The following is a 56,328-nucleotide window of genomic DNA, read 5'->3' as shown; positions in this document are numbered from 1 at the left end:
TACGTCTGCGGCTTGGTAAACAAGCCCTGCTCTGGCTCGATCAGGATGCCGCGTTCGGCCAGCCGTTTGAGCTTGAGCCGGACGTTGTTGACGTTGTTGGGTGCGATCTCCAGGTCCATCGCCTCGCAGACCGCCCGCGCTCGCAGCGGGGCGTCGGCCGCGGCGAACACCGCCATGATCTGCTGGTAGGCCGGATGGTCCGGCAGCTTCACGGGCGGCGGTGTCGGCGAGGCGGGCTCAGGCAGCGCCAGCAGCGTCTTGCGGGTGATGCGCACCTCCTCGGCGACCCGGCCGAACTCCTCGAGCTGAGCGGTAAGTTCCGCGATACGTTCTCGCGTGGTCTCGGCTTGGGCGGCGATCTCGCGCTCTTGCTCCTCCAGGCGTGCCGGCACCGCTCCCAGGGTCAGCTCGCTGTCGCTCACGCGCCGCGCCAGGTGGGGGTGGAGGTCGCGGTGAGCATCCTGGATATACGGTCGCTTATGGCCCAGTACACCCTCGACTCGGCGGAGGTCGGCCGGTGTTCGTAGTCGCGGACCAGCCTGCGGTGCAGCAACATGATCCCGTTCGCCTGCTCCACCACCCACCTCTTGGAATGGGGGACGAAACCGCTGGTCGTCGGGTTGCGCTCGACGACTTCGACGTCGATGCCCACCTTCTGCCCGTGGTCGACGACGGTGGTCTTGAAGCCCTGGTCCACCAAGCCTTCTGCACCGTGTCGGTGTCGGCGGCGACCTTGTCCAGCAAGGCGATGCCGGCGGCGTTGTCGTGCGCGGACGCGGCCAGCACCACCACCACCGCGATCACCAGACCGAGAACATCAACTGCCAGGCCGCGCTTGCGGCCCGGGACTTATTTTGCCGCGTCCCGTCCGATGGTGGCGGCGGGCACTCCGGCGGCCGCGTGCAGGCTCTGGGTGTCGAGCACCACCAGGCTCGGGTCGGCCGTGCGCCCCCGGCTCTCGCGGACCTGCCAGCGCAGCAGATCGTGGATGGTCTGGTCGGTGCCGTCGTCGCGCCACTTGTAGAAGTAGTACTTCACCGCGCCGACCGGGGGCAGGTCGTGGGGGAGGTAGTCCCACTGGCAGCCGGTGCGGGACTGGTAGAGCAGAGCGTTGACGATCTCCCGCATCTCGTAGGCGCCTGGTGGCTGCTGACGGAGGGGTGCCGGGCCTTCCAGGAGGCGATGACGGGCTCGATCAGGGCCCACCGCTCGTCGGACAAGTCGCTCTTGTAGGGCTGGCGGTCGCTCACGAGGAACACTCCAGCACGACACGACCCCCCGATCAGCACCGATACGCCTGCGCTACACGTTCCAGCGACGACAAACTGCGGCACTACGTCACATACCGCCCTCTGAAGCCTCCCGCCATCCGGCAGCCCGCTGCTCGGTGGCCTGCTGAGTGAGCTGGCGGTGCTCCCTGAGCGACGTACCGTGCCAGACACAGGGCGATACGGCACTTGCCGTCGGCGGCCGGGGGCGGTGCCACTACCCGACTCGGCCTCTCTCCCGGTCGGGCGGAGGCCGTCCCGTACGGCCGGAGCCGGTGGAGGAAGCGGGCCAGGGCCTCGAAGGCGACCTCAAGGCGCTCCGCTTCCGTACGCACCTCAGCGAGCCGGGTCCGGGTCGCGTGGTTCACGAGGGCAGCGGCCGGAAGCCAGAGGTGGCTGGCCTCGCTCCCCCGGTTCAGACCCGCGTACGACGCGTCCGGATCGGTGCCATGCCCTTGTCCAGCACGGTGAGCAGGCGGTCCAGGATGTTGGCCTGTGGGACGACGTCGATCGCGCGGGGAGAGATCCCCCGACGGGCGAGGAGAATGCCGCTGCGGCGTCAGACGTTCTTCCGGGCCGCCGCGCGGCGCTGCCGCTTTCCCAACGGTGCCTGGGAGAGGTCCTCAGCACTGCTCCTGAGTTTCTTGTAGCCGTAGCCGCCCTCGGCCAGCCACGCCTTCGCCGACTCCTCGGCGCGTTCGGCCGCTTTCAGGATGTCCTCTTCTGCCTCTCCGGAATCCAGGAAGCGGAACGTGAAGGCGGATCGAGCGGCCAGGTCGTAGCTGAGGTGCCCTTCAGGAGTGAACGCCGCCTGGAGGACGTCGTGCTCCGCGGCACGGGCCAGGAGCTCTGCCCGCTGATCGGCGCTGAGTCCGTCGAAGACCCCACGAACGGTGATACGGAAGGTGCGAGTGCTCATCCCGCAACCCTAACCAGCGCGGCCGGTGCAGCTCCACCGCGTTTAAGCGGCGTGCGGATCGCGCGGCCGAGCCTCAGAAACCGCGCCCGGCCCGACGTGCCATCGACGTACTCGGCATCCACGTCGTCGTCACCACCCTCGGCCCTGCGATGCGCCACGTCGGCGGCACGACCGGCCACCGAGCGACTCAAGGACCCACCCCACCGCGATCGAGCACCACGGACACGCACTGTGAAGACGGATCACGACCCACTGCCCTCTCCCCCGCACGCCATGACGACAGTTCCCCACATAAACAACTGCCATGAGAGTGGTCGCGACCACGTTGCAGCTCCGCCATCGACCGGGGCCACAACCGGTAGCGCCCCTGCTGCGCGTGACCCATTCGCCGCCGGCCGGCACTCATCGCGGCCGGTTGATCGACGGGCCTCTACGATCTGACTCAAACGCCGCTGCCGTTCTCCGGAGTGTTCGTCTCCTGCTTCTTTCGCGCACCGAACCGTCGATATGCGACGAGGCCCACACCGAGGACAACGGCCACCGTGACGAGCATGGAACTGCTCTCTCCACGCTCCAGCATTCCGAGCATGCTTCGTCCCCTTGGCTGACCCGCTTCGGGTCGCCGAACGTGCTGCCCGTGACGCCGTGGAGCGAATGCGACAGATCATGCGGCGTAGCGGCACTCTCGGCGGAGAACCTTGGGCAACTCCTGGGGCCGTGTGCTCGTCGGGCGTCGCCTCTCTCGCGAGGCCCGACGCAACGGTCCCGGCTGCGCCCACCGCTCAGCCCCTTGATCTGCTTCGGGAGGTCAGGCGCTGACGACCTGGACCTTGCGTACGTCGGCGGTGAACTCCGTGGCGCGTGTCCCGTTGAGGGCGGGCACCGGAGGCGGCGGGCCGACCGGTCGCCGCTCAGCCGCTTCAGAACGATCAAGCCTGAGTGGGTCCGACGTGGGCCGAGGAACGGTCGGGCCCAGGAAGCAGGCAGACCGCCGGACCCGCCGGGCTCAGACAGTGAGGTGCGGCTCGGCGCCGGAGTCGTCGGCAGTCATCTCGGGGAGGATGCCGTGCTGCTCCTCCTCGGGGCGGCCCTTCCTGGGCAGCAGGAAGGTGATCGCGAAGAAGACAACCAGCAGGCATGCCTGGACTATCAGGGCGCGGTGGAAGCCACCGGTGAAATCACCGGTCCTGGCCTGGTCGAAGAACACCGAGCCGAAGACCGCGACGCCGATGGAGCCGCCGACCGCCTGGACCGCCGACAGGACGCCGGAGGCGGATCCGATCTCGTCGTCGTCGACCGCGGCCAGGATGAAGCTGAACAGCGCTGCGATCACCATGCCGGCGCCGATCCCCGCCACCGCCACGCCTGGAGCGATGTCCCGGATCGAGAACGAGGCGGCGTCGAGGCCGTCGAGTTCGAACCACAGCACGACCGCGCCGGCCAGCTGGACCGGCGGTCCGATCTGGAGCACCTTGCGACCGATCCTGTCGGCGAGGAACGCGCCGCTGATGGCGCCGCCGATCGCTGTTCCCACTGCGAGGGGCAGGTTGCCGAGGCCCGCGTCGCCGGCGGAGAAGTCGTGGCCGATCTGGAGGAACAGGGTCAGTACGAGCTGGGTGCCGATGAGCCCGCCGAAGAACAGGGCGATGCCTCCGAGGCCGACCGTGAAGGCGGGCTTGCGCAGCAGGCCCGGGGTGACCAGGGGCTCGCGGCCCGTGAGGGACGCGCGGCGCTGCTGGACGGCGAAGAGGGCGACACCGATCACGGAGGCGGCCATGGACAGCCATGTCCACAGCGGCCAGCCGTTCTCCTGCCCCTGGTTGAGCGGCAGCACCAGCAGGGCGCAGGACGCCACGACCAGGACGGCGCCGGTCATGTCGACCCGTACCGTGCGGTCGCCCGACTTGCGGGGCACGAACTTCGCGGCGACGACCAGTGCCGCGAGGCCTATTGACAGATTGACCAGGAACACCGACCGCCAGCCCAGGCCGAAGAAGTCGCCCTCGATGAGGAAGCCGCCCAGGACCGGACCGATGATGCCGCCCAGGCCGAGCACGGGGCCGAAGATCGCGAAGACCTTGGTGAGTTCGGGGCCGGAGAAGTTCTCCCGCAGCAGGCCCAGCCCCTGGGGCAGCAGCATCGCTCCGGCGGTGCCCTGCAGCAGGCGGAAGACGATCAGCGACTCGATGCTCGGAGCGATCGAGCACAGCAGTGAGGCCGCGGTGAAGGCCCCGAGTCCGATCAGGAACATCCGGCGTCGGCCGTAGCGGTCCCCGAGCCTGCCGCCGAGCACGAGCCCGGCACCCAGGGTGAGGGCGTAGCCGCCGATCACCCATTGCAGCCCGACCGAGCCTGCGCCGAGGGATCTCTCCAGGTCCGGTCCGGCGACGTTGACGATCGAGGCGTCCAGGAGATCCATGATCTCCGCGGCGATCATCACCGCCAGGATCAGCCATCGCCACCGGTAGGGCCCGGTCGTCTCGTCAGGGGTGGGGGAAGGGTCACACACGCCAAATACCTCCATCATGAAGCAATTCCACCATGAAGGTAAAGTGATGGCGGTAGGTTGTCAAAGAGGGGTAGGGGCGCGTGGACGGCGTGGCAGGAGAGAAGGGCGGAGGCGTGGAGGAAGCAGTGCGTGACGGGGTCGCGGAGCAACGTGAGCGGTTGATGGAGTCGCTGAGGATCTACGGGGGCCACTACGCCGAACTCAGCCGGCGCTTCGCCACCTGGCTGGGCCTGCACTCCACGGACGCGACCGCGGTCCTGGAGATCGCCGCCGCCGAGGAGCGCGGCACCCCCCTGTCACCGGCGCGGCTGAGCGAGCGGATCCCCCTGTCCACGGGCGCCACCACCGCGCTCCTGAACCGCCTCGAAGCGGCGGGGCACATCACGCGTGCTCGCGAGCACTCCGACCGGCGCATCGTCACACTGCGCAGCGGCGGGCACATCCAGGAGAGGGCTGACGAGTTCTTCGGCCCTCTCGCCCACCGCCTCGACGCCTCGATGTCGCACTACCCGCCCCAGTTCCTCGAACAGGTCGAAACGTTCATCGCCGACCTGAACACCACCATGGACAGCCACCTCACGGAACAGGACGCGGTGACCCCGCACTCCCCCCACGCCCCTGACGGACGAATCCCCTGACCAGCTCGCTCCGGCCTCCCCTCACCCGCTCAATTCCTGGCCGTCTCACCGCCTCCGCACCCGAGGTCCCGCCTCCGCGACAGAGGCGGCTGGGGCTCCTCCTCCCCGTCACCGTCCTCGGGCGCGTCCGGATAGCGGAAGAGCCGCAGACCCTGGCCGGGATCGCCGGCGACGATGTCGAAAAGGGACCGGCCCAGGAACCCTCTTCGGCGCCGGCCGGTACCCAGTCACTGACTGACGCCCCGCTGATCGCCGCAGGCGGAATCAGGGACCAGGACGGGAACGGTGTCCGCCCCCTGCTGCCCGACGAGGTGGTGGAAGCCAGGTGGACCGCACCGTGGCCTTGGGACGTACCCGCTGTCCCTCCCCGCCGGTCCGCTGGAGGGGACTCGGCATCCACACGCCCGGGGCGGACCTGGCGGCGGGTTGCCCCAGGACGGACCGGGTAGGCGCGCACGATCATGTCCGTGATCTGCCAGGAGGGAACCCAGTGAAAGTCCTGTGGCTCACAGCACACCCCGAACCCCGTTCCCTGAACGGCTCCTTGTACCGCGACGGTGTCCGGCACCTCCTGGACCAAAGGCACGAGGTACGCACCAGCGACCTGTACGCGATGGAGTTCGACCCGGTCGTCAGGGCCCGCGACTTCTCCCACCCCGACGGCGAGCGGCTCGTCGTCGGCAGCGCGGCCAAACAGGCCTTCGAAAGGGGTGCGTTGTCCCCTGACATCTCGGCCGAACACGACAAGTTGTCATGGGCGGACACGCTCGTCGTCCAGTTCCCGTTGTGGTGGTACGGGATGCCGGCCATCCTCAAGGGCTGGTTCGACCGCGTATTCGTCGGCGGGTTCGCCTTCGGCGTCCGGGATACCCAGGGGCGCCACATGCGCTACGGCGAGGGGGCCCTCGCAGGCAAACGCGCGATGGCCGTCGTCAGTGCCGGGGCCCGGAAGGCAAGCCTCGGCTCCCGCGGCGTCAACGGCGAGCTCAACGACCTGCTCTTCCCCCTCCAGCACGGCACGCTGTGGTACGCGGGCATCGAGGTCCTGCCCCCGCTTCTCATCCATGGAGCCGACCGCGTGGACGAGGCTGCATACGCCCTCCACGCGAACGCCCTGCGCCGACGCCTCGAAGACCTTCCACACACCGGACCGCTGCCGTTCCGCCACCAGAACGGCGGCGACTACGACGAGGACCTGGTCCTGCGCCCTGAAATCGACCCGCACGCCACCGGCACTGCCGCCCATTACCGCAACGAGAGCGGATGAGTACCTGTCACCGAGAGGGCGCCAAGCCAGATTCCGGCAGCGGGTACGCCCGGGCTGCCCGACAGATCGTGCCCGGGACCGGACGGGTATCCGCAACAGCATCCGAGGCCCCGGTCTTCCTCGCGGCAGGTCGACGTGCGGGGCCGGGCTCGGGCATCCGCTTGAAGTGCGGCAGGCGACCGCCTACGTCGGCGAGGGCGATGGAGCGCACAAGGGACGGACCAGACCCCAGGGCACCCATGTCAGGCGCCGGCGCCGCCGTCGACCGGCAGGATCGCCCCGGTCACGTGCGAGGCCCGGTCGCTGAGCAGCCAGGCGGCCGCCTCGGCGATCTGCCGGGGATCCGCCATCCGGCCCAGCGGGATCGATGCCGTCAGCCGCTCGACGATGCCAGGAGTCGCCGCCTCCCAGGTGTCGATCATTGCGGTGGTGGTGCCGCCGGGGGTGATCGCGTTGACTCGGATACGGTCACCGGCCCAGTTCACCGCGGCGGTCTCGGTGAGGCTGTTGAGCGCGCGCTTCATTGCGCCGTAGGCGGGCAGGGCGGGGTTCGCGCGGCGGCTGCCGATGCTGGAGGTGTTGACGATCGCCCCGCCGCCGCCCCGCCGCATGAGCGCCGCCTCGGCGGTCATGGCGGTCCAGTGGGAACGGAAGTTCACAGTGAACTGCTCGTCGATGTCCTCGTCGCTGGTGGTCTCGACCGGGCCGAACCGCCGCTGGGGAACCGCGCCGTTGTTGAAGGCGCAGTCCAGCCGTCCGTGAAGCGTCGCGACGTGACAGACGGCGGCGCGGACACTCGCGGGGTCGGCGAGGTCAGAGGTGACCGCGTCGGCGACACCCCCGTCGGCGCGGATCTCCTTCACGATGCGGTCGAGGGCGTCCGTGCTGCGGGCGGAAAGCACCACAGCGGCGCCCTCGGAGGCGAAGAGCCGGGCCGCGGCCGCTCCTATCCCGCGACTGGCGCCGGAGATGAAGACGATCTTGCCGCCGAGCAGGCCGACGGGTGCACTGCCGGTGGTGTCCGTGTTGTTCGTCATGGCAACAGCGTCCGGTCGGCTGCCTGAGGTATACAGGCACAACCAGTACCAGGATCCGCCGCCCGACCGCGCGCACACTTGCCGTATGGACAAGCAGGAACTCGGGGCATTCCTCCGCAGCCGCCGCGAGCGGCTCCAGCCGCAGGATGTAGGCCTGCCCTCCGGCCCGCGCCGGCGCACACCAGGTCTTCGCCGTGAGGAAGTGGCGGTCCTCGCGCACATCTCGACCGAGTACTACATCCGCCTCGAACAAGGCAGGGCGCCACGCCCCTCCGGCGACGTCCTGGCCGCGATCGCCGGCGTGCTACGGCTCACCGACACGGAGTCCGACCACCTCCACCTCCTGGCGGGCACCGCACCGAACCGCACCGCGCCGCACCGGCGCGACGTCCGCCCGAGCATCCTCGCCCTCCTGGAACGGCTGCCGCGAACAGCGGGCATCGTCACCTCCGCCGCCTTCGAGGTCCTCGCGTGGAACGACCTCGCGGCCGCGCTCATGGAAGACTTCGCCCCGCTCACCCCCGACGACCGCAACCTCGCACGCCGGGCCTTCCTGGGGCCACAGCGCGCCGACGAGACGCTTTACGGGCTCTCCGACACCGCCGATTTCCGGCTGCGCGTCGTGACGCAGCTCCGCACCACCCTCGCCCGCTACCCCACCGATCCCGCGGTGGCCGGACTCATCGACGAACTCCGTGACAACAGCCCCGACTTCACCCGTCTTTGGGCACGGCACGACGTACAGGCCCCACCGATACCCACGAAGACCTTCCGCCACCCGGCCGTCGGGGACGTCACGGTCGACTGCGACACGCTCACCCTCACCGACCGCGACCAGCATCTCGTGCTCTACAGCGCACCGCCGGGATCTCCCGGCGCCGAGGCCCTGGCTCTGCTGGACACCCCCAGTCGCACCAGGCCGTCACCGCACGTCCTGGGCACTGTCCGGCGGATCGCGTAGTTTCCGATCGGTCGCTCGCCGGTCAGATCAGGGGGAGGTATGTGACGAACCGCCAGCTGCTCGTGGGGGGGCATCTTCCACCATCCGGCAAGGCGTAGCGGCCGACAAGGCGATCACCACACCGCACTCGACGCCGTGCTGTTCCCGATCCGCACCGGAGTCCCCCAGGGTGACCTGCCGGACCGCTACGCTTTCCGAAAACCGGCCACAGACGGCATCACCGCTGCTAGGTGGACGGCACCTGGAACCGGATCCTGCAGGCGGTCCAAGCCGACACCGACCTGCTCGGCCGGATCGAGCGGGGCATGGTCCGTGTCGATGTCGTCCACGCACGACACGAAGCATCGGGTCGGAGACCCTGACGGCGCCTCCTACCGCATGCTCTTCGAGCTGAACACGCCCTGGTCCTCCTCGCGGAGCACCGTCTTCGCTCAGTCAGCGGGCGTTCCGTCACCCGTCCCGTGGCCCCCGGCCGTCGAGGTGCGCAGCCGTAGGCGCTCCCCTTGAGGCCCGAACATGATCAGGTACTCGACCGGCCCGGCGGAACCGGCGTTCGCGACTCCGTGGGGAGTGCGGGTGTCGAACTCTACGACGTCCCCAGCGGTCAGGACGAGGTCCTGGCCACCGAGTGCGAGCCACAGCCGCCCGTACAGGACGCACAGCCACTCATAGCCTTCGTGGGCCACCTGCCGGGGCCGTTCCGCGGTCTTCTCGGCGGTGGGCAGGACGTGTTTGTGGGCGTGCAGGCCGCCGACGTAGGGAGTCAGCGGCCACACCGCTTTGCTGTCGCCGAAGCTGTGCGGCGCCGTGCTGCGTGGCTCGAGGGCGGGCGCGGGGGCGGGCACGCTGCCGGCCAGCTCGTCCAGGGAGACCGCGTACTCCTTCGCCAGCCGCAGCACCACCTCCAGACTGGGCTTGCGCACACCGGTCTCGATCCGCGACAGCGTGCTGGGCAGGATTCCGGTCGCGCGGCTGACATCGGCGAGTGTGACACCACGGCGCTCCCGCACACCCCGCAACCGCGGCCCCATCGCCGCCAGTGCCTGGGTCACGTCGTCACCTGCCACTGTCCTCGTCCCTTCTGGCCGTATCCGCTTCACAGCCCGGTACTGCCACATTGCCAGATTGGCAACGTCGATCGTCCCGTGGGGCCACAGCGCTGCATGATCAATGGGAACCACCCCACACCCTCGAGCCGAGGAGATGCCCCATGCGATCCGAGCCGACCGCCACACTCCGTCACCGCACCGTCGAGGCCCCTGCCGGCCGTCTGCACCTGGTGGAGCAGGGCACCGGTCCCGTGGTCCTCCTGGTGCACGGCTTCCCGGAGTTCTGGTACTCGTGGCGCCGACAGCTCCCGGCCCTCGCCGCGGCCGGCTACCGGGCGGTGGCGATCGACGTCCGCGGCTACGGCCGTTCCTCCGAGCCCGCCACCGCCGACGCCTACCGCATGCTCGACCTGGTGGAGGACAACGTCGCCGTCGTGCGCGCCCTCGGCGAGGAGAACGCGGTGATCGTCGGCCACGACTGGGGCTCCAGCATCGCAGCCGCGTCCGCCCTGCTCCACCCCGGAGTCTTCCGCGCGGTCGGCATGCTGAGCGTCCCGTACGCGCCGCCCGGCGGACCCCGCCCCACCGAGGTCTTCGGCCAGATCGGCGGCCTGGGGCAGGAGTTCTACGTCTCGTACTTCCAGAAGCCCGGCCGCGCGGAGGAGGAGATCGAACCCGATGTCCGGAACTGGCTCGCGGGCTTCTACGCGGCCCTGTCCGGCGACACCATGCCGGCCGAGGACGAGCCCGATCCGCATTTCGTCGCCCGCGGCGGCCGGCTGAGCGACCGTTTCCCCGTCGGCCCGCTGCCCGCATGGCTGCGCGAGCAGGACCTCGACGTCTACGCCGGGGAGTTCGAACGCACCGGCCTGACCGGAGCACTCAACCGCTACCGCAACATGGACCGCGACTGGGAAGACCTGGCCCCGCACCACGGAGCCGCGATCGAGCAGCCTTCCCTGTTCATCGGCGGTGCCCTGGACGCCTCCACCACGTGGATGTCCGACGCCATCGACGCCTTCCCCGCCACCCTCCCCCGCCTGTCGGCCTCCCACCTCCTGGAAGGCTGCGGCCACTGGATCCAGCAGGAACGCCCCGACGAGGTCAACAGCCTGCTCATCGACTGGCTCGCCTCGATCAAGAGCTGATACCGGCGGGCCACCGGGGACACCTCGGCCACGCAGCGACCGGCGGCGTCAGGCGCGTCGGGCGTCGCACGCTCGACTTCCGCCCGGAAGCCGGCGCCCACCGATGCGGGTGCCGGCTTCCGGCGAGGTGAAGAGGTCGAAGGTCGATCAGCGGCTCGCGATCCTCCCGCGGGCTGTCGGAAGAGCAGGCGGCCGGTCGGGCCGAATTCCCAGCGGGCCGATGCCCCCCCTTTCCATCCGAGGCGGGCGGGTCCGGTTGCCGAGACCTTAAGGAGACCGGTCCGTTGTCCAGAACCGGGTCTCGCCCCGGGACCATGCCCACATGGGCTATTCGAGGGGTGGACAAGGCCGGGCGGAGAAGGTGGCACGCGGATGCACGACAGCCGTGCTGGTCGTGGTCTGTGTGGTGTGCGTAGTGGCACTCGGCGCGCTGTGGCAGATTCACCGTGCCCTGGACCGCACGCCGCCCGATGTCGGTGCGTTCGCGCACTCCACCGCTGTCCGGACCGCCGGCACGAGGGCGGCACAGAGAAGTTCCGCCCGCCTGGGAGAGCTGACTTCGGCACTCCCCTGGGCCGCACCGCTCGGTACGTCGGTGGCGGACTCCTGCAGGACGGAGAACCAGAACGCGTTCATAGGCCCGGCGAACTGGGCTCCGGTCAACTGTGCCCGGAGCACCGTCCTCTACCTCGCCTTCGACGGAGACATCCGCACGCGCCTTCGCCAGGTCGACGCGGTGCTCACCGAGCGGGGCTGGGCCGGCCCTGATTCGTCCCCTCGCACACTGACGGAGACGGCGACCTGGCTGAGCCAGGCCGGCGGTGCCCCCTCCCCGACCGCGGCGCAGCGGGGATCCACCGAGCCTCCGGGCTCGCGGCCCATCTGCCTGTCCACCGTGTTCGGCCCGGCCGCGCAGAAGCAGGTCGTCACGCACGGCGGGCTCGGCATCCGGCTACGGGTGGCAGTGGCAGAGCTCCCGTGTACGCCCAGGGCCGAGACCGGCGACATCCAGATCGACGGCGCGCCGGAGAAGTTCACGGCCGACGGAGCCGTCTACCTCGACTGGCACCCCCTGTCCACCGACGCCGTGACCCGCTCCGCCTACACCACGCGACGCTATGTGGCTGCCATTTCCCTCGTCGACAACTACGCCGTCCAGACAACGCCTTCAGCATCAGGAATGACGTCACCGCGGCATGGCGGTGCCGGAGTGGGACAGCGGCTGACCTCGCTCGGCCCACTGCCATCGGCGGTGCCGGAACGGCCGCTGCCGAACTCGGCGGCGTCTCCGGTCGGGCTCAGGAGCACCTCACCTGACACCACCCTCGCCTCCGGCCACCGAGCCGACTCCACCGACCCCGAAGGGGCGAAGGTTGGCTGATGCGGCGCTCGTACGCCGGTCTCGCCGTCACTCAGGGAACGTTGCACGCCATCGGTCGATCGGTGGGGCCGGGATCGATCACGCACCGAAGCCGTCATCCGGAGCGTCGCGCCGCGGGTGTGCACTCGTGGCTGCTGATCCAGTGGCCGGCACTTGCCAACAGGGGCTCGGCGTCGGCCTCGGCCCGGAAGGTGAAGGTGACACCTGTCGTCTCGGCCTGCAGGGCGAGTTGTCCGGGTGGTTGGTGGAGTGTCACAGGTCTCAGGCGGCAACCGGCGGAGTTGAGCTCCGCCGTGACGTGTGTGTGGGTGAGGGGTCCGGCGAACGTGGCGAGTGTCGTCGTTCCGGGGACCGGAAGCTCGATGGCGTCCCGCCAGGTCTGCACGCTGATCAGCGTGATGCGACGGCAGCGGCAGACACACAGTTCAGCGTCTCCGTAGGAGAACAGATGGGGCCAACGTCGCCGCTTGCTCACCGGCCCGATGTCCCAGGGCGGCCCGAGCGTCGCTTCGATCTCATCGAGAGTCGCGCCGCACCGCAGCGGGCCGATGGCTCCTGTGGAGCCGAACCGGGCCAGGGTTCCAAGGACGTTCACGCGGTGGAGCGTGCCACCTGACCTGCTCGGGTGTCCACCGAGTTGGTCCCTCGCCGTGGCCGGCTGGGGGCGGACGATGGATGCAGCCGGTCTGCTCGTCGAGGCGCGAGTGACAGCCGAAGCGACCATGGCCCGAGGCATCAGCAGCGCTGAGCAGCGTTACGGCCTGCGGCACCTCGCCGGCCGCAACCGCGAATGGCGGCGTCACCGAGCGTCTTGCCGAGGTACCGCACGTGCTCTGCGGTCCGGTCTCATCGCGCCCGGCGGTACATCCACGTGCGTCACGCCGTCATCTGCTCCTCTTTTCCGAATGTCCCTCTGCATGACTTGTTCCGCCATCTGAAGGAAGGCGGACGCGCGGCGCCCGTGATGGCTTCGCGCGGCGCAGCAGGATCCAGGTGCTTGCTGTGTTCGTCGAGGGGAGGTTTTCCTGTGGTTCGAGCTCCGGATCACGACCCTGCGCTGCCCCGGCCGTTCCGTCTGCCGGGCACCGCGGAATGCGGTGCGGAGCAGGTGTACACCCTGCTGCACGAGGCGGGGAAGGTTCATCGGGTCACCCTTCCCGGAGGACTTGAGGCATGGGCGGTCACCGGGTTCGACGCGGTCAGGAGGGCCGCGAGAGACCGTCGCCTGGTCCACGACCCGCGCCGTGTCCATGGTGCGAGGCACGGGATCCCGGCGCGTCGTTACCCGCTCGACGGCGTATCCGCCTGCCGCAACGTGCTGAGTGCGGATGCCGACGACCACGTCAGACTGCGGGGTCTGCTCCGGCCTTTCCTCACCCCGGAAGCCGTCGCCCGGCGCGAGCCCGTGGTGCGGGATGCGGTGCACGGTGCCCTGGACCGGATCGCCCAGCAGGGCGGGGGCGACTTGGCGGCCGGTCTCGCGCTGCCTGTCGCGACTGCCGCCGTGACGCACCTGCTGGGTCTGCCGGCACACCGGGCGGACCGTCTGGTGGGTCTGAGTCTGCTGGTGAGCGGTTCGGCCCATCCCGACGAGCCCGAGATGGCCGCCTCGGAGGCGGCCATGCGCAAGGAGCTCGTCGCGCTGGTGGCACACGTCCGAGGAAACCCTGGGGACAACCTGACCACCGCCATGGTGGAAGCTCACCGGCAGGGCACCATCTCGGGTGACGAACTCCTGGGGTCACTCTCTTTCGTCCTGTTCGCCGCCGTGGACTCCACTGTCGCCGCGATCCCGACCGGGGCACTGCACCTGCTCGCCGAGAACGGGCACGAACTCCGTCTGCTCCTGTCCGAGGGCGGTCCGGATGAAGTGGACGGATTGATCGAGGACGTTCTGCGCCTCGCTGCCCCCTTCACCTACGGAGCACTGCGTTTCGCGGCGGAGCCCTTGGAGCTGAGGGGCCACCGGATCGAGACGGGTGACCCGGTGGTGCTGTGCTTTCCCGCCGCGAACGTCGACCCTCGAGCCTGGTCGGATGCCTGGCGGTTGCTCCCCGACCGCACGGGCCGGGCACGTCATCTCTCCTTCGGCTACGGACCCCATTTCTGCCCTGGAGCGGACCTCGGCCGGCTTCAGGTACGCACCGCCCTGGTCGCGCTCTTCCGGCGATTTCCCCGGCTCGGTCTCGCCGCCGAGGTAGGGGAGTTGAGCTGCCGAGTCGGTGTCGCCAGGCATTTCCTCAGCGTCCCCGTCCTGACCGGTGGCCCGTCGGTCACGGCGATGCCGCCCGGCCCGGTCGGCTCTACGCGGCGCGTTCCCGGACAAGAAGGAGCGGGTGGCCAGGTCGGCGCCTCGAAGGGAGAAGCGTGAACATCGCGATCACCGGAGCCACCGGTTTCGTCGGCTCGCACCTCACCGCGCGCCTACTGGCGGACGGCCACAGGATCACCGCGCTTGTGCGCGACAATCCCGCACGGGCGCTGACGCGGTTGTCCGCGGCACTGCGAAGCACGGACCTACCGGCGGAGCTCATCACGTCACTCGGTGACCGGGTGCGGCCGGTCACGGTCCGGCTCGGTGAACCCTGCCTCGGCCTCGGACGCGCACGTCTGCGGCTGCTGGCGGAGGAGCTCGACACCGTGTGGCACTGCGCCGCCGAGACCGGCCTGGAAGCAGAGTCCGACCTGGTGCGACGCGTCAACGTCGAAGGCACACGTGGCGTCCTCGATCTCGCCGATGCCGGCACCCGACCGCTCAGGGTCTGCCACGTCAGCACCGCCTTCGTGGCCGGCGGCCGCAGGGAGGGACTCGTGCGGGAGGACGAACTGACCGACGCCCACGGATTCCTCTGCCCGTACGAGGAGTCGAAGTACCGGGCGGAGCAACTGGTACGCCGATGGGCTGGTCAGGGCGAGCGACGTCGGGCGACGGTATTCCGCCCGAGTGTGCTGGTCACCGACCGCCGACTGCCCAGAACCGCGCCGCGGCATCCGCATGCCATGCTCGGCTCGCGGCTCGCTCTTGTCGGTCTTCGCGGTCCCGCATCGGCCCGACGACTCCTGAGTGGACGGACGGACGAGGGTCTTCCGGGTGACGACGTCACCGTGTGGGTCGAAGGTCCTGACGACGCCGTGATCAACGTTCTGCCGGTCGAGTACGCGGTCGGCGCCATGGCGTACATCGGTGGCCTCGATCAGGAACCCGGCGTGCGAACCCATCACATCGTCCATCCCGTGGACACTCCGGTGCGAGCCCTGATGGAGGCGACGTCGCGTCTGGTCCCATGGCTGCGTGTGGGGCTGACAGGGCGCGGACGCGACCGGGCCCCCGGGGCCCATCACCTGGATTCGATGGCCGGCGGGTACCACCTCTACTTCGGGCTGACACGACGTTACGTCCGTGCCGGTCTGGACGCCGCAGATGCCGCGCGTGGGGTGCGTCCACCGGCGCCGCTGGACGGCGACTACCTGTACTCCACGCTGTGCAGCTCCCTCCCGCACCGGACGGACCCGCATTCGGGCGCCGGCGCCGAGGAAGGTTTCACCCAGCTCTCCGACCTTGCCGACTCGGCAAGCAACTAAGGACAGAGATGACCGACCTGACTGAACTGCAGATCGACGAGACCCTGCTGACACGGCTTCTGAGCGAGCACTTCGAGATCGACCCCGGGCAGGTCAGGCCCGACGCGACGTTCGAGGAACTCGAGCTCGACTCCCTGGCGGTTCTGGAACTGGTCGTCGTGATCGAGGAGAGGACCGGTCTGGAACTTCCCGAGGAGGACATCAAGCTGGGCCCTGCCAGCACTCTCTCCGAAGCCGGCCGGCTGCTGGCGGCCATGGTGGCCGAAGCACGGGAGGGTGGCACCGCCGCCCGGGACGGCGTGGTGCGGTGACCCTCGCGGACAGCGTGGTCGTGACGGGGCTCGGACTCACCACACCTGCGGGTATCGGCGTCGAGGCCACGTGGCGCAGGGTGTGCGACGGCATTTCCACCGCAGCTCTCGATCCGGAGTTGGCGGGACTTCCGGTGCCCTATTCGTGCCGTGTCGACGACGACGCCCTTGCTGCTGCCGCCGGCCCGCGACTCGCCTGGCGTACGGACCGCTTCATCCAGCTGGCGTTGACCGCCGCTCGTGAGGCGGTTGTCGACGCGGGGCTGGACCCGTCGGAATGGGACGGCACCCGGGTGGGGGTGGTGCTCGGGGTGGGCGGGAGCAGCCAGGACCTGATGATGGGTGTGTACGACGCCATCAGCGCGGTGAAGTACAAGGCGGTCACACCCACCGCGGTTCCCCGGAGCCAGCCGAACATGGCCGCCGGGGAGGTGGGCCGGGCCGTGGGGGCTCTGGGCCCCACTCTTGCGCTCAGCACCGCCTGTGCGTCGGGGACGACCGCGGTGGGCACTGCGGCGCTGATGATCCGGTCGGGCCTGTGCGACATCGTGCTGACAGGCGGGAGCGAGTCGGCGTGCTCGCGTGTCGGCTCGATCAGCTTCTGGCGCATGGGAGCGCTGGCGGGAAGGCGCTTCGAACCGGCTTCGGCATCCCGCCCGTTCGACGTGAACCGCGAGGGGTTCGTCCTGGCCGAGGGCGCCGGGATCCTCGTCCTCGAACGCGCGGAGCACGCCCGCGCCCGGCGAGCCCGGACGTACGCCCGTGTGACCGGGTACGGCGCGACGGGTGACGGTCACCACCACACCGCCCCGCACCCTCGTGGCGAAGGCACCGAGCGGGCGTTTCGCACAGCCATCGGCGACGCGGGGCTGCATCCCCGTGACATCGGCCATGTCAACGCGCATGCCACTTCTACCGTGCTCAACGACCGTGTCGAGGCGACGGCACTTCGCGCGGTGTTCGGTACGCCTCCGCCTGTCACCGCGACGAAGAGCGTCCTGGGGCACGCACTGGGCGGGGCGGGCGGCATCGAGGCGGTGTGCTCCGTGCTCTCCCTCCACCACCAGGTGATCCCGCCGACGGCCAACCTCGACCAGTTGGACCCGGAGATCGACCTGGACGTGGTCAGGAAGACGCCCCGTTCGCACCGCATGTCAGCCGTGGCAAGCAACTCCTCGGGCTTCGGCGGTCAGAACGCAGTCGTGATCTTCGAGGTGCCATGACCTGGTGCAGCAGGTCCCGTCCGGCTCAGGCCGCGGGTCATCGGGCCTCCCGGCAGAACCGGTCGCACCGCGGAGCGACGCACGGCGCCGGCCCCATGGCCCGGATCCCCGGGGAGAGTCATGCGACGGGCTGAGATCGCGGTGACGGGGATCGGCTTGCTCACCCCGGCCGGCAACGACGACGACAGTGTGTGGAAGAGGCTGTCGGCGGCGCGCTGCCTGGCGTCTCCGGATCCGGAACTCCAGGGGCTGCCGGTGGCGTTCTCCTGCCGGGTCGACGGCTTCGACCCGGCTGGGGAACTTGGTGCCCGAAAGGCTCGCAGGACCGATCGGTTCACCCATCTGGCCATCGCAGCCGCCCGTCGTTCCCTCGCCGATGCCGGTCTGGAACCGACACCCCGCCTGGCGGCTCGGGTGGGGGTGGTCCTCGGAGTCAGCAGCAACAGTCTGGACACGTATCCCCACGAGTTCGGCCGCCTGGGCGAGAACAGGGGGCACACGGTCTCGCCGCTGGCACTGCCACGCAGCGTGCCGAACATGGTGGCCGGTGAAGTCGCCATGGACCTGGGCGTCCAGGGGGCCAACTTCACCGTCTCCAGCGCCTGCGCTTCGGGGGCGACCGCGATCGGCGTCGCACGCGATCTGCTCCTGGGCGGAAGTTGCGACGTGGTCCTGGCAGGGGGCAGTGAGTCAGCCCGCTCGCCGATGAACGCGACCTGCTTCCACCAGCTGCGCGCGCTGTCCCGCCGCGCCGACCGCCCCGATCTCGCCTCACGCCCTTTCGACACCGACCGGGACGGATTCGTCCTGGCGGAGGGAGCGGCCGTACTCGTCCTCGAACGCCGTGAGCACGCCCGGGACCGCGGTGCCCGGGTCCGCGCGCTGCTGCGAGGCTTCGGGGCCTCGGCGGACGCCCATCACCCCACTGCCCCGCACCCGCGGGGACGTGGCGCGGAACAAGCTGTTCGCGCCGCACTCGCCGACGCGGGTTGTGTGCCCGGCGACATGCACCACATCAACGCCCACGGGACGTCCACGCCCACCGGCGACGCTGTGGAAGCCGCGCTCTACCTGCGCGTGTACTCCGGGACGCCACCGCCTGTCACCGCACCGAAGAGCGTCATCGGCCACACCATCGGCGCGGCGGGTGCGATCGAGGCGGCGCTGACCGTCCTGGCCCTGGAACGGCAGCAGATCCCTCCGACAGCCAATCTTCGCCGACAGGACTCCGGGAGAGAACTCGACATCGTCACCCGGCGCCCCCGCCCCGTGCCGATGCAGGCAGGCCTGTCCACGTCGTTCGGGTTCGGAGGACAGAATGCCGCGCTCGTCATCACGGTCCCCTGACCCCATCCCGAGCCGTGAAAGCCTCTGCCTCGGCCGTGAACAGGAAGACACTCTCCGATGGTTCAAGTAGACCCGTTCCTCGCCTACGGCATCGGGGCCGCCTTCGCGCTCGCTGCGCCGCCCACGATCGGGACCACACGGGATCAGAACGGACGGCACAGCCAGGAGGCATTCCTTGTGGCCCTGCTCTACCTCGGCGTCCTCCTCGCTCCGAGCGGACTCTGGCTCCTCGCGTACTTCCCCGCCTGGGAGACCATGCAGCTCACCACACGTCCGCCGTCCTGGCTGCCCGCCGTCTTCGCGTCCGGTGTCGTCCTCCTCGGATGCGTCGGCTTCACCGTCACCGCGGGCCTGCTGCGCCGCAACGCACCCTGGCCGGCTGTCATGCAGGTGGTCTGGGCGCCGTCGGTCCTGTGCTTCCTCCTCCTTCACGGCTGGGACGGCACCGGTCTGCGGCGCTTCCTGACCGCGACCGCCACACACGGCCCCCTCCCCGTACAGCCACTCCACGACCTCGCCGGCCGGTGGATCACCACACCGGTGGCCCACACACTCGGCACGATGGCCGCCGTACTCGCGGCGGTGCTGTTCGTCCTGCTCCGCCGTCTTCGCATGCGAGTACCGAGCGCCCGGCTCCGGACCGAGCAGTTGGTGGACCCTGGCCCGGCGACCGCCGCCACGCACTTCGCGGCCACGGTGCTCACCACGATGGCCGTCCTCGGTGGTTCCGTCGCCTCATCGCTCGCCCTGCTGGTCGGCGTCCTCGGCCCCGTTCTCGGAACCTCGCTGTTCCTCGCGGCAGCCCTGCCGCTGCTGCACCCGCGCGGACCGCTCGCCCGGTTTCTCGTCGGCCGGTGCCTTCCGGTCCGGACCGACCCGGCACCGTCCTCGGTCGTCTCCGCCGCAACGCCGAACGCGCTCGGACAGCAGCGCTCCTGACCGCAGGCCCGGCGTGCCTCGCGCGCACCGAAGCCCCACGAGAAGGGCACCATGTTCCGCCCCCTGCCGCTTGTACGGCCCCGTACGCTCGACCATCTCACCCGCGGATCCGGCACGACCGTGACACTGCGCAGCACACTCACCCACGAACCACTCGGCACGGCGTCCGTCTGCACCCCGGCCGACATCCTGGGAGCGGTGGCCGAGGCCCGCCTGGATGCCGGACGGTGGGGATACACACCTCGTCCCACGCGGGTGGGGATCCTGCGGCACTTCGTCCGGCTCATCCGCGCGGAGCGCGAGGCCCTGATGGGCCTCGCACAGCACGCCTGCGGTCTGAGCATCCGCGATGCCGCTGCCGACCTCCGCTCCGCCACGTCGCTCCTCGAACGCATGACAGGTCGCGGTGTCGGGCGCTACCGGCTTTCCGTCCGGCGCCAGGCGGCTGCAGTTCCCGACGCCGTCCGTGTCGTCGCCACGCGAGATCACGAAGCTCGACCGTTCACCGCCCTGCTGGAAGGTGCTCTGCCCGCCCTCGCAGGCGGCTCGGGTGTTCTGACCGAGACGTGCGAGCACACCGCTGTGACCACCGCCCATGTGATCGCGCTGGCACGCCACGCCGGCCTTCCCACGACGGCGTGGCGGCCACTCCTCGGAAACGGTGCCGATGCCCACGCCCTGCTGACGGAGCACACCGACGGCTACCGGGCCGGCTGCTGCCCGTCCCGCTGCGGCTCCGACCGTTCCGGACCGAGGACAGCCCGCGCGCTGCTCGCGGTGCGGCATGACGCACGAATGTCCGCCGCGGTGAGATCAGCCCTGCGGTCCTGCTTCGCAGCAGCGGGCAGATCCTGCACCAGCTCGCCGCTCGTGGTGGTCCACACACGCCTGGTCGAACGGTTCACCGAGGAATTCACCCGAGCCGCCGCACACACGCCCGTCCAGTCCCCTCTGGCACCGGCCTCGGTCTTGAGCGCTCTGGCCGACGAGGCCCAAGTGGGGGCGCTCCGCTCGTATGTGGAAGCCACGCACACCCGCGGTGGCGAGATCCTGCACGACGGCGGACACCGGCCGGAAACCGCTCCGTGGCTGCACGGTCCCGTCGTCCTGTCCTACCCGGACGTCGGGGCCGTGGACCCTGCAGGCGTCCCGCCAGGCCCGGTTGCCGTGATCGTCCCGTTCGACGCCTGGGCGGAGGTGCTCCGTCTCTCCAGGGACACCAACCGTCACGTGAGGGTCCACACCGCCACGGACGCCGCACAGCTGATGCTGCAGTTCGCGGGCCTGCCCGCCGACGACATCCAGGTGAACCGCACCGTACGCCGGCCGCCGCCCCGCCGGCCTGGCGGCAGAGATCAGCGATGGACCGAGGCTGGGCGCGTGTGCCGTTGAAAAGCGGCGAGGGCGAGCACCGAAACCCCGACGAACCAGGCCAGCTGCAGAGCCAGGCAGCCCACCACACGCACGGAGGAGAACGCGGCACCCGTGGCCGCCTGCATGGCCCCGTAGCTGGGCAGGAACCTCACGGCATCACTGCCCGCCCCACCGCTGAACGCCGGATTCTGCAGTCCTACGTCCACCATGCTGATCATGACGATCGCGAACATCCCCTCCACCTCTCTGCGGAGGACCGCTCCCAGGGCCACCCCCAGCACCCCGTAGGTCGCAGTCGCGCACATCAGGGCCGCAGCCAGGAGCACCGGTTGATCAGGCTGCCAGAAAGCGTGGAGTACCAGAGCGGCGTAGGAACAGATGATCACGGTCGCAAGGACGAGGGCGGCCATCTTGGCCAGCACCAGGTGAAGGCGTGGACACCCCGCGTGGACCAGCCGCCTGTCGAATTCACCCGTGCTGAAGGTGGCCGCGAACATCATGAATCCGGCGATCAGAGTCGTCGTGTTGAGGGCGCCGGCGACCTGGGACAGCTGATGCCCGTCCGGCCGCAGCACGAGTTCGGCGGACCGGAGCCGGAACACCGCCGGCGTGTTCGGGAGCATGAATCCCGCCAACGTGATCCACGCAGGGACGAACACCATGATCAGAACCATCGCGAAACGATTGCGGCGGTGCTCGATCAGCGCGTAACGCGTAGCACTTGTCAGGGATCCGGACGCACCCGTCCATGACGACGTGGTCATACCGGCTCCTTCGACGCCGCGCACAGCACACCCCCGGTCAGGTTCCACACCTTGTCGAAACGTTGGAGGTCGTGGGCGAGGTGAGACACCACGAGCACCGACCGGCCCTCGTCCCGCAGCCTTGCGGCCAGCTGCCAGAAGCGCAGATGCGTCTCCCAGTCGAAGCCCTGGTACGGCTCGTCCAGGAGCAGCACCTGCGGATCGTGTATCAGCGCCAGTGTCAGATTGAGCTTCTGCCGTGTGCCGCCACTGAGCTCCCCCACCGACGCGTCCAGGCTGTCGCGGAAGCCGAGCTGCTCCACCAGTTCCTCGGTTCGCCCAGCCCCGTCCATGCGGTAGGCGCTCCTGAACAGGTCCAGGTGCTGGCGGGGCGTCAGCGCCTCGTTCAGAATGGCTCGCTGAGGGCAGGAACCGAGGCGTCCCCGGTGGGACACGGCTCCTCTCTGCGGCCGCAGCTCGCCGGAGAGGATCCGCAGAAGTGTCGACTTCCCGGCACCGTTCTCTCCCACGATGCCCGCCAGGACTCCTGGCTCAAGTGTCAGATCGACTCCACGCAGGATCTGCCGACGACGGTACGCGTGGTGAACTCCGGTGGCCCTCACGCCGAATTCCCGTTCCGTTGCCTCATGGGGGTGCACGTACAGAGTCCGGGCCGGGCACGGGCCGGATCGGACGTCCCAAGTCTGACAGCCTGACCTCGCATACCCGCGCATTCCGTCCGGCGATCCTGCGACGGAGAAGGGGCCGGGCCAGGGCGGCCAGTTGAGCAAGGGCGGCATCGTCGGGGTGCGGGTGCATGGATGATCCTGCTTCGCGGGACGCGGAGCTCGCGGGTCGGATCGAGCCTCCCGACGTGGGTCTTCCCGAACTCTTCGCCGATGCTGCGGCAGGCGTTGTCCGAGGACGGGCGCGGTCCGACAGGAGGGCATCGGCGGTGAACGCTGCTATCCAGCCTGCATCTGGGCTGCTCCGAAACGACGCTTGACCATGCCGAGGCGTTCGTAGGTGGCGATGGCCGGCGTATTGCCCGCGAGCACCATGAGCGCCGCCCGGCCGTGGTGACGGACGAGAGCGTCCAGGACGAAGCCGGAGACGGCTCGGGCGAGTCCGCGGCCGCGGGCAGCGGGGTGCGTGATCACCCCGCCCATGAATCCGCAGCCGGTCGCGGACCACGCGTCCGCCGCCACGGCCAGGGGCTGGACTCCGACGGCTGCGTCCAGCATCCCGGCGATCCCGGCCCAGCGGCGCACCCCCGCGCGTCCTGGTTGTGCGTATGAGTCCGGGAAGAAGCGGTCGAACAACGAGGTCGCCTCCCGCTCGCTGCGCGTGTCCAGCCAGCGCACTCCGTCGGCGGTGACGCCTGAGGGGGACCTGGTCTCCATCCAGAAGAACTGGTGGACGGGCACCAAGCCGGGCAGTTCTCGCACAAGTTCGTCGATCACGGCGGACTCCCCCAGGATCCGGTAGCTCGCGCCGACCTCGTCCAGGGCCCGGCGGACCAGTACTGCCGCGTCGCCGCTGTCACCCTTGACCGCGAGCCGGTTCTGTTCCCGGTTCGGACTGGCCACCACCACAGCCTCGCCGTGACTCCAGGCCCGCACCCCGGGCCCCAGGCTCTCGCCTCCCTGCCCTTGGGCCGCCCAGATCAACTGCCCGTCGCCGGCTGCGGCCTGCTCGATATCGCTGAGGCATCGGAGTTCCTTCATACCCGGTTGTCTACCAGGCATCGTGGCCGGTGTCGTGCCCTTCCCTGCGTTGTGGGACGACCTCGGAAGAGCAGCTCTGCGGAGGGACCCGGCGAAGTGGCGGGCGTTCACCACAGTGACGATCCAGCCGTCCCCGAGCCCGGGCTTCCCCGACCGCAGCGCAAGGTGGTCATCGGCCCTCTTCCGGCGCCGACCGCCGGTCGGTGAAGCGGTCCGGATCAGCGGAATCGCCTGTGATCGCCTCGGTGCGGTGTCCTCGTGCCAGGTAGTCCCGAATGATCAGCTCAACAGCGTCCTGGGGGCTTCGCGCACCGATCCGCACCATGACCTCAATGGCCAGGTCGCTGTCCAGGCTGATGGTGACCTTGGCCATGACGCCTCCTGCAAGGGTCCTGTGGGCTGTACAAGTGTGCCGCACGGCAGCGAAGCCCGCAGAGATTTCGATCCGGTCCTCCGAGGGCGTCTTCCGGGGGGTTCACCCGATGAACGCGACGTGGCGCCCAGCCGCTCCCGGATGCGGTGACGTGACCGAGCAGGGCACGACGCCGTGTCCGCCAGGAGGCACGCACGCCTGTCCCTCGGTGCTCGGTGGTACCGGCCGGCCAGATCCGCGAAGTCACCGAAGTCCGAGTTGGCGATCATCAGGTTCGCGCTGATCTCGTGAACCCCTCGCGGCACCACGCGGAACGCGCCTCCGTACGCCTCGAACTCCTCGTCGCCCGCGCACTGTTCCCTGACCGGCAGTGACAGCGCCGGCAGGGTGACGGGGCTCCCTCCGATCGGAACGACGCCGCCCGCGGCGTCATCTCCCGGCAGAGCCGTCGGTTTCGGTGAGCGGATCGTCAGCTCGCGTACTCTCCACACTGTGTTCCACTTGAGTGATGTATGAACCTTGCCCTAGTTTCCTCACCTATGAGGCATAGCGGGAGTCCCAGTCGCCGAACACTGCTCAGGGCTCTTCCCATCGCGGTCGTGACAGCAGCGGGCAGCGGGCTGTGGGCCGGCGACCGGGCCGAGACCTCAGCCCTCTTCCCGCAGCCGGCGGTCCCTACGGCGCGGTCGGGACCGGGCTCTTCGCCGCGTGTGGTCAGGCACACCTTGGACGTGCGGTTCACCGATGTGATGATTCCGGGATACGGGGTGATCTCCACCCGCACCTACGACGGGACGATCCCAGGTCCCACCCTGCGTGTGCGTGCGGGGGACGTTCTGCATCTGAGTCACGTCAACGGCCTGCCGCCCAATCCGCCGTCGCACACCGGCGGTCACAATGTCCCGCACCGCCCCAACAGCTTCAACCTGCACACCCACGGCATGCACGTCTCCCCTGCCGGACACGCCGACAACGTCCTGCGCGAATTCGCACCGCGCACTGCCGACGATGCCGCCGCGCAAAGGAGTGAGCCCCGGTATGTGACGAGCATTCATGTGCCGTCCGGTCACCCGGCCGGGACCTACTGGTACCACCCTCATCTGCACGGATCGATCGCCGAGCAGATCGTCGGGGGTATGGCCGGAGTGATCATCGTCGAAGGGGACGTCGACGAGGTGCCGGAGATCGAGGCGGCCGCCGACGTCGTCGTCTGCGTCAACGAGCTCAAGCTGAAGAACGGCAAGGTCCCCGCCTTCACCACGGGCAGTTGGGTGACGGGGATCCCCTCGGTCTTCACCGTCAACGGCAGTGTCAACCCCACCTTGCGCATGCGTCCGGGCGAGGTCCAGCGCTGGCGGCTGGTCGCGGCGACCGCCTTCACCTCTCTGCGTCTGCGGATCACCCCGGAACGCGCAGGGGGCCTTCCCCTCACGCAGATCGCACAGGACGGCGTCACCTTCGCTGCGCCGGTTCCCCTGGACACGGTGGAACTCGCCATGGGCAACCGCGCAGACCTCCTGGTCCGAGGCGGCGCACCCGGCGTCCATGAGCTACGGGCCGACGGCGTCCCCGAGCCACTGATGACGATCCAGGTGACGGGTCCTGCGTTGAAGCCGCCGATGCCACTGCCGGTCTCACTGCCCGCGGGCCTGCCCGCCCTGGAGGAGAAGGACATCACCGGCCCCGGAGCGGACAGGGAGGTGCTCTTCCACAGCGACCCGGGCGTGTTCCCCGGGGCGTTCCCGAACGCGTTCCGCATCCTCGGCACCGGCGCGACTCCTGCCGCCGATCCCGGCGGGGATCTCACCCGGGACCCGTCCTACGGCCTGTTCGACCCTGGCCACACCAACCACACCCTGCGCCTCGGCACCGTCGAGCGCTGGACCATCCGCACCGATGAGACCATCCCCGCGCACGCCCATCCCTTTCACCTGCACACCAATCAGGTTCTGCTCACCCATCGCAACGGCAGACGGCTCGAACCGCCGGTGTGGCACGACACCGTCAACCTGCCCGGCGGCGCCCCCGCAGGGTCTGTCACCTTCCTCGTCAAGTACGAGGACTTCACCGGTCACACCATCGCCCACTGTCACCAGCTCCATCACGAGGACCTCGGCATGATGCAGACAGTCCACTACGTCACGCCATGAACGGCTTGCCGCGGCGGCACACACGGACTCGAGGATGCGCCGACGTGGTTCCCGGTCCGGCCGGTCGTCCACGGGCAGAGGCTCGTCTCACCGACAGCGTCGCAGGTGTGCCGCATCGGCCCGGTTGCGAACGGTCGCCTCCTCCCCCGAGGACTGCGGGGCAGCAGATGCCGAAGAGGGGAGTTCACCCCCGTCCCGATCGGCGTGGCGGACGGAGGCGAGCACCTTTCGGACGGCCGCCGGCAGATCGGGCAAGCCGGTGGCCACACGCGCGTCCGTGAAGATCCGGCCTGGGCGGATGCGGATGTACGCACCCCAGGTGCCATCGCCGGTCCGGATCACACGGCCGATGGGGAAGCCACCGGGAAACCCGTCGTCCAGGCAGACGTACACCACGCCGGTACCCTCGGCAGGATGTTCCCGGACCAGCAGGATCCCGGCATGTCCCGACGCCCACGTGGGCGTGTGTGGTTCGTTGGTCATGTCTCTTTCCCTTCAGCTGAGTGGCTCGGCGGGCGGCGGCCGACCCCCCGTGACCGGCCGCCGCCCGGCCTCATGTGTCCGTTTCGGGCAAACCTGAGTGGCCGGGACCCGGCGGGACACTTGCGGAAGTCTGGCGGCAGCCGCTGCAATGCCCATGAAATTCCGATGATGCGGAGCGGAGGCAGCGAGTGAGGGAGCAGCCATCGCGACGGCTTCGGCTCACCGTGCTCGGGCCCGTGCGGGCCTGGCACGAGGAGGCGGAGCTGTCGCTCGGGCCGGTCCGCCGTCAGGCGATTCTGGTCGCGCTCGCGTTACGGCCCGGGGTCCTGGTCAGTCAGGATCAGCTGCTCGACTCGGTCTGGGGCGACAACCCTCCGGGGACCGGCCGGAGTGTGCTGCCCAGCTATGTGTACGCGCTGCGCCGGGTTCTGGACGCCCCGGGCGAGGGGCCCGGGAAGTCACTGATCCGCGCTGAACGGGGCGGCTACCGCCTTGTCGTCGGCGGGTTCAGGCTGGATGTGACGGATCTGGCCGAGAGCGCCGATGCCGCCCGGCGGGCGAGGGTGGCCGGTGATCCGGCTCGCGCGGAGGAGCGGCTGGCGCATGGCCTGGCCCTGTTCGACGGTGAGCCACTGGCCGGACTGCCCGGGCCGTTTGCCGAGCAGGAGCGCGGACGACTGCTGAACCGGCGGCGTGAGTTGGAGGTGCAGCGGCTGGAGTGTCTGGTCGACCTAGGCAGATGTCACCAGGTGCTCGATGATCTCGCCGAACTGTGCCTGTCCGGCCCCTACGACGAGCCTCTCGCTGCTCTGCGGATGAGGGCCCTGTACAGCAGCGGTCGCACAGGCGAGGCCCTCACCGTCTTCTCGGACCTGAGCCGCCTGCTGAGGACTGAGTTGGGCGTGAGTCCCGGCGAGGCACTCAGAAGAGTGCATCAGGCGATACTGCACGAGGATTCGGCCGTACGACCCGGCGCGAGGGTGTCCACCCGTCGGAAGGCCTGTGAACTGCCCGGCGATGCGGGCCGTCTGATCGGCCGGGAAGCCGAGATCGCCCAATTGCTGGGACCGGCCGTCCCCGGAGCCGTGACGGTCCGGACGGTGGACGGACCCGCGGGAGTCGGCAAGTCGGCGCTCGTGGTGCGCGCTGCCCGGGAACTGAGCGGCGAGTATCCGGACGGTTGCCTGTTCCTGGATCTGCGCGCCCACAGCACGCCGCGGCGGCAGACACCCGTGCGGGCGCTGCAACGGCTGGTGCGTTCACTGAACGCGGAGACCGGCGAGCTTCCGGGCGAGCTGGACGACCTCGTCGCCGTCTGGCGAACGGCCACAAGCGGCTTACGGCTGCTGCTGGTCGTGGACGACGCCTTGGACGCGGACCAGGTACGGCCGCTGCTGCCGGCCGGCTCGGGAAGCCGGGTCCTGGTGGCGGGCCGCCGCCGCCTGACAGGATTGGACGCCGATGTGCGGGTCACGCTGGAACCGCTGACACGGGACGACTCGGTCTCGCTGCTCGCGGATGTCGTCGGGGCGCGGCGGGCCGGCCAGGAACCCGGTCAGATCCGGCGGCTGGCCGCCCTGTGCGACGGGCTGCCGCTCGCTCTGCGCCTCGCCGGCTCCCGGTTGCAGAGCAGGGCAACCTGGAGTGTGGCGCACCTGGTGGGCCGGATGTCGGGCGAGGGCCGGCTGAGGGAACTGAACGCCGGGGACCGCAGCGTGGAGACGGCGTTCCGTATGTCATACGAACATCTGACCTCTGAACAACGGCGCGCGTTCAGGGCCTTGGGGGCGACGCCCACCGTGGAGTTCGACGTACTGACACCGGCGGCGATGCTGGGGCGTCCCGTTGCTGAGACGGAGGCGCTGCTGGAGGGACTCGTGGACACCAGTCTGCTTCAACAGCCTCGGCCAGGCCGCTACCGGCTTCACGATCTCGTCCGGGTTCACGCACAAGGCCTCGCGGAAGAGACACGGGGTGAGACCGCCGGTGCGCGCACCGCCGCGTACCGTCTCCACCTGGATGCTGCCAGGACGGCCAGTGAGTGGGGTGCCGATGGCTTTCCGACCGGCCCTCGCCCGCAGGACGGCCCATTCGCGACATGGCAGGAGGCTCAAGCCTGGTTGGAGTCGGCCGGCGGCGAACTCTCCGACGTCGTCGCTCATGCCGCGAGCGTGGGCGACGCCGACCACGCATACTGGCTGGCCGAGGCTCTGGTCGACCCTTTCGTCCAACAGGGCCGGTACCACGAGGCAGAGACGGCGGTGGCGAGCGCCCTCGCCCTCGGGGACTGCATGACAGACCGGCGGATGCCACTCGCCCTGTGGAACTGCCTCGGCTACACCGCGATTCACCAACGCCGGTACACGCGGGCACGCGCCTGTCTGGAACATGCGCTGCGGCTCCTCGCGACCCGCCCCGACGCCCATGAGGAGAGCAGGGCACGTACGGCCATGGGTGCCCTGCACCTCAGCCTGGGGGATGCCGGTTCCGCCATCGGCCAGGCCGCCGAGGGCCTTGCCCTGGCCAGGAACACGGGAAGCGACTGGGTCTCCGCGACTGCACTGATCGTCCAAGGGCTGTCGCACTACTTCGCCCGCCGGAACGAGGAGGCACTGGTCTGCTTCGCGGAGGCCCGTGCGCACGCGGAAGCGATCGGTCGGCCCCGGATGCTGGGCCGGGTTCTGAGCTGCGCCGCCGATGCCCGGCTTCGGCTGGGCCACTACGCACAGGCCAAACAGCATCTGCGGACGGCGATGGTACTGGTCGACCAGGCCGGCGACTCCTTCCTGTGCGCCCGCAGCCTCACCCGGCTCGGCACCGCGGAGCACGCCGACGGCTCCCCGGAGACCGCCATCTCCCTGCACCACCAGGCGCTACGCCGGCATCAGTCACTTTCACGCCTCACCGAGCCCAGCTACGACTGGCTGGAGATGGACATCCGGACCCGCCTGGGCCACGCCTATCTGGCGGTGGGCCGCTGGCATCAGGCGGAACGCGAGTTCCAGACCGTACAGGACACCCACGCCCGCTCCAGGAACGACCGCTGACAGCCTTCACCTGCGTCCCCGCGAGACCACGCGGCAGGAGGAGAGCGACCGCCGCCAGGCCTTGGGCTCCATGGGGAACCGCCCCTGGACGCTGACCGGCCGAAGCCGCGGCAGGCCTCCGTACCACGTGGTCCCGCGTCGCGCCTGCGGCCCGATCCGGCTGTGGGCGTCGTGCTCGTTCGGGTGAGCGGAGTTCCTCGTCCTTGCGAGCGGTGCCGGTCCGGTCACAGGCCGCGCGACATCCCGCGTGCCGCTTCCCCGGGGGCGAGGCACCACGCGTGTCCGGGCCGAGTGCTCCCGATGACGAGGTATAGATAACAGGGCAAAAGCCACTGTCCGGGTGGGTTTCCCGTTCCGATGAGTGATCGGCCACAGGTACCCGCCGGCGCCTCGGGGCCGGTGTGACTGCGGCAGAGACGCCGACCGCGCGCCGGAGGGGTGCGGCTGCGCGGGCGGCCCGCCCGGTGTGCCGTCCCCCGAGGACTCGCACCGCCCGGCGGACCCCACCGCCCACAGGCCCTGACCGCCGTATGCCCCTACGCAAGCGAGGTCCGTGATGAGCCACGCAGACTCCGACGCCGGCGCCTCCACGAGCGAGGGCCCGCACACCGCCAAGCTCACCCTGCTCACGCTCACCGCAATGGTCGTCGGCTCGATGGTCGGAGCCGGTGTCTTCTCCCTGCCGCGGCGCTTCGCGGAGGAAACCGGGGTCGCCGGCGCGCTGATCGCGTGGTGCGTAGCCGGCGTAGGCATGCTGATGCTGGCCTTCGTCTTCCAGACCCTCGCGGTCCGACGCCCCGACCTGGACGCGGGCGTCTACGCCTACGCCAAGGCCGGCTTCGGCGAATACCTCGGCTTCTTCTCCGCCTTCGGCTACTGGGCCAGCGCCTGCGTCGGCAACGTGACCTACTGGGTCCTCATCATGTCGACGATCGGCGCGCTCGCCCCGGCGCTCGGCGACGGGGACACCGCACTCGCCATCGTGCTGTCCTCGGCAGGGCTCTGGGGCTTCTTCCTCCTCGTACGCCGCGGGGTGAAGGAGGCAGCGGCCATCAACCGGATCGTCACCGTCGCGAAGATCGTCCCCATCGTGGTCTTCGTCATCCTTGCGCTCTTCTACTTCCAGCCGTCCGTCTTCGCGGACAACTTCGGTGGCGCCGACTACGCGGGATCACTGTTCGACCAGGTCCGTGGCACCATGCTCGCCACCGTCTTCGTCTTCCTCGGTGTGGAGGGCGCGAGCGTCTACTCCCGGCACGCCAGGCGCCGCGAAGACGTCGGCCGGGCCACGATCCTCGGCTTCCTCAGCGTCTTCGCGATCTTCGCCTCGGTGACCATCGTGTCGTACGGGATCATGCCGATGGAGGAGATCGCCGACCTCCGGCAGCCTTCCATGGCGGGCGTCCTGGAAGCCGCCGTGGGCACGTGGGGCGAGGCCTTCGTCAGCGTCGGGCTCATCGTCTCCGTCCTCGGCGCCTACCTCGCCTGGACCCTCATGGCAGCCGAGGTCCTCTTCGTGGCCGCTCAGGACAAGGACATGCCCCGCTTCCTCGGCCGCTCCGGTGCCGACGACGTCCCCGTCCCGGCCCTCCTCATGACCACAGCGCTCAGCCAGGTCGTGCTGATCGTCACCGCCTTCTCCGACGACGCGTTCAACTTCGCCCTCGACCTGACGAGCGCCCTGAGCCTCATCCCGTTCCTCCTGGCCGCCGCGTTCGCCATGAAGATCGCCCTGCGTCCCCGTGCTCAGGCCGTCACCGGGCGGACCACCCGGCGCGAGGCGGTCGTCGCCGTGCTCGCCACCGTCTACACGGCTTTCCTCCTCTACGCGGCCGGACTCAAGTTCGTCCTTGTCTCCTTCATCCTCTACGCCCCCGCCACCTTCCTCTTCATCAAGGCCAGGCACGAACAGAACAGGCGTCTCTTCTCCCCGGCCGAAGCCGTGCTGTGCGCAGTCACCGTCGCCGGTGCCGTCCTCGGTGTCCTCGCGCTCGCCCTCGGCTGGATCGAACTCTGAATCCGGGGCGCACCACCGCCCTGCCCGCCGCCGCGGCATCGCAGCCGCTCCGACGCCCCCTGGAAAGGACTTCCTCATGGCCACCCCCGAAGCCGGCCGCCTCCCCTCCGCCGCACTCGGTGTACATTCCGAGGTCGGCCGGCTGCGCAAGGTGCTGGTCTGCGCACCCGGCCTCGCCCACAGGCGTCTGACTCCCACCAACGCCGACGACCTGCTGTTCGACGACGTGATGTGGGTGGAGAACGCACAGCGCGATCACGCCGACTTCGTCGACAAGCTCACTCGGCGCGGCGTCGAGGTCGTCGAACTGCACCAGCTGCTCGCGGAGACCATGACGGTCCCCGGCGCCAAGGACTGGCTACTGGACCGGAAGATCGTCCCCAACGAGGCCGGACTCGGCCTGGTGGACGTGACTCGCGCGTTCCTGGACTCCCTCGCCCCGAGGGACCTGGCCGAATACCTGATCGGCGGCCTCGCCACCACCGACCTGCCCGACGCGTACCGCTCCCCTTACATCGCGCTCGCCCGCGAAGGCGTCGGTGCGCGCCAGTACCTCATGCCCCCGCTGCCGAACACCCTGTACACCCGCGACACCACCTGCTGGCTGTACGGCGGCGTCACCCTGAACCCGCTCTACTGGCCGGCCCGGCACGACGAGACCCTTCTCATGAAGGCCCTCTACACCTTCCACCCCGACCTGACGGGCTCGGCCGTGTGGTGGGGCGACCCCGAGAAGGACTGGGGTCAGGCCACCTTCGAAGGCGGCGACATCATGCCGGTCGGCAACGGCGTCGTCCTGATGGGCATGAGCGAACGCACCTCGCGTCAGGCCATCACCCAGGTCGCCCTTGCCCTGTTCGAGCAAGGCGCGGCCCAGCACGTCGTGGTCGCCGGTATGCCGAAGCTGCGGTCGGCCATGCACCTGGACACGGTGTTCACCTTCGCCGACCGCGATGTCGTCACGCTCTACCCGAAGATCATGGACGCCGTCCACACGTTCTCCCTCCGGCCCGGCGACAAGGCGCCCGGCATCGAGATCACCGATGAGGGCGGCACCGCCTTCGTCGATGTCGTCGCGAGGAGTCTGGGCCTGGACGGCCTGCGAGTGATCGAGACCGGTGGGGACGTCTACGCCTCCGAGCGCCAGCAGTGGGACAGCGGCAACAACGCCGTCGCCCTGGAACCCGGCGTCGTCTTCACGTACGACCGCAACACCCAGACCAACGCGTTGCTCCGGAAGGCCGGCGTGGAAGTCATCACCATCACGGGCGCCGAACTAGGCCGGGGACGCGGCGGTGGACACTGCATGACCTGCCCGCTCATCCGGGACGCGGTGGAGTTCTGATGCCGTACGGCGGCGGCATCCGGCCGCTGTCGCCGCCCCGCTCCTGATCCGCCCGGCGGCCGCGCACGGGCGACGGCGTGCGCCGGGAGCGGGAAGGCCCTCCTGGAGGACCCGCACAGGCGCCCTGGCGACGGCGCCGGACCCCCCGTCCTCGGGCACAGGGCTGGTCCCCCGCCTCGATCACCCGGTCGCGTGCGCTCCGTGTCCGGGACGGACCGGCCTCACATCCTGGCCGCCCCGCATCACCCCGGGACTCACCGGTGACGACGAGCCCGTATACGTCAGCCTGTCGATTCGTCCGGTGTGGGGTGCTCGGGGTGGACCCCCGCGTTGCGGGCGGACTCGCGGCCCGAGCCGGCCTCGTCCGGGTCCGGCTTCTCCGTTTCGGCGCCGGCGCCCTGTCCACCTCCTGCCCGCTCCGCACCCGGCGGCAGGGTCACGTCGAGAGCGTCCTCGCTGTCCTGGACCTGTTGATCCGGCATGTCCGCCGGTATCGGCGGCGGGCTCGGCTCGGCCCCTGTGTAGACGACTCCGTCGGGCCTGCGGTCGGTCATCTCCTGCTCCCTTCTTTCGGCGCCCGCACCCATCCGGGCACGGGCCCACGTCGCACGTCGCGTACCCCTCCCGTCCGGATCGACGCCCCTGCATTCCACTGTGCCTCTCCCCCGATCCCCGGGATGCCCGGCGGACACACGACCGGGACGCCGGGGTTGCCCGGCGACCAGGGCTGTCGGCTCCTGATTCGACGCCCCTGGAAAACGCACCTCCTTTACTGTGCCGAAACCTCTGAAATACCTCAGATTTGTTTTCCGTAGACGGGTATCGCTGCCAGAATCACAGGGTTCCTGATCATGCGCCTTGAGCCATCGCCTGGTGACTCCCCCCACGGAGCCCGGGCCGGGACCGACCATCTTCCCCTCACAAAGGCGACCCCCCAATGAGTGACGGCAGCCTCACAGCAGCCGATCGGCCCGCCGCGGACCCCGCGGCCGCCTCCCCCCACGTGGACGCCGGCGATGCCGGCTACAGCAAGGACCTCAAGTCCCGCCACATCAACATGATCGCGATCGGCGGTGCGATCGGCACAGGCCTCTTCCTCGGCGCCGGCGGTCGTCTCGCCGACGCCGGCCCGTCGCTCGCGATCGCCTACGCGGTCTGCGGCGTCTTCGCGTTCTTCGTCGTATACGCGCTGGGCGAACTGATCCTCTACCGTCCCTCGTCCGGTGCCTTCGTGTCCTACGCCCGCGAGTTCATGGGCGAGAAGGGTGCGTTCGCCGCGGGCTGGCTGTACTTCCTGAACTGGTCGACAACCGCGATAGCGGACATCACCGCAGCGGCGACGTACGCCCACTTCTGGGGCATGTTCAGCGACGTCCCCCAGTGGATACTCGCGCTCACCGCACTGGCGGTGGTCCTCACGGCCAACCTGATCTCGGTGAAGTACTTCGGCGAGATGGAGTTCTGGTTCGCGATCATCAAGGTGGCGGCCCTGGTCGCCTTCATGCTGATCGGCGTCTTCCTGGTGGTCACCCACCATCCGGTGGACGGCCACACACCCGGGATCGCCACCGTCTCGGACACCGGGGTCTTCCCCGTCGGCACGCTCCCGATGCTCCTGGTGATCCAGGGCGTCGTCTTCGCTTACGCGTCCGTGGAACTGTGCGGTGTCGCCGCGGGCGAGACCGAGGAGCCGGAGCGGATCATGCCCCGCGCGATCAACTCCATCATGTGGCGGGTCGGCCTGTTCTACGTCGGATCGGTGGTGCTGCTCGCCCTGCTCCTGCCGTACACCTCGTACTCCGGGGACGAGAGTCCGTTCGTCACGGTCATGGACAAGATCGGCGTGCCGGGGGCGGCGGGTGTGATGAACCTGGTCGTCCTGACCGCCGCGCTGTCGAGCCTGAACTCCGGGCTCTACTCCACCGGACGAATTCTGCGCTCCATGGCCCTGTCGGGCTCCGCCCCCCGGTTCACCGGTCTGATGAACAAGGGGCAGGTACCGTACGGGGGCATTCTGCTGACCGCGGCCTTCGGCGTACTGGGCGTCGCCCTGAACTACGTCGTGCCGGGCCAGGCGTTCGAGATCGTACTGAACTTCGCGTCCATCGGGATCCTCGGCACCTGGGGCATGATCATGCTCTGCTCGCTGGTGTTCTGGCGCCGGTCACAGGACGGAAGGGTGACCAGGCCGGCGTACCGCCTGCCCTGGGCTCCGTACACCCAGATCGTCACGCTGCTGTTCCTCGTGGGAGTGGCCTTCCTCATGTGGTGGGGCGGCGGTGTCGGCCGGACCACCGTCATGTTCCTGCCGCTGATCGCGGCGGCGCTGGTCGGCGGCTGGTTCCTGGTCCGTGGCCGGGTGGCCCGGATGGCTCAGGCCGCGCGGCGGGACGTCTGAGTCCTCGGTTCCCCCGGCCCGTTCCCGGCCGGGGGAACCGAGACCTTCAGGCACGGGCCGACCGCGGCCGGGCGTCGAGTCGCGCGGCCGTGGTCCCCGCGGCCCGACTCCGCTTCCGGCGCGGTCTCCCCTGGCCGGGAGGGCTCCCGGTCTCACCGTCCGTCACGGTCCCGCGTGCGTGGTGCACGGAAGGCGTCGCCGGGAGTCCCGCCGCACGTGATGCGCCCGCGCCCCGGACGATGAACCCGTCGGCTCGACCGGCCCGATGAGGGTGGCCGGGCGTAAACTCGGCTCGGCATCGACGGGGTGGGGGCACATGACGGACGGGACAGAGCAGGCGTGGGCTTCGGCCCTCGATTCTGTGGTGGTGTACGAGCAGGGCGCGGTCTGCCGCCGCCTGGCCAGGGGAACGGTGCCGCCCAGCGGCCGGGTGCTCGTGACGGGACTCCCCCGTTCGATGGACCGGGCTTCGCTCCGGGCCCGCGTGCCGTACCCGCCCGGAGCCCGGGTCAGCGAGGCGCGGGTCGTGGTCGAGTCCCGGCCTCAGGATGCTTCGGCCCTCGACGAAGCGCGTCGGGAGGTCGAGGAACTGACCGAGAGACATGCGGCGTTGCTCCAGCGCAGAACCCATGTGCTGCGTCTGGTCGAGGAGCTGAGGGCTCTGCTTCCCGCGCCTCCGCCGCGCAGGAAGGACGATCCGCCCCGGCGGGCGCCCGTCGAGGCATGGCTCGAGCTGGCCGACTTCGTGGACGTGCGGCTGACCCGTCGGCACGCCCTACTCGTCGAGATCACCGAGAAGCTCCGAGTGGCGGAACACGAGTTGCGCGTCGCCGAGGACAGGCTCGCCCGGGCGTCCGGCGACGCACCCTCACGCGTGGACACCACGGTCTCGGCCCTCGTCGTCGTCGACGTCCCGGCCGGTGGCGGTGACACCGCGGAGGTGGAGCTGGAACTGGAATACGAGGTGCCGGGCGCGGTCTGGGTGCCTGCCTACCGTCTCCTGCACCGAAGCGGGGAGGGTTCGGGCCGTCTGGTCATGCGGGCCTCGGTCGCCCAGCGCACAGGGGAGGACTGGACCGGAGTCTCCGTCGGCCTTGCAACAGCCGATCTTCGACGCGGAACCGGACTGCCCAGGCTCCGCTCACTGCGCATCGGGCGACAGCAGCCCGCCCCCGCCGGGTCGGGGTGGCGGGAGCCCCCGCCGGGCCTGGCCGACCTCTTCGCCGGTTGGGACGCGGCGGGCCCACGTCCGGCCCCGGTCCCCGCTGCCGGAGCCGCCGCGGTGGGAGCGGTCGCGCCGCCCGCCCCCCAGGGTCACGGCGGGCCCTCGCCCGCCCCCCAGGGTTACGGCGGGCCCTCGCCCGTGTCGTCCGCACCCCTCACCGGCGCGGTTCCCGCGCGGGCACGCACCGGAGCAGGCAGGGTGGCTGGGCAGGCCGTCGCTGCCGCGCCGATGGCACCGGCCGCCCCCGGTGCCGCACCCGCCCCTCCTCCACCGCCGGGCGATCCGGTTCCGCCCCCGACCGACGACCGGGCGCGCCCCGGTGACGACGAACTCGACTACGCCGCGCTGGTCCTGAGCGGCCCCGAGGAGCACCACGTCCGCAGAGGCAGGCTGTTCCCCGACCCGACCGTCGACCCGGTGGCCGCGGAGCACCGTCGGCGAGCCGGGTCGGTCTCCCGTCTGCGGCTGCCCGGACACGCCGTCCGCCCTCGCGAGTCGGCCGGCTCCTTCGATCACCGTTTCGACGCCGCAGCCCGCGCCGACATCCCGTCGGACGGCTCCTGGCACACCGTCACCGTCGGCGAGATCAGTGTCGGCATCCGTACCGAGCACGTGTGCGTTCCCCCGGTCGAGCAGGTCGTCCACGCGAGTCTGGTGCTCACCAACTCGACCGACCAGGCCCTGCTGGCGGGACCGGTGGAGGTCACCGTCGACGACGACTTCCTCCTGACCGCGCCCCTGCCCACGCTCGCGCCCGGCGGTGTCCGGCGGCTGGGTCTCGGACCGGCCGAGGGCATCCAGGTGACCCGCAGGACGAACCTGCACGAGTCCACCGCGGGTCTACGGAACAACGTCACCGTTCTCGACCACCGAGTGCACGTGGAGGTCGCCAACCGGCTGGGCACACCTGTGGCGGTGGAGGTGCGTGAGCGGGTGCCGGTCACATCCGACGCCGACGTACGGATCGAGGAGCGGGCCGACTGGGCGATTCCGGAGCAGGGTCCCGGGCCCGACCTCCACGCCCCCGGCACCCGGGTCTGGCGGGTCGAACTTCCCGCCGGAGGCACCGCCGTCCTCGACGGCGGGTACGAAATCCGCATCCCGGCCGGTAAGGCCCTCGCCGGTGGCAACCGCAGGAGCTGACGCAACTTGAGCACGTCAACCGGGTCACTTCCCCTTCCCGTCACCGCCGTCACATGTCTGGAGGACCGCGCCCAGGTCGTACGGACAGCGGTCCTGGATCTGAGACAAGGCGTTCAGCGGTTCCGTCTCGGGCCGGTCAGCGCACTCGCTGTCGACCGGACCCTGCACGCCGAGCTGACGGCCGGTCACTCCGCGAACGTGCTCGACGCACGGATCACCCGGACGTGGACGCCGCGCGGCCCGCTGCCTGACGCCGACGCCGACTCCGCCCTTCGCGCGCGCAAGCACGCACTCTCGGAGGAACAGGAGTCCCTGCTCCTGAGACGGGACCGCCTGCTCGCCCGCCGGGACCTGCTCGACGGCCTGGCCACGGATCTGCTGCGGGACATGGCGGAATCGACAGGTGCGGGTGCCACCGACGCCCCCCGGTGGACGAGGGAGATGGACCGGGTCGACGACGAACGCGGCACCGTCGGGGAGCAGTTGCGTTCCGTGAACGCCGGTCTGTCGGCCCTCGACGAGGAAATCGACCTCGTCGAGCATTCCCTGGCCGATTCGGAGGCGGAGCCGCCCGAGTTGCTCGGCCATGTCGAACTCACCGTGGAGAGCTCCGCCGCAGGGCACGCCGAACTCCTCGTGAGCCACCTCGTGCCGTGTGCGCTGTGGCGGCCTTCCTACCGCGCCGCGCTCGGAAGCGGTTCGCTGACGCTGGAGACCGATGCCATGGTCTGGCAGCGCACCGGTGAGGACTGGCACGACGTGCGGCTGACGCTCTCGACCGCGCGTTCCGCTCTCGCCGCCGATCCTCCGCGTCTGGGCGAGGACCGGCTCACACTGACCGACCGCTCCCCCGAGGAGCGCCGCTCGGTTCAGGTGGAACTGCGGGAGGAGGAGGTCGGAACGCTCACAGGCACCTCGCCGACAGGTCTCCCCGGAGTCGACGACGGCGGTGAGACCCGTGTGCTTCGGGCCCCGGCAAGCGTCTCGGTGCGCTCCGACGGACGGGCGCACCGGGTCCCGCTGTCCTCCTTCACGACGGACGAGCGTTCCGAGTACGTGTGTTCCCCGGAGCTGTCGCCGCTGGTCACCCAGGTGTCGCGGTTCGACAACCGGTCGGGGCACGCGCTGCTCGCGGGTCCCGTGGACCTGGTCCGCGGCAGCGGATCCGCCGGTCGCGGCACTCTGGACTTCACATCCCCGGGCGCCGGCGTGGAACTGGCCTTCGGCAGTTGCGACGACCATCGGGTCGCCCGGCAGACCGAGGAGAGGCGGGAGACCGCGGGGATCACGCAGCGGACGGTCATCACCCGCACGGTCACGCTGCATCTGTCGAGGTTCTCGGCGCCGGGAGAACGCCTCGACCGGATGATCTCGCTGCGGGAGCGGCTTCCGGTCTCCGAGGTGGCGGCGGTGGAGATACGCCTGCGCAAGGAGGCGTGTTCCCCCGCACCCGATTCGGTCGACGCCGAGGGCATCGTCCGATGGGAGATTCCCCTGCCGCCCGGGGGCCGCCGCACGGTGACCCTGGTCTACGAGATCTCCGCGAGCGGGAAGGTGACCGGGCTCTGAAGAGCCGGCTCCGCCGCACCGGCCTCCGTCACGCGGCCGCCCAGGGTCTTTCGTCCGGATCAGGCCGGATCAGGGAGCGGGGCGTGATCCGGACGAGAGACCCGAGGGTCCGGGGCGGGCTGCCCCGGGATCCGAGCGCCGAGCGGGCCGGGCGCGGGCCGCACGGGCGGTGGGGACGGAGCCGCCGGGAGCGTGGAAGCGCCTCCTCGTGGGCCGCGCCGGGGCTCCCTCATTCCTCGCACCTCGGGTCAACGGTCCGCCGCCTCGGTCGCCGGCCCACCAGGCGAGAGGCCGCCCCGCGGCGGCGTCGATCGGTCACTCCGCGGGGCGGGGTGGTACGGGCAGCTGCAGCTGCCCGTACCACCCCGAGCCACGCCCGGCGGGTACGTCAGCGGACGTCTGTGGTCCGCTGCTCCCTCAGCGCGGCGCAGTTGGAGTTCTCCACCGACACGTACACGTTGGCGATGTGACCGCCCCAGCTCACGCAGTAGCCCTTGCCGTACACGTAGGCCGGCCCCGCGTAGGAGGTGAAGTTGCCGTCGTCCCCCGCCCACTCGTCGGTGGCGGGCACGTAGATGTACGCCGACATCGGCTTGGCGGACCCCGGGTTCGTGCGGATGGTGGCGACGCAGTTCTTGCCGTTCGTGGAGTTGTAGGTCAGGTAGACAGTGCCCAGCGAGCCGACCGGCGCGGAGTTGACGGTCTTGTACGCCTTGCCGCAGACCCCCTGGGGCGTGACGTTCGGCGCGGCGGATGCCGTCGAGGTGAACGCGGCGGTGGCACCCACCGTGAGCGCGGTGACGGCCCCGAGTGTCACGGCATTACGTGCGAGTCTCATATTTCCCCCTTGTGTCCCTGAGAGCTTTTTGCTCCCACTTGTTGTGACATCCGAGAGGCAGCGATGGTTGCACGGGTGGTGACACAGGGCATCAGGGCGATCACCGCGAGGATGCGGGCCGCGCCCTCGGCGGCACGCCGAGCCGCGAAACGCCCAGCCTGCGCGGGCGGACAGCCGCCGCGGCACAGCCGGACACGGAAGAGCACTTTGCGGAACCTTTACCTGATGCCGCCCGTTGGGACCGTAGGTGCACAGCTCGTGACCGATGGCACGGACGAAACGAAGGGGACCTCCATGGCAGTGTGGGACCGGCTCAAGGACCAGGCCAGGACGCTCCAGCAGTCGCAGGGTGGACGCGGACATACCACCACCGGCCCGAGCGGAGGGCAGGGAACGGCGGGCGGCTCGCGCGCGCAGCTGGTCAGCGCTCTGAAGTCGCAGCTGGCCTCGTTGAAGACGGAGCTTCGCAGCGGCGCGTACCGGGACGCGAGCATGGCCATGTGCGCCTTGGTCGCCGCCGCTGACGGACATGTCGATCCGGCGGAGCGCCGGCATGTGGAGTCGATGATCCTCGGTAACGAGGTCCTGCGGAACTTCCCGCCGGAACAGTTGCGTCAGCGCTTCGACCATCACGTGGACAGGCTGTCCGTCAGCTTCCAGCAGGGAAAGGCGGAAGCGCTGCAGGAGATCGTGAAGACCACGAAGAAGCCGACGGAGGCAAGGGCCGTGCTCCAGATCGGTATCGTCATCGCGGGCTCCGACTGCGACTTCTCCCAGGCCGAGCACGCGGTCCTCAGGGAGACGTGCTCGGCCCTGGGCCTCTCCCCGGTGGAGTTCCAGCTGTGAATCCGGGAGGAGCGGACAGGCCCACCGCGCTTCGTGCGGTACGTGAACGCTTCAGGGTCGATCGGGTCCGGCAGCGCTTCTGCTGTGCGGGACGGACGAAGCGGCGCAGGCTGACCTGACTCTCGAGGTGAGGGTGAGGGTGGCCTTCGGGTGCCCGGATCCGCGCTGCGGCATCCGTCGGCCGGGTGGCGGGCGACAAGACCGGTACGGACAGAGGGATACGGCACGCGCAATGACATCACCGTGATGCGGCCACCCGGTTCCGCGCCGATCGTCATCGCCGTGCTCACCCGCCGCAGGTCGGTGCGGGCACACCCCCCGGGACTCCCTCGTCGCGGAAGTCGCAGGTGCCGCCCTCGCCGCTCATCTCCCGGGCCGTCAGGGCCGGTAGCGCAAGGGATGTCCCTCGGGTACCTCCGTCAGCACGATGCGGTGACCGTCCGGGTCGGCGATCCACATCTCGATCAGTCCCCAGGGCTCCTCGACAGGGGGCCTGAGGACGCGAGCCCCACGGCTCACCACCTCCGCATGGGCGGCCGCACAGTCGGCGACCTGCATCCACAACTGAAGCGTCTGTGCCACCGGCGCGTCCGAGCGGCCGGAGACCTCGAGAAAGCCGCCACCGAGGAAGTACACCGTGCCCCGCTCCGGGCCCGTACCGAACTCCCGGTAGACGGGGAGGGCGAGTGTCCGGCCGTAGAAGTCGCGCGAGGCCTCCGGATCACGGGGTCTCAGCAACATCCGGCTGCTCAGCACGTGCACCATGACACCGAGCCTACGCGGACCGGCCGACCGGAACGGGCCGGCGACGCCGCGCTCGGCCGGAACGGCACACTTCTCAGGATGCCTCCACCGCTGCCCTGATCCGCTGCCCGAACGCAGGGGCGTCCTTCCGGGCGGCAGCGGCGGCCAGCCCCACGAGGAGCTTGCCCACCCCATGCCCCTCGAGCCGATTGAAGATCCGGACGCGCGTACGGCCGTCCGCCAGCGACTCCAGGTCGTAGCCGCCCTCACTGGCCGTGACCAGGTTGGACGACAGTTCGTTCCATCGGATGCGGGTCGGCGCGACGAGCTCACTGATCCGGAACTCACGCGTGGTCGTCATACCGGCGTCCTTCACCGTGCTCCGGAAGACCGTCCCCACCTCTGTCGGACCCGCCGGGCTCTTGGCGATGCTCTGCACGCGCGGACTGAACTTCCTGTCGTTCTCACCGTCCGCCAGGAAGGAGAACACTTCTGCGACGGGTCGGTCGATGTCGACCGTGGCCTCGAAGCCGGGCATGGGATCTCCGCTCGAACGAGGGGCATCCGGCAGGGACGCCCCTGCCGCGCCCCGGGGGCACCACACCCTCAGCATCCCCGCTCACGTGCCACTCGGCAGCCGGAGGGGACGGGAGGGTGGGGCATTCGGGTGCTGGTGGACCGCGCGCACAGCGCCGGCGGACACGTGCTGGGCCGAAGGCCGTTCCCCCGAGGGGGCAGGGCCTGGAGGGTGTCAGTGAGCGATCGAGTCGATCAGCTCACGGGCACCCTGACGCAGGAGCGCGACAGCGACCGAGGTGCCGAGGGTGGCCGGGTCCAGCGGACCGGCCCACTCGTGGGCGTTGAGGACGGTCTTTCCGTCGGGCGTGAACACGCAGGCCCGCAGGGAGAGATCGCCGTTTCGGTGGGCAGTGGCGTAACCGGCGATCGGGGAATTGCAGTGCCCCTGGAGCACATGCAGGAACATCCGCTCGGCGGTGGTCTCCCGATAGGTACCGGGGTGGTTGAGCCCGGCTACCGCGGCGATGGTCGCCGCATCGTCCTCCCGGCACTGCAGGGCGAGGACGCCCGCACCGACGGGCGGGCACATGGTCTCCGGGGAGAGGATCTCGGTGACCACGTCGGACCGGTCGATACGGCGGAGTCCGGAAACGGCGAGGAGCAGCGCGTCGACCTCGCCGGCTGCCAGTTTGGCCAGCCGCCTGTTGGCGTTCCCGCGAAAGGGGACGCATTCCAGATGCGGGTGGGAGGAGGCGAGTTGAGCCACCCGGCGAACGGATGACGTGCCGATGCGGGTGCCGTCCGGCAGCTGATCGAGCGTCAGTCCGCCTGGATGCACGAGCGCGTCGCGGATGTCGTCCCGCTCCAGGAACGCGGCGAACACCGTGCCCGAGGGCAGCGGCCGGTCGGCGGGGATGTCCTTGACGCAGTGCACGGCCAGATCCGCCTCGCCGGCGAGCAGCGCGGCGTCGACCTCCTTGGTGAAGGCGCCCTTGCCTTCGACCATCGACAGGTCTCCCATCCACCTGTCACCGGTGGTCCGGACGGGAACGACCTCGGTGGCGGTGGTGGGATGGAGGACCGAGAGTTCGTTCCGGACGCGCTCGACCTGGGCCAGCGCCATGGGTGAGTCGCGCGAGACGATACGGATCAGCTCTGGGGCGGACATGCGCCCACGATAGACGCCCTGCGCTTCGTCATCCGCCTGCGGCGCGATGGACCGGTCACCGCAAGGCGTTTTCCACGCGGACCCCCGGAATGACCGATCGTCGATTTCCAGCCACCTTGACAGCTCGCGCCCACGGTTCGCGGACTCGCGCGGGATTCTCTCCGGGGACATTCCAATGTAGCCCTTACCAGGGTGAGTTGCCCCGCCCATTCCAGGTGCGAAACGCCGCCGCTCGTTCGGGTCGCCGTGTCCCGCCGGATCGCGTGGCCGGTTCACACCCATGAGTGCACGCCTCACCCCCGCGAGGGCTGTCACCCGTCCGGCGCGATACCTAGCATGGCTTTTCACGGACTTGAGCTTCTCTCTGAACCGCGAGGGCTGGATGAGCAACGGGGACACCGCCATTCCGAAGAACATCGACGTGAACGTGCCGAGCGTCGCGCGGATGTACGACTACTACCTGGGCGGCAAGGACAACTACCCGGCCGACCGGGTCGCCTGCGAGGAGCTCCTGCAAGTCGTTCCCAGCACCAAGGTCCTGGCGGTGAACAACCGGCGCTTCCTGCGGCGCGTCGTCCATCACCTCGCGTCCGAGTACGGGATCCGGCAGTTCATCGACCACGGATCCGGCCTGCCGACCCAGGACAACGTCCATCAGGTCGCCCAGTCGGTGGACGGGAACGCTCGGGTGGTCTACATCGACAACGACCCCATCGTGCTTGCACACGGCAAGGCCATCCTGGAGGAGAACGAAAGAACCGCGGTGATCCAGGCCGACATGCGGGACACCGAGGGCATCCTGGGCAACCCCGAAGTGCGACGGCTCATCGACTTCGACGAACCGGTGGCCGCGCTCTTCGTTTCGGTGCTGCACTGCATTCCGGACGAGGACGACCCGGCAAGGCTGATCCGGAGGGTTGCGGAACGCCTTGCTCCCGGCAGTTTCCTGGTGGTCTGCCAGCTCGTGAGCGAGGACGCGGCCACACGGGACTTCGTGACCGACTTCATGGCGAAGAGCACCGGCAACCAGTGGGGCCGGGTGCGCCGGCAGGACGACGTGCGCGGCTTCCTGGAGGGGCTCGACGTCCTGGAGCCCGGCCTGGTGGAGGTGTCGACCTGGCGGCCGGATTCAGACCTCGCCCCGAAGCAGCAGACCCAGGAATGGATCGAGTACGGCGGCGTCGGCCGCAAGTGGTGATGCGCGCGGCCCGCGGCGGGGCGCTCAGGCGTAGCGCTTCAGCGCCTTCCCGAGCAGTTTCCTGCTCTCCACCGGGCTCGGCGACTGGGCACTGAGCGAGTCCAGGATCCAGCGATACTCGTCGGTGCTCTCCGGCTTGTTCACGGAGGTGGCATTGGTCAGGTGCTCGATGTACGCGACGTCGGGGAGCCCTTCCATCGCGAACCGCAGGTAGGTGATCGCGTTCCCGGGCGAGGTGTGAGCGGTCACCTCGAACGGGGCCACCTGGACGATCACATGCGGCAGCTCGGTCATCTCCAGCAGGTGCTCGAGTTGCTCCCGCATCACTCCGGCTCCACCTGTCGGACGCATCAGCACCGCCTCGTCGAGCAGGACCCACAGCTTCGGGGCGTCAGCGCGCTGCAGCAACTCCTGTCGCCTGAGGCGCAGTTCCACGCGTCTCCGGGTGATCTCGTCCGATTCGAGTGCGTGCCCGGAGCGCACGACCGCGTAGGCGTAGTCGGCCGTCTGGAGCAGACCGGGAACATAGTGGCCCTCGTAGGTCCGGATGGAGGCCGCCGCCTCCTCCAGGCCCACCAGAGGCTCGAACCAGTCCGGCAGAACGTCCGCGTAGTTGCGCCACCACCCACGCAGGCCGGCGCGTCGTACCAGTTCGATGAACTCCGCCGTCCGGGCGGGGTCGGTGACCCCGTAGAGCTCGAGCAGGTCCGCGGCGTCCCGCTCCTTGCACGGCGAGTGGCCTGTCTCCATCCGGCTGATCTTGGCGGTGGAGCAGCGGATACGATCGGCCGCGGTGTCCGGCGTGATACCCGCTTCGCCCCTCATGCGCCGCAACTGGGCCCCCAGGACCATGCGCAGAGCCGTCGGGCTCGCCCCGGCAGCCGAGGTGAGCTTCGGCTTTCCCAGGGACTGAAGCGGTTCGATGCCTGGCATACGGACTCCTGAAGGCGGGCGTCTGCAGTCCAGTGTGCCATCAGGAGCCCGGCGCGGGTGCGGTCTCCGGGCGGGAGAGCCGCTCCATCACGTCTGCGCCGCCCGCCAGTTCACCCTGTCAGGCTGTCGAACTCACCGTCCCGGACACCCGCGAGAAACGCCCGCACCTCGTCCTCCGTGTAGACGAGCGCGGGTCCGTCGGGAAACCGGGAGTTGCGTACCGCCACTTCCCCGCCGGGAAGCCTGCCCATCTCGACGCAGTTCCCGCTGGGATTGCTGTGGCGGCTCTTCCTCCACTCCACGCCCGTGAGGGAGTTGGCGGGCACGCCGTTGCCGGTCTGCTGCATGCTGTCCAGTCCTTGATCGTCGGGTCGAGGCATTCTGGTGCCACCCGCAGCCGGACATGGAGCGCACAGGAGTTCCCGCGCACGCCCCGCATGCAATTCCGGATGCAATTGCATTCCGCGAGCGGACGGCGGCGATACTAGTGGCGATCACGCCGCCTCGGCACCGAGGGCTGTCCCGGATCACCCGAGTTGCGCGGAAGGTGATCGTCGATCCTTCACTCGGGCAGCACATGACAGCGCGTCCTTGGCGTGCCGTGTCACCCGTGGGACGCAGGCCCTCGCCTCGGACAGAACCTCTTCGGCCGTCGCCGGCCCGACGATCGGGTGGGTCTGCCCGGGCACTGTCCGTGCCGCTGCCCGGCGACGCTCCTCACGACGCCGTCCGCCGGACCTCGGGGCTTCGAAGGCCGGCCAGCCCGGCCCACGCCTCCGCCAGGATCGTGTGTCCCAGAGGAGTGGGGTGGACCCCGTCCCCCGCGATGAACTCGGCTCCGCCGGCCTCGCGCGCGGCCTGGTTCAGGAGGCCGTCGGCCGCCAGGAGCGCGGCCCCGAACTCCTCGGCGAGCCGTCGCACCACATGGATGCGCGGGTCGAGGTCCTCACGCCATGCCCACTGCTCGGCCCGGACGGGCACCAGGAAGGGTTCGACGAGGACCAGCTGCGTGTCCCGTCCCTCCCGAAGCTGCGCGAGAAGCGCCCGGTACTCCTTCTCGTAGACGTCCGCCGGAGTGACGACACCGGAGTCGTAGCGGCGCCAGGTGTCGTTGATTCCGACGAGGACCGACACGACGTCCGGCGCGAGATCGACGGCGTCCCGACGCCATCGGGCCCGGAGATCCGAGATCCCGTCGCCGCCGATTCCACGGTTGATGATCGTGATGCCGCTGTCCGGCCGTTGGGAGTGGAGCAGGTCGGCCACCATCCGGACGTACCCTCGGCCCAGCGGACAGTCGTGCTCGACCAGCCGCCCGACATCGGTGATGCTGTCGCCCTGGAACAGGACGGTTGCCGAGGGGTGCAGGCTGACGGTCACGCGGCGCTCCGTACGCTCGGGGACAGGAAGGCTCCGGAAGTGATCCTGCCCCCGCATACCCCGCATTCGCGGGACCGGGCACCGCGGACGTGTGGTGTCCCCCACGCCGCGGACCTCCGTCGGCGGTGCGTACGGTCCGCGCGCCGGAGTGCGGCCTACCGGGCGCCGGCGGGCACGCGCATGGCACTGAAGTCGAGCAGGCCCTCGACCTCCTGCAGGGTCTCCTCGGCCACCCGCCTCACCTCGGCGGGTACATCCCCCTGCTCCTCCACCAGACCGGCGTAGATGGGTGCGTCGGACGCCTCTGCGAAACTCACGTGTAACTGCCTATCGATCGGTTGCACCCGCCGAGCGGCGGAAACGGGAGCCGAGTTTACGCGCTCGCCCCGACGCCCCGGCGACCGGTCCCCGCGAGCAGGGTCCGCGGTGGGGCACGGCGGTGAGATCAGCACCCGAAGGAGGGCCCGAGGCCCTGGCCGCCGGCCAGGATGGCCGGAACCCTCCTTACCGGCCGTGCGCCCCGCCCTCGCATGGCGGGGCGCACGAGCGAACCGCCACACGGCCTACTCGACGACGAGCTCGACCTCGATGTTGCCGCGCGTCGCCTTCGAGTAGGGGCAGGCCGCGTGCGTCGCCTCGACCAGCTTCCGCCCGGTCTCCCCCTCGAGCGCTTCGGGCAGTTCGACACGCATGACGACCGCCAGGCCGAAGCCCGTGTCGTCCTTGCCGATCGAGACCTCCGCGGTGACCGCCACATCCTTGGCGTCGACCTTCATCTCCCGGGCGACCCCGCCCATGGCGCTGGCGAAGCAGGCCGCGTATCCGGCGGCGAAGAGCTGCTCGGGGTTGGTCCCCTCACCGTTGCCACCGAGCGCCGGCGGCATCGCCAGTGCCAGATCGATCTGGCCGTCCGAACTCACCGCCCTGCCTTCCCGGCCGTTCGCGGTGGCGGCTGCGGTGTAAAGGGCTTCCATGGGATGACCTTCTCTCGTACGGAGGTGACCGCTCATCGGCCACGGCAAAAGAGTTGCACACAATTAAGTTGTGCACAACTGAATCGCTCGAGGCTATTCTTGGACGATGACGTCGTCACCACCCCCGGACCTCGACCGCCTGCCTGACGCGGAGCTGCTCAAACTGGACCATCAGGTCTGCTTCTCCCTGCAGGCCGCCTCGCGCGCCTTCGGCGGCGTCTACCGGGAAGCGCTCCGCGATCTCGGCCTCACCTATCCCCAGTACCTGGCGATGATGGTCCTCTGGGAGCACGGCCCCTCGGCTGTCAAATCCATCGGCGAACGGTTGCACCTGGATTCCGGCACGCTGTCGCCGCTGCTCAAACGGCTCGAGTCCGCCGGTCTCGTCCGGCGGGAGCGGGCACCCGAGGACGAGCGGTCGGTCACCGTCCACCTCACGGAAGCGGGCGCGTCGCTGCGTGAGCGTGCGCTGCCCGTTCCCAGGGCGATCCTCGCGGCCACGGGGATGACGGTCGAGGAGGTCCTCACCCTGCAGGAAGTCCTGGGACGCCTCACCACATCGCTGGGGCGGGCAGGCTGATACCCGCGGGCCCTCCCCCGCCATGTCCCGGCGCCGCGCTCGCAGGAGCCGACCCGCCGAAATATGATGCAGGAACTGTCTCAAGGCGGAGCGGCCCATGAACCGGCGGCGAACTCCACGATCCGCGAGCGCCGAGGACCTGCTCAGCACGCTGCAGCACCTCACCGCCCGCGCCCGGCAAGAGGTGGAACTGCACCAAGCCCGCGTCGAGCTGGCCCAGGCCCTTCAGCGCAAGATGCTGCCCGCCACGCTGCCCGCCTTCCCGGGACTGCAGACCGCCGCCCGCTACGCGCCGGCCCGTGACGGCCTGGACATCGGCGGGGACTGGTACGACGGTTTCGTGCTGCCGGACGGCTCGCTCGGCCTGGCCATCGGGGACGTCCAGGGGCACGACGTCGAGGCGGCCGCCTTCATGGGGCAGATCAGGATCGCCATGCGCGCCATCGCCGCCTCCGCCTCCGACCCGGGCGAGGTGATGAGCCGCGCCAACGACGTGATCCTCTCCATGGACTCCGCCCTCTTCGCCACCTGCTCGTTCCTCCGGCTGGACCCGCGCACGAGGGAACTGCTCGGAGCCCGCGCCGGACACGTCGCCTCGGTATGGGCGACGACCGACGGCCGCTCGGGAATCAGCGACGACGCCGGCGGCCTGCCCCTGGGGATCGACTTCGGGCAGGACTACCCCGTCACCCGTCGGACGCTTGACGTGGAAGGCGCGCTTGTCCTGCTCACCGACGGAGTCATCGAAGGTCCCTCGCTGTCCATCGACGACGGCCTCGACCGGGTCCGGCGCCTGGTGAGTGCCCATGCGGGCGCCGACGCGGAGGATCTCGCGGACCTGGTGCTGAAGGCCGCGGCCCTCACGGGGCACGAGGACGACGCCGCGGTGCTGGTTCTGCGTCATGGCAACCGCGTTCCCGGTCCACCGTGAGCGGACGGCGCCCCGCGCGTGTCAGGGGACCGGAGGCCGACGTCAGCGGTGTCTCATGAGATGCGTGATGCGCAGCGAGAAGACCAGACGTCGAACCGTGCTCGTTCTGCAGACGCTGGGAATCGCCGCCGCCTACTACGGCTCCGGGCAGATCGGACTGCTCAGGAAGGTGACGGTCGAGGGCGCGGTCATCACCCCTCTGTGGCCGCCCTCAGGTATCGCGCTGGCCGCTCTGCTGTACCTCGGGCTCCGGATCTGGCCTGGTATCGCCCTGGGCGCGGTGTGCACCGTCCTGTCGATGAGTGACGACTTCAGCGGCTGGGCGCTCGCGGTCTCGGCGGGCAGCGCCCTGGCTCCGCTGTCTTCGTGTCTGGCCCTGCGCGCGGTCGGATTCCGGATCGAACTGGACCGTCTGCGGGACGGCGTCGCCCTGGTCTTCCTCGGTGCCCTGGGCGGTATGGCCCTCAGCGCCACCGCGGGAGCGGGGGTCCAGTTGCTGAGCGGTTCGCTGTCCGGGGGTGACTTCTGGCCCGTGTGGTCGGCCTGGTGGGCCGGGGACGCCATGGGTGTACTCATGGTCACCCCGCTGCTGCTCGTCCTGCGGAAGGCGCGCATGCCCCGGGTGGACGACCGATGGGGCGAAGCCCTGCTCCTCTCGGTGGTGGCCGTCGCGGCCTCGGCCATCGCGACGCGGAGTTCCCTCTCCATGATCTACCTGGTCTTCCCGGTCCTCGTCTGGGCCGCGCTCCGCTTCCAGCTGGCCGGGAGTGCACCGTGCGCGCTCCTGGTCTCCGTCATGGCGATCGTCGCGGGCACCGAGGGGGTGGGCCCGTTCGCCGGTCACTCGGTGCCCGAGGTGATGTTCAACCTGTGCATTCTCAACGGCTCGGTGGCGTTGACCGCACTCCTCCTCGCCGCGATCGTCACCGAGCACAACAACATCCGCCGTGAGACGGAGGTCGCCTGTGAGGAGCTCGCCGCGCTGGTGGAGGAGCTCACCCCGCGGCCGTTGCGGGAGGCCGGATCCGACGGGCCGAAGGACGGGGAGAGCCGGTGAGGGAGGAAGGGCGGCGGTGCCCGGTCAGGAGGTACCGGGGAAGTGACGTGCCAGGAAGTCGTTGCGGAACACTCCCGTGGGGTCGAGCCGGAGGACCAGTCGTTCGAAGTCCGCGTAGCGGGGGTACAGCGACCGGAGCGTCGCGGGCGGGGTGGTGAACACCTTGCCCCAGTGCGGCCGCGCGCCGAAGGGGGCGAGGGCCTCCTCGACGGCCCCGACCGCGGGGAGGACGGCATCGGTGTCGGGCACCCAGGTGAAGTGGAAGGCCACGGAATCCCTGCCCTGAGCCGGACTGAGCCACAGGTCGTCGCCTGCGACGCTGCGGATCTCGCCGATCTGGAGCAACGGCGCGATGTCCTGCCGGACGCGGTCGAGCGCTTCGTAGGCGGCCACCGCGTCCTCGCGGGCCACGAAGTACTCGGACTGGAGTTCGTCGCCGTTGCTCGGCGTGAATTCCGGACGGAAGTGGGGAAGTCTCGTGTGCCAGGGGCCCGGGGCGCCCAGCTGCTCGGTGCAGTGCTCGGTCGCCATGCCGGGGACGGGGTGCCTGGGGCCGTCCGCGAGGGTCGCTCCCTGCCACTCGCCGGGAGCGGAGCGAGGTCCGCCGTCCGTGACCTTCCGCTTGAGCCAGACCTGGTCGACCGGTCCGCCGTGCCAGCCGGTGAAGAGGCTCACGCTGTACGCCTCGGACATGATCTCGTCGAACCGGCCGAGCAGTCGTTCCTGCGGGAGGCCCTCGTAGACGCTCTGCTGGATGTCGAACGCCGGCACCAGATCGAGGGTCAGCCGGGTCACCACGCCCAGCGCGCCCAGAGAGACCACGGCGCCCTCGAAGTCGTCCTCGCCCCTTTCCAGGGTCATGAGGTCACCGTCGGCGGTGACGAGTTCCAGGGCCCTGACGGCTCCGGCCAGGGAACGGTTTCCCGCTCCCGAGCCGTGGGTCCCGGTGGCGCACGCCCCTGCGACCGAGATGTGGGGAAGCGAGCCCAGGTTGTGCAGGGCGAATCCGTGGCGATGAAGGGTGCCGGTCAGCTCAGCGAAGCGGAGACCCGCACTCACCGTCGCCGTTCCGGCCCGGCTGTCCACGTCGAGGGTCCGTGGCAGTCCTGCGACGGAGACGAGGGTGCCGGAGGTGTCGGCGACGGTGTTGAAGGAGTGTCCTGTGCCCAGCGCCCTGAGGGCCCCGCCCGCGGAGACGAGATCGCGCAGCTCGGCGATCGTGGTGGGGGTGTGCAGCCGCTCCGCGCGGAAGGTGACGTTGCCGGCCCAGTTCGTCCGGTGGGCGGACGGGGTGTGCGCGCGATGGTCGATCATGTTTCCGGAGCTTACGCTCCGGCCCGCCGGCTCAGGGATCGCGTCCCGAACCGCTCGAGCGTGACCCCGCGGGCCGAGGAGCGGCCGGAGCCCCTCGCGGGCCGCAACTGGGACCGCCAGGCCACACCCGGCTCGATCAGCCCGTAGGTGTCGGTGCGGCGCACCCCGGGTCAGTACGGCAGCGGCCGCCCCGAGGGCGTGCGCAGATCCAGCGGGGGCCGCCCCGTGGGGGGCTGCGGACGGCGGACGATCTGGATGCGGCCCACGGCCACCACCTCCTCCTCGTAACCCGGTATCTGCCCATCCCTGCGGCCTTCACACGCGAGAAGCCCGGCGGTCACGCCGGGCCCGCGCTCGCGGATGCGGAGCGCGCCTTGTGCGGTGACGCTGGACGGGTGGGGGAAACCGAACGAGGAGGATGGCGCCATGTCCGCGATGGACAAGATCAAGAAGATGCTGAAGGGCCACGAGGACCAGGCCGGAAAGGGCGTCGACAAGGCGGGCGACATGGTCGACGACCGGACACAGGGCAAGTACGGCAAGCACGTCGACACCGGTCAGGACAAGCTCAAGCAGCAGCTGGGATCGGACCGCGACACCGACGACCCGCCTCGTTCCTGATCCCTGGTCCACCGCGCCCCGCCCGCCGCCGGGCGGGTGCCGGGCCCGGTGACGGCGCGGTTGCGTCACCGGGCCCGGCACGACGGCGCGTACGGATGTCCGAGCGCGCATCGAGCACACGGCCGGATTCCTGTTATCGTCCCCGCCGCACGGCGTCTCCCGAGTGTGGGAAGTGACGGAACAGGACCCCGGAAGAGTGAGCACAGCATGGGCGAGGCACGCGAGACCGCGTTGATCAAGGCGGCACAGCACGGTGACACCGAGGCGCAGGACCGCCTCGTCGCGTCGTACCTGCCCCTGGTCTACAACATCGTCGGGCGGGCGCTGAACGGGCACGCCGATGTCGACGACGTGGTGCAGGACAGTGTCCTGCGCATGCTGCGCGGGCTCCCCTCCCTCCGCTCCCCGAAGAGCTTCAGGTCCTGGTTCGTGGCGATCACCATGAACGAGATCCGCGGGCACCGGCGCCGCCGCACGGGAGAGCTGCCGACGGCGCCGGTCGACGACCGGTTCGACGTCGTCGACCCCGCGGCCGACTTCGTGGAGCTCACGATCGTCAGGCTCGGGCTCACGGGGCAGCGCCGGGAGGCGGCCGAGGCCACCCGGTGGCTGGACCCCGAGGACCGGGAACTGGTCTCGCTGTGGTGGCTGGAGGCGGCGGGTCAGCTGTCGAGAGCGGAGGTGGCGCAGGCGCTCGGCCTGTCGCCCCAGCACGCGGCGGTCCGTGTCCAGCGGATGAAGGAGCGACTGGAGTCGGCACGGGTCGTGGTGCGGGCCCTGGCGGCGGTGCCCCGCTGCGTCCTGCTGGAGGACCTGACGGCCGGCTGGAGCGGTGTGCCCTCCGCTCTCTGGCGGAAGCGACTGGCCCGTCACGCGCGCGAGTGCACCGTCTGCGCGGGGCACCGCTCGGGGCTGGTGCCGCCCGAGGGCCTGCTGGCCGGGCTGGCGGTGGTTCCCGTCGCCGCGCGCACGGCAACGGGCGGCCCTGAGGACACACCCGTGAAGTTCCTGTCCACGACCACGGTGCCGGGTCCCGGACGTGCCGCGCGGCGCAGGGACAGTGCGAGGCGTCGCCGTCGCACCACGGTCGTCGCGGGGCTCGCCGCGGTCGCGGTCCTGGGGGGCGGCGGGGCGGCCGTACACCTCTACACCGACGACACGGTCGAGGACCCGGCGACCGCGCTCACGCCGCTCACCGGTCCGTCGTCCCCGGTCACCGCACTGCCGTCGGCGTCGGTGGCGCCTCCCTCCCCGACTCCGTCCGTGTCCAGGGCCGCGCCCACGCGCTCGGGTCCCGCGTCCCCGTCGGCCTCCGCGAGCCGGAGTGCCTCCCCCGCTCCGCGGCACACGCCGAAGCCGAGGCCCAAGCCGTCCCCTCCGTCCTCCGCCCCCGCGGACGCGGCCGCCCGGTCCGTGGCCGAGGAGGTGATCGCGCTGGTCAACACGGAGCGATCCAAGTCGGGTTGTGAGCCGGTCAGCGGCAACACCCTGCTGGACAAGGCCGCGACACGGCACTCCGAGGACATGGCGGCCCGCGACTACTTCTCGCACACCTCCCCCGAGGGGACGGACCCCGGCGCCCGAATAACCGCCGAGGGCTACCGGTGGAGCACGTACGGCGAGAACATCGCGAAGGGGCAGCAGTCCGCCGCGTCGGTCATGGATGCGTGGATGAACAGTGAGGGGCACCGGGCGAACATCCTCAACTGCGCGTTCAAGGAGATCGGGGTCGGCCGCGTCGACTCGTCGGGTGGACCCGTATGGACGCAGAACTTCGCGGCCGCTCTGTGACGCGGGCGGTCACGGCCGGCGACATACGCCGGAAACGGGCAGGTAGCACCCGCTCCATCTGAGCGGTCTACGCTGGGTCCGAGCCCGGCCGAAGGCGTCCCGCGCGATTCGACGCCTCCCCTCGGACAGGAGCACGGTGACCACTTCCCCTCTGCCCGGTCGGCTCCCCCTCTGGCTCGCCCATGTGCTGCGCGCCCAGCGCGGTCCCGTGCCCTGGAACGCTGTGATGCGCGGAGGGCTCGCATCCGTGCCGCTGCTGGTGCTGGTCCTCGCGGACCGGCCGACGGCCGGCATCCCGGCGGCGCTGGGCGCGATGCTGGCCGGCATCAACGACCGGCCGGGTAGCCGTCGGGCGGCTGTCCCCCGGCTCGGTCTTCCCGCCCTCGCGGGCTCCACCGGGCTGCTGGTGGGCAGTGCGGTGGCCGCCGCCGTCGACGGACGTTCCCTCGTGATCCTTCCGGTCGCGTTCGGGCTGTTCGGGCTTCTGGCGGGTGCGATCAGCTCCACCGGACCGGTGGCGTCGGCCTGCGGCACCCAGGTACTGGTCACCATCGTGATCGGCGCCGGCATGCCGTTGCCCGAGCCCGGACCCGCACGCGCCCTGCTGTTCCTGGCCGGAGCGTCCTGGCTGCTCCTGCTGCGGCTGCTCCTGCCGTCGCCCGGGCGCCTCGGGAGCGTGCCGTACCGGTTCGACGGCGAACGGGACGCGGTCGCGGCGGTGTACGACGCGGTGGCAGGGCTGCTGGACGCGAGCGGTGGTCCACGTGCCCGCACCGCTCGTACGGCGCTGAGTGCGGCGCTGGACCAGGCGCAGGACGCACTGGCCGGACCACGGCTCAGGAGGTACGCGAGTTCGTCCGCCGAGCGACGCCTGCACGCCCAGTACGCCGCGGCCTTCCCGCTCGCCGAAGCGGCGACGGCGCTGGCGTGGGCGGGCACCGCGCTGTCCGCGCGAATCGCGGAGGGCCCCCGCAGGCTGGCCGCGTCGGTACGGAACGGCGCCGCCTGCGGGCCGCTGCCCGCCCCTGCCGGGACGGATGCCGGACTGAGGGCGCTGGACGACGCGCTGCTGCGTGCGGCGACGGTCTTCGACCGCCCTCACGGCACGCTCCCCGGTGTACGGCGAAGGCGCTCGGTCTCCGCCCTCTTCGCGCGGGCCTGGAGCGCGGCGGGGCTCGAGTACGGTCTGCGGGTGGCTCTGTGCTGCGCGACGAGTACGTTCGTGGCCCAGTGGCTGCACCACGAGCACTGGTACTGGCTGCCCGCCACCACGGTGTTCCTGGTGAAGCCCGATCTGGGTCCCCTGGCCTCCAGGGTGGTCTGCCGCGCGGTGGGCACCGTGGGCGGGGCGGCGTTGTCCGGCGCCCTGGCGCTCCTGGTGTCCGGACAGGTCCCGCCGGTTGCGGTGGTGGCTCTCTGCGGCGCCCTGCTTCCGGTCGCCACGCGCCACTTCGCGGTGCAGACCTCGGTGGTCACCGTGCTCGTACTGTCGCTCGTGCCGCTCGGTGGTGAACCGTCGGCCGCCTGGGCGCGGGTGGTGGAATCACTTCTCGCCTGCGCGACGGTGCTGCTCGTGGGCCACCTCCCGCTCCCCGGCCGGCGGGGGCACGGCGTGCGCGCCGCCCTGGACACGGCGGTGGGCTCCGCCCACCGCTACCTGGGACACGTACTGCGCGCACCGGAGGACGACGCCGGGCGCGGAGCCCTCCGCCGCGACGCCTACCGCTCGCTGGCGGCGGCGCGCACGGCGATCGACGTCTCCGCCGCCGAACTGCCCCGGGTGGCCCGGCACTCCGCAGGATCCGCGGGAGTCGCCGGGGCGGTGGAACGGCTCATCGACACCACCACCGCCTGCGCGGTCCAGCTCGCCCAGCCGGAGGCCGGACTGCCCAGCCGGCACGCGGAACTGCTGCTCGCCCATCTCTCCGAACTCGAGCGCGCCCAGACCGTGACCCGGGGTGCGGCGGTGTACGCCGGGACTCCCCGGGTCGGGGTCAGCGGCTGAGCAGAGTCAGTACGGCGCAGGCACCGGCCGCCGCGCAGGCGAAGAGTACCGACGCGGCGACGCAACGGGCCCTCAGGCGGTCGTAGCGTGCGGTGTACTCGTCGCGCAGTTCCAGCGCCCGGCCGGCGATCCGGGTGAGGGTCTCGCGTCCCGCCTCGATCCGCTCCGCCGTGTAGACGCGCTCCACGTCGTCCCGCTGAGCGGTGGTGAGCCACGGCAGTTCGTCGGTGAAGCGGCGTGCCTGGCGCCGGGCGCT

General features: G+C 70.2%; 52 protein-coding genes and 1 pseudogene (2 of these 53 running past the window's edge). 27 read left to right on the top strand and 26 right to left on the bottom strand.

Features of this window, described 5'->3' with window-relative positions; all coding sequences use genetic code 11:
- The 5 genes and pseudogenes from ACFXOA_RS19720 to ACFXOA_RS19700 all read right to left on the bottom strand — a co-directional run.
- Positions 1–422: the 5' portion of a hypothetical protein gene (locus ACFXOA_RS19720; protein WP_385029728.1), read on the bottom strand. 1 nt of this gene lie to the left of the window's left edge; only the first 422 of its 423 coding nucleotides appear in the window; its start codon is at positions 420–422; its stop codon straddles the left edge of the window (only 2 of its three bases are visible, at positions 1–2).
- Positions 419–1,250 (bottom strand): annotated as a pseudogene (locus ACFXOA_RS19715) (IS5 family transposase). Before ACFXOA_RS19715 ends, ACFXOA_RS19720 begins: the two are co-directional and overlap by 4 nt.
- 577 nt (positions 1,251–1,827) lie before the next feature.
- Positions 1,828–2,187, bottom strand: a complete 360-nt coding sequence (locus ACFXOA_RS19710) for a DUF6204 family protein (RefSeq protein WP_385029725.1) — start codon at positions 2,185–2,187, stop codon at positions 1,828–1,830.
- Positions 2,188–2,629: 442 nt separating this feature from the next.
- Positions 2,630–2,776, bottom strand: a complete 147-nt coding sequence (locus tag ACFXOA_RS19705; RefSeq protein WP_385029722.1) for a hypothetical protein — start codon at positions 2,774–2,776, stop codon at positions 2,630–2,632.
- Positions 2,777–3,193: 417 nt separating this feature from the next.
- Positions 3,194–4,714 carry an MFS transporter gene (locus tag ACFXOA_RS19700; RefSeq protein ID WP_385029720.1) on the bottom strand — a complete coding sequence of 507 codons (1,521 nt, stop codon included), beginning with the start codon at positions 4,712–4,714 and terminating at the stop codon, positions 3,194–3,196.
- A 143-nt stretch (positions 4,715–4,857) separates the two neighbouring features.
- On the opposite strand from ACFXOA_RS19700, the gene ACFXOA_RS19695 reads away from it, so the two are divergent.
- Both ACFXOA_RS19695 and ACFXOA_RS19690 read left to right on the top strand, forming a co-directional pair.
- On the top strand, positions 4,858–5,334 hold the full coding sequence (locus ACFXOA_RS19695) for a MarR family winged helix-turn-helix transcriptional regulator (RefSeq protein WP_385029772.1): 477 nt from the start codon (positions 4,858–4,860) through the stop codon (positions 5,332–5,334).
- Between the two features lie 490 nt (positions 5,335–5,824).
- Positions 5,825–6,601 carry an NAD(P)H-dependent oxidoreductase gene (locus tag ACFXOA_RS19690; RefSeq protein WP_385029717.1) on the top strand — a complete coding sequence of 259 codons (777 nt, stop codon included), beginning with the start codon at positions 5,825–5,827 and terminating at the stop codon, positions 6,599–6,601.
- A gap of 242 nt (positions 6,602–6,843) precedes the next feature.
- Here ACFXOA_RS19690 and ACFXOA_RS19685 read toward each other — a convergent pair whose 3' ends face one another.
- A complete protein-coding gene (locus ACFXOA_RS19685; RefSeq protein WP_385029714.1) occupies positions 6,844–7,638 on the bottom strand; it encodes an SDR family NAD(P)-dependent oxidoreductase in 795 nt (264 codons plus the stop codon).
- Positions 7,639–7,723: 85 nt separating this feature from the next.
- On the opposite strand from ACFXOA_RS19685, the gene ACFXOA_RS19680 reads away from it, so the two are divergent.
- Positions 7,724–8,599, top strand: a complete 876-nt coding sequence (locus ACFXOA_RS19680; RefSeq protein WP_385029711.1) for a helix-turn-helix transcriptional regulator — start codon at positions 7,724–7,726, stop codon at positions 8,597–8,599.
- Between the two features lie 431 nt (positions 8,600–9,030).
- Here ACFXOA_RS19680 and ACFXOA_RS19675 read toward each other — a convergent pair whose 3' ends face one another.
- Positions 9,031–9,666 (bottom strand): helix-turn-helix domain-containing protein, encoded by a 636-nt coding sequence (locus ACFXOA_RS19675; RefSeq protein ID WP_385029708.1) that lies wholly within the window; start codon positions 9,664–9,666, stop codon positions 9,031–9,033.
- A gap of 143 nt (positions 9,667–9,809) precedes the next feature.
- Here ACFXOA_RS19675 and ACFXOA_RS19670 point away from each other — a divergent pair, with 143 nt between their 5' ends.
- Together ACFXOA_RS19670 and ACFXOA_RS19665 are read left to right on the top strand one after the other, a co-directional pair.
- On the top strand, positions 9,810–10,796 hold the full coding sequence (locus ACFXOA_RS19670) for an alpha/beta fold hydrolase (RefSeq protein ID WP_385029705.1): 987 nt from the start codon (positions 9,810–9,812) through the stop codon (positions 10,794–10,796).
- Positions 10,797–11,118: 322 nt separating this feature from the next.
- Complete coding sequence (locus ACFXOA_RS19665) at positions 11,119–12,177, top strand: hypothetical protein (RefSeq protein ID WP_385029702.1); 1,059 nt, start codon at positions 11,119–11,121, stop codon at positions 12,175–12,177.
- 94 nt (positions 12,178–12,271) lie between these two features.
- Here ACFXOA_RS19665 and ACFXOA_RS19660 read toward each other — a convergent pair whose 3' ends face one another.
- On the bottom strand, positions 12,272–12,772 hold the full coding sequence (locus ACFXOA_RS19660) for a hypothetical protein (RefSeq protein ID WP_385029699.1): 501 nt from the start codon (positions 12,770–12,772) through the stop codon (positions 12,272–12,274).
- Positions 12,773–13,204: 432 nt separating this feature from the next.
- On the opposite strand from ACFXOA_RS19660, the gene ACFXOA_RS19655 reads away from it, so the two are divergent.
- From ACFXOA_RS19655 to ACFXOA_RS19625, 7 genes are all read left to right on the top strand, one after another.
- Positions 13,205–14,548 (top strand): cytochrome P450, encoded by a 1,344-nt coding sequence (locus ACFXOA_RS19655; RefSeq protein ID WP_385029696.1) that lies wholly within the window; start codon positions 13,205–13,207, stop codon positions 14,546–14,548.
- Positions 14,545–15,759: an SDR family oxidoreductase gene (locus ACFXOA_RS19650; RefSeq protein ID WP_385029693.1), complete on the top strand. Its 1,215-nt coding sequence runs from the start codon at positions 14,545–14,547 to the stop codon at positions 15,757–15,759. Before ACFXOA_RS19655 ends, ACFXOA_RS19650 begins: the two co-directional genes overlap by 4 nt.
- 8 nt (positions 15,760–15,767) lie before the next feature.
- Positions 15,768–16,070, top strand: a complete 303-nt coding sequence (locus tag ACFXOA_RS19645) for an acyl carrier protein (protein WP_385029690.1) — start codon at positions 15,768–15,770, stop codon at positions 16,068–16,070.
- Positions 16,067–17,293, top strand: a complete 1,227-nt coding sequence (locus ACFXOA_RS19640) for a beta-ketoacyl-[acyl-carrier-protein] synthase family protein (protein ID WP_385029686.1) — start codon at positions 16,067–16,069, stop codon at positions 17,291–17,293. The genes ACFXOA_RS19645 and ACFXOA_RS19640 overlap by 4 nt, the downstream gene beginning before the upstream one ends.
- Positions 17,294–17,413: 120 nt before the next feature.
- Positions 17,414–18,640 carry a beta-ketoacyl-[acyl-carrier-protein] synthase family protein gene (locus ACFXOA_RS19635; protein ID WP_385029683.1) on the top strand — a complete coding sequence of 409 codons (1,227 nt, stop codon included), beginning with the start codon at positions 17,414–17,416 and terminating at the stop codon, positions 18,638–18,640.
- A gap of 57 nt (positions 18,641–18,697) precedes the next feature.
- A complete protein-coding gene (locus ACFXOA_RS19630) occupies positions 18,698–19,579 on the top strand; it encodes a hypothetical protein (RefSeq protein WP_385029680.1) in 882 nt (293 codons plus the stop codon).
- Positions 19,580–19,630: 51 nt separating this feature from the next.
- A complete protein-coding gene (locus ACFXOA_RS19625; protein ID WP_385029677.1) occupies positions 19,631–20,971 on the top strand; it encodes an aldehyde dehydrogenase family protein in 1,341 nt (446 codons plus the stop codon).
- On the opposite strand, the gene ACFXOA_RS19620 is transcribed toward ACFXOA_RS19625, so the two are convergent.
- The 5 genes from ACFXOA_RS19620 to ACFXOA_RS19600 all read right to left on the bottom strand — a co-directional run bounded on the left by ACFXOA_RS19620 (position 20,935) and on the right by ACFXOA_RS19600 (position 24,287).
- Positions 20,935–21,717 (bottom strand): ABC transporter permease, encoded by a 783-nt coding sequence (locus ACFXOA_RS19620; protein WP_385029674.1) that lies wholly within the window; start codon positions 21,715–21,717, stop codon positions 20,935–20,937. The two genes, ACFXOA_RS19625 and ACFXOA_RS19620, sit on opposite strands and share 37 nt — an antisense overlap.
- Entirely contained in the window at positions 21,714–22,319 is a 606-nt protein-coding gene (locus tag ACFXOA_RS19615) for an ATP-binding cassette domain-containing protein (RefSeq protein WP_385029671.1), read from the bottom strand. The genes ACFXOA_RS19620 and ACFXOA_RS19615 overlap by 4 nt, the downstream gene beginning before the upstream one ends.
- Positions 22,320–22,661: 342 nt before the next feature.
- Positions 22,662–23,423 carry a GNAT family N-acetyltransferase gene (locus tag ACFXOA_RS19610; RefSeq protein WP_385029668.1) on the bottom strand — a complete coding sequence of 254 codons (762 nt, stop codon included), beginning with the start codon at positions 23,421–23,423 and terminating at the stop codon, positions 22,662–22,664.
- Positions 23,424–23,592: 169 nt separating this feature from the next.
- Complete coding sequence (locus tag ACFXOA_RS19605; RefSeq protein ID WP_385029665.1) at positions 23,593–23,796, bottom strand: hypothetical protein; 204 nt, start codon at positions 23,794–23,796, stop codon at positions 23,593–23,595.
- Positions 23,703–24,287 carry a DUF6924 domain-containing protein gene (locus ACFXOA_RS19600; RefSeq protein ID WP_385029662.1) on the bottom strand — a complete coding sequence of 195 codons (585 nt, stop codon included), beginning with the start codon at positions 24,285–24,287 and terminating at the stop codon, positions 23,703–23,705. The genes ACFXOA_RS19605 and ACFXOA_RS19600 overlap by 94 nt, the downstream gene beginning before the upstream one ends.
- 240 nt (positions 24,288–24,527) lie before the next feature.
- Between ACFXOA_RS19600 and ACFXOA_RS19595 the strand changes: the two genes are divergently transcribed.
- From ACFXOA_RS19595 to ACFXOA_RS19580, 4 genes are all read left to right on the top strand, one after another.
- Complete coding sequence (locus tag ACFXOA_RS19595) at positions 24,528–25,946, top strand: multicopper oxidase family protein (RefSeq protein ID WP_385029659.1); 1,419 nt, start codon at positions 24,528–24,530, stop codon at positions 25,944–25,946.
- Between the two features lie 671 nt (positions 25,947–26,617).
- The gene (locus ACFXOA_RS19590) at positions 26,618–29,476 is read left to right on the top strand and encodes a BTAD domain-containing putative transcriptional regulator (RefSeq protein ID WP_385029656.1); all 2,859 of its coding nucleotides are present in this window, start codon (positions 26,618–26,620) and stop codon (positions 29,474–29,476) included.
- A gap of 556 nt (positions 29,477–30,032) precedes the next feature.
- The gene (locus ACFXOA_RS19585; protein WP_385029653.1) at positions 30,033–31,493 is read left to right on the top strand and encodes a basic amino acid/polyamine antiporter; all 1,461 of its coding nucleotides are present in this window, start codon (positions 30,033–30,035) and stop codon (positions 31,491–31,493) included.
- Positions 31,494–31,569: 76 nt separating this feature from the next.
- Entirely contained in the window at positions 31,570–32,838 is a 1,269-nt protein-coding gene (locus ACFXOA_RS19580) for an arginine deiminase (RefSeq protein WP_385029650.1), read from the top strand.
- 281 nt (positions 32,839–33,119) lie between these two features.
- Here ACFXOA_RS19580 and ACFXOA_RS19575 read toward each other — a convergent pair whose 3' ends face one another.
- A complete protein-coding gene (locus tag ACFXOA_RS19575) occupies positions 33,120–33,392 on the bottom strand; it encodes a hypothetical protein (protein WP_385029647.1) in 273 nt (90 codons plus the stop codon).
- Positions 33,393–33,775: 383 nt separating this feature from the next.
- Here ACFXOA_RS19575 and ACFXOA_RS19570 point away from each other — a divergent pair, with 383 nt between their 5' ends.
- The 3 genes from ACFXOA_RS19570 to ACFXOA_RS19560 all read left to right on the top strand — a co-directional run bounded on the left by ACFXOA_RS19570 (position 33,776) and on the right by ACFXOA_RS19560 (position 39,173).
- Complete coding sequence (locus tag ACFXOA_RS19570) at positions 33,776–35,236, top strand: amino acid permease (RefSeq protein WP_385029644.1); 1,461 nt, start codon at positions 33,776–33,778, stop codon at positions 35,234–35,236.
- Positions 35,237–35,552: 316 nt separating this feature from the next.
- Positions 35,553–37,604 carry a DUF4139 domain-containing protein gene (locus tag ACFXOA_RS19565; RefSeq protein ID WP_385029641.1) on the top strand — a complete coding sequence of 684 codons (2,052 nt, stop codon included), beginning with the start codon at positions 35,553–35,555 and terminating at the stop codon, positions 37,602–37,604.
- 6 nt (positions 37,605–37,610) lie between these two features.
- Positions 37,611–39,173: a DUF4139 domain-containing protein gene (locus ACFXOA_RS19560; RefSeq protein ID WP_385029638.1), complete on the top strand. Its 1,563-nt coding sequence runs from the start codon at positions 37,611–37,613 to the stop codon at positions 39,171–39,173.
- 388 nt (positions 39,174–39,561) lie between these two features.
- Here ACFXOA_RS19560 and ACFXOA_RS19555 read toward each other — a convergent pair whose 3' ends face one another.
- Complete coding sequence (locus ACFXOA_RS19555) at positions 39,562–40,011, bottom strand: spore-associated protein (RefSeq protein ID WP_385029635.1); 450 nt, start codon at positions 40,009–40,011, stop codon at positions 39,562–39,564.
- 294 nt (positions 40,012–40,305) lie between these two features.
- Between ACFXOA_RS19555 and ACFXOA_RS19550 the strand changes: the two genes are divergently transcribed.
- A complete protein-coding gene (locus tag ACFXOA_RS19550) occupies positions 40,306–40,857 on the top strand; it encodes a tellurite resistance TerB family protein (protein WP_385029632.1) in 552 nt (183 codons plus the stop codon).
- 378 nt (positions 40,858–41,235) lie between these two features.
- Here ACFXOA_RS19550 and ACFXOA_RS19545 read toward each other — a convergent pair whose 3' ends face one another.
- The 3 genes from ACFXOA_RS19545 to hemC all read right to left on the bottom strand — a co-directional run bounded on the left by ACFXOA_RS19545 (position 41,236) and on the right by hemC (position 43,288).
- Positions 41,236–41,622, bottom strand: coding sequence for a VOC family protein (locus ACFXOA_RS19545; protein WP_385029629.1), 387 nt, complete (start codon positions 41,620–41,622; stop codon positions 41,236–41,238).
- A 73-nt stretch (positions 41,623–41,695) separates the two neighbouring features.
- A complete protein-coding gene (locus ACFXOA_RS19540) occupies positions 41,696–42,139 on the bottom strand; it encodes an SRPBCC family protein (RefSeq protein ID WP_385029626.1) in 444 nt (147 codons plus the stop codon).
- Between the two features lie 213 nt (positions 42,140–42,352).
- The gene (gene hemC, locus ACFXOA_RS19535) at positions 42,353–43,288 is read right to left on the bottom strand and encodes a hydroxymethylbilane synthase (RefSeq protein ID WP_385029623.1); all 936 of its coding nucleotides are present in this window, start codon (positions 43,286–43,288) and stop codon (positions 42,353–42,355) included.
- A gap of 382 nt (positions 43,289–43,670) precedes the next feature.
- On the opposite strand from hemC, the gene ACFXOA_RS19530 reads away from it, so the two are divergent.
- The gene (locus ACFXOA_RS19530) at positions 43,671–44,486 is read left to right on the top strand and encodes an SAM-dependent methyltransferase (RefSeq protein ID WP_385029769.1); all 816 of its coding nucleotides are present in this window, start codon (positions 43,671–43,673) and stop codon (positions 44,484–44,486) included.
- Positions 44,487–44,510: 24 nt separating this feature from the next.
- On the opposite strand, the gene ACFXOA_RS19525 is transcribed toward ACFXOA_RS19530, so the two are convergent.
- The 5 genes from ACFXOA_RS19525 to ACFXOA_RS19505 all read right to left on the bottom strand — a co-directional run bounded on the left by ACFXOA_RS19525 (position 44,511) and on the right by ACFXOA_RS19505 (position 47,773).
- On the bottom strand, positions 44,511–45,419 hold the full coding sequence (locus ACFXOA_RS19525) for a helix-turn-helix domain-containing protein (RefSeq protein ID WP_385029620.1): 909 nt from the start codon (positions 45,417–45,419) through the stop codon (positions 44,511–44,513).
- A gap of 110 nt (positions 45,420–45,529) precedes the next feature.
- A complete protein-coding gene (locus tag ACFXOA_RS19520) occupies positions 45,530–45,766 on the bottom strand; it encodes a DUF397 domain-containing protein (RefSeq protein WP_385029617.1) in 237 nt (78 codons plus the stop codon).
- Positions 45,767–46,136: 370 nt separating this feature from the next.
- A complete protein-coding gene (locus tag ACFXOA_RS19515; RefSeq protein WP_385029614.1) occupies positions 46,137–46,799 on the bottom strand; it encodes an SGNH/GDSL hydrolase family protein in 663 nt (220 codons plus the stop codon).
- A gap of 155 nt (positions 46,800–46,954) precedes the next feature.
- Complete coding sequence (locus ACFXOA_RS19510) at positions 46,955–47,116, bottom strand: hypothetical protein (protein ID WP_385029611.1); 162 nt, start codon at positions 47,114–47,116, stop codon at positions 46,955–46,957.
- 246 nt (positions 47,117–47,362) lie between these two features.
- Entirely contained in the window at positions 47,363–47,773 is a 411-nt protein-coding gene (locus ACFXOA_RS19505; protein WP_385029609.1) for an organic hydroperoxide resistance protein, read from the bottom strand.
- Positions 47,774–47,879: 106 nt separating this feature from the next.
- On the opposite strand from ACFXOA_RS19505, the gene ACFXOA_RS19500 reads away from it, so the two are divergent.
- The 3 genes from ACFXOA_RS19500 (at position 47,880) to ACFXOA_RS19490 (ending at position 50,341) form a co-directional block, all read left to right on the top strand.
- Positions 47,880–48,353, top strand: coding sequence for a MarR family winged helix-turn-helix transcriptional regulator (locus ACFXOA_RS19500; RefSeq protein ID WP_385029606.1), 474 nt, complete (start codon positions 47,880–47,882; stop codon positions 48,351–48,353).
- Between the two features lie 97 nt (positions 48,354–48,450).
- Positions 48,451–49,284, top strand: a complete 834-nt coding sequence (locus tag ACFXOA_RS19495; protein ID WP_385029603.1) for a PP2C family protein-serine/threonine phosphatase — start codon at positions 48,451–48,453, stop codon at positions 49,282–49,284.
- A gap of 64 nt (positions 49,285–49,348) precedes the next feature.
- Positions 49,349–50,341, top strand: coding sequence for an MASE1 domain-containing protein (locus tag ACFXOA_RS19490; RefSeq protein ID WP_385029600.1), 993 nt, complete (start codon positions 49,349–49,351; stop codon positions 50,339–50,341).
- 24 nt (positions 50,342–50,365) lie between these two features.
- On the opposite strand, the gene ACFXOA_RS19485 is transcribed toward ACFXOA_RS19490, so the two are convergent.
- Both ACFXOA_RS19485 and ACFXOA_RS19480 read right to left on the bottom strand, forming a co-directional pair.
- Positions 50,366–51,655 carry an FAD-binding protein gene (locus tag ACFXOA_RS19485; protein WP_385029597.1) on the bottom strand — a complete coding sequence of 430 codons (1,290 nt, stop codon included), beginning with the start codon at positions 51,653–51,655 and terminating at the stop codon, positions 50,366–50,368.
- A 170-nt stretch (positions 51,656–51,825) separates the two neighbouring features.
- On the bottom strand, positions 51,826–52,083 hold the full coding sequence (locus tag ACFXOA_RS19480; RefSeq protein WP_385029594.1) for a hypothetical protein: 258 nt from the start codon (positions 52,081–52,083) through the stop codon (positions 51,826–51,828).
- Here ACFXOA_RS19480 and ACFXOA_RS19475 point away from each other — a divergent pair.
- The 3 genes from ACFXOA_RS19475 to ACFXOA_RS19465 all read left to right on the top strand — a co-directional run bounded on the left by ACFXOA_RS19475 (position 52,082) and on the right by ACFXOA_RS19465 (position 56,072).
- On the top strand, positions 52,082–52,276 hold the full coding sequence (locus ACFXOA_RS19475; RefSeq protein ID WP_385029591.1) for an antitoxin: 195 nt from the start codon (positions 52,082–52,084) through the stop codon (positions 52,274–52,276). The genes ACFXOA_RS19480 and ACFXOA_RS19475 overlap by 2 nt on opposite strands.
- Positions 52,277–52,483: 207 nt before the next feature.
- Complete coding sequence (locus tag ACFXOA_RS19470) at positions 52,484–54,067, top strand: sigma-70 family RNA polymerase sigma factor (RefSeq protein WP_385029588.1); 1,584 nt, start codon at positions 52,484–52,486, stop codon at positions 54,065–54,067.
- Between the two features lie 223 nt (positions 54,068–54,290).
- Positions 54,291–56,072 (top strand): FUSC family protein, encoded by a 1,782-nt coding sequence (locus tag ACFXOA_RS19465; RefSeq protein WP_385029766.1) that lies wholly within the window; start codon positions 54,291–54,293, stop codon positions 56,070–56,072.
- On the opposite strand, the gene ACFXOA_RS19460 is transcribed toward ACFXOA_RS19465, so the two are convergent.
- Positions 56,062–56,328 carry the 3' portion of a hypothetical protein gene (locus ACFXOA_RS19460; protein WP_385029585.1) on the bottom strand. The gene runs 75 nt beyond the window's last position, so 267 of the gene's 342 nt are visible here — the last part of the coding sequence; its start codon lies off the right edge, out of view; its stop codon occupies positions 56,062–56,064. The genes ACFXOA_RS19465 and ACFXOA_RS19460 overlap by 11 nt on opposite strands.

Origin of the sequence: Streptomyces sp. NPDC059166 (assembly GCF_042755185.1) — a bacterium.
GTDB lineage: Bacteria > Actinomycetota > Actinomycetes > Streptomycetales > Streptomycetaceae > Streptomyces.
Note: the sequence above shows the minus strand (reverse complement) of the source record. Positions and strands in the feature narration are given on the sequence as shown.

Excerpts from the sequence above, each read along its gene's own strand:
- ACFXOA_RS19575 (WP_385029647.1), bottom strand. The coding sequence starts at position 33,392 with ATGACCGACCGCAGGCCCGACGGAGTCGTCTACACAGGGGCCGAGCCG.
- ACFXOA_RS19605 (WP_385029665.1), bottom strand. The coding sequence starts at position 23,796 with ATGGCCAAGGTCACCATCAGCCTGGACAGCGACCTGGCCATTGAGGTC.
- ACFXOA_RS19580 (WP_385029650.1), top strand. The coding sequence starts at position 31,570 with ATGGCCACCCCCGAAGCCGGCCGCCTCCCCTCCGCCGCACTCGGTGTA.
- ACFXOA_RS19585 (WP_385029653.1), top strand. The coding sequence starts at position 30,033 with ATGAGCCACGCAGACTCCGACGCCGGCGCCTCCACGAGCGAGGGCCCG.
- ACFXOA_RS19480 (WP_385029594.1), bottom strand. The coding sequence starts at position 52,083 with ATGGCGCCATCCTCCTCGTTCGGTTTCCCCCACCCGTCCAGCGTCACC.
- hemC (WP_385029623.1), bottom strand. The coding sequence starts at position 43,288 with ATGTCCGCCCCAGAGCTGATCCGTATCGTCTCGCGCGACTCACCCATG.
- ACFXOA_RS19635 (WP_385029683.1), top strand. The coding sequence starts at position 17,414 with ATGCGACGGGCTGAGATCGCGGTGACGGGGATCGGCTTGCTCACCCCG.
- ACFXOA_RS19620 (WP_385029674.1), bottom strand. The coding sequence starts at position 21,717 with ATGACCACGTCGTCATGGACGGGTGCGTCCGGATCCCTGACAAGTGCT.
- ACFXOA_RS19540 (WP_385029626.1), bottom strand. The coding sequence starts at position 42,139 with ATGCCCGGCTTCGAGGCCACGGTCGACATCGACCGACCCGTCGCAGAA.
- ACFXOA_RS19710 (WP_385029725.1), bottom strand. The coding sequence starts at position 2,187 with ATGAGCACTCGCACCTTCCGTATCACCGTTCGTGGGGTCTTCGACGGA.
- ACFXOA_RS19680 (WP_385029711.1), top strand. The coding sequence starts at position 7,724 with ATGGACAAGCAGGAACTCGGGGCATTCCTCCGCAGCCGCCGCGAGCGG.
- ACFXOA_RS19470 (WP_385029588.1), top strand. The coding sequence starts at position 52,484 with ATGGGCGAGGCACGCGAGACCGCGTTGATCAAGGCGGCACAGCACGGT.
- ACFXOA_RS19695 (WP_385029772.1), top strand. The coding sequence starts at position 4,858 with ATGGAGTCGCTGAGGATCTACGGGGGCCACTACGCCGAACTCAGCCGG.
- ACFXOA_RS19610 (WP_385029668.1), bottom strand. The coding sequence starts at position 23,423 with ATGAAGGAACTCCGATGCCTCAGCGATATCGAGCAGGCCGCAGCCGGC.
- ACFXOA_RS19630 (WP_385029680.1), top strand. The coding sequence starts at position 18,698 with ATGGTTCAAGTAGACCCGTTCCTCGCCTACGGCATCGGGGCCGCCTTC.
- ACFXOA_RS19685 (WP_385029714.1), bottom strand. The coding sequence starts at position 7,638 with ATGACGAACAACACGGACACCACCGGCAGTGCACCCGTCGGCCTGCTC.
- ACFXOA_RS19475 (WP_385029591.1), top strand. The coding sequence starts at position 52,082 with ATGTCCGCGATGGACAAGATCAAGAAGATGCTGAAGGGCCACGAGGAC.
- ACFXOA_RS19500 (WP_385029606.1), top strand. The coding sequence starts at position 47,880 with ATGACGTCGTCACCACCCCCGGACCTCGACCGCCTGCCTGACGCGGAG.
- ACFXOA_RS19665 (WP_385029702.1), top strand. The coding sequence starts at position 11,119 with ATGGGCTATTCGAGGGGTGGACAAGGCCGGGCGGAGAAGGTGGCACGC.
- ACFXOA_RS19565 (WP_385029641.1), top strand. The coding sequence starts at position 35,553 with ATGACGGACGGGACAGAGCAGGCGTGGGCTTCGGCCCTCGATTCTGTG.
- ACFXOA_RS19570 (WP_385029644.1), top strand. The coding sequence starts at position 33,776 with ATGAGTGACGGCAGCCTCACAGCAGCCGATCGGCCCGCCGCGGACCCC.
- ACFXOA_RS19625 (WP_385029677.1), top strand. The coding sequence starts at position 19,631 with ATGTTCCGCCCCCTGCCGCTTGTACGGCCCCGTACGCTCGACCATCTC.
- ACFXOA_RS19495 (WP_385029603.1), top strand. The coding sequence starts at position 48,451 with ATGAACCGGCGGCGAACTCCACGATCCGCGAGCGCCGAGGACCTGCTC.
- ACFXOA_RS19550 (WP_385029632.1), top strand. The coding sequence starts at position 40,306 with ATGGCAGTGTGGGACCGGCTCAAGGACCAGGCCAGGACGCTCCAGCAG.
- ACFXOA_RS19485 (WP_385029597.1), bottom strand. The coding sequence starts at position 51,655 with ATGATCGACCATCGCGCGCACACCCCGTCCGCCCACCGGACGAACTGG.
- ACFXOA_RS19545 (WP_385029629.1), bottom strand. The coding sequence starts at position 41,622 with ATGGTGCACGTGCTGAGCAGCCGGATGTTGCTGAGACCCCGTGATCCG.
- ACFXOA_RS19705 (WP_385029722.1), bottom strand. The coding sequence starts at position 2,776 with ATGCTCGGAATGCTGGAGCGTGGAGAGAGCAGTTCCATGCTCGTCACG.
- ACFXOA_RS19520 (WP_385029617.1), bottom strand. The coding sequence starts at position 45,766 with ATGCAGCAGACCGGCAACGGCGTGCCCGCCAACTCCCTCACGGGCGTG.
- ACFXOA_RS19530 (WP_385029769.1), top strand. The coding sequence starts at position 43,671 with ATGAGCAACGGGGACACCGCCATTCCGAAGAACATCGACGTGAACGTG.
- ACFXOA_RS19505 (WP_385029609.1), bottom strand. The coding sequence starts at position 47,773 with ATGGAAGCCCTTTACACCGCAGCCGCCACCGCGAACGGCCGGGAAGGC.
- ACFXOA_RS19700 (WP_385029720.1), bottom strand. The coding sequence starts at position 4,714 with ATGATGGAGGTATTTGGCGTGTGTGACCCTTCCCCCACCCCTGACGAG.
- ACFXOA_RS19645 (WP_385029690.1), top strand. The coding sequence starts at position 15,768 with ATGACCGACCTGACTGAACTGCAGATCGACGAGACCCTGCTGACACGG.
- ACFXOA_RS19555 (WP_385029635.1), bottom strand. The coding sequence starts at position 40,011 with ATGAGACTCGCACGTAATGCCGTGACACTCGGGGCCGTCACCGCGCTC.
- ACFXOA_RS19670 (WP_385029705.1), top strand. The coding sequence starts at position 9,810 with ATGCGATCCGAGCCGACCGCCACACTCCGTCACCGCACCGTCGAGGCC.
- ACFXOA_RS19525 (WP_385029620.1), bottom strand. The coding sequence starts at position 45,419 with ATGCCAGGCATCGAACCGCTTCAGTCCCTGGGAAAGCCGAAGCTCACC.